A 44,779-nucleotide genomic window follows, 5' to 3' on the forward strand; every position below is an offset into this window, starting at 1 on the left:
GAATATTTTGATTCTGATAACGATAAATAATAGATCAATTTGAAATACTAAGAATCAGGAAGAATAGGACCGGACAAATGTCCTAAATGTAAATATTGAACTTGAATTCGGCAAGTAAAAAGTTAAAGTAGTTCTTTTTAGATTTTTGCCGTTAAAAAATCATTTCAATCTATTAAAATCAAATATTTAGTCTTAATTTAAATAACCAGTTAAATAAATTGTCCAGCTTCCAGATTTTAGACGCACTTAACTAAACTATGGTTTTCATAGTTTAAAAATTAGTCTAAACTGTACTGGTGGTTTTAATTTAGCACCACCTTCTTTCTAAAATCTGTTAATGCTTTTCTAAGATGTATAATTGTTTTTTCCAGCAGTTTATTTGGGGCAAAGCGGATGTGTTTGTACCAGCCGCTGCCGCAGATATTACCTGCTATTTTGTAAAAGATCCTTCTTAGAGTTGTTATCTCATGATGATGCATATTTTCAGGTAAGAAAGTTCTTTTAAACCAATTATTAAGGTTAAAAGCAATCATTTTAATCAGCAAATACAGCTCATTACATTTGCGATTAATCTGAGTGTTCTGGTCAAAAGCAAAGCCTTCTTTCAGCTCGTCAATCTTGTTTTCAATATTGCAGCGTTGGTTGTAGTCATTGAATATTTCTTCAGCTGTTAGATAGTCTACATTAGTGACGATAGCCTGATACTCATAGGTAAATTCTTCAAAGAGCATCTGTCCATTTTTGTTATATTTGGGAAGAGACTTTTTGATTAAGACAAATCTGCGTTCTCTATCCCAGCTTTTTAGTGGTACTCTAATTTCAGTAACACTAAAAGTGTTATCGATTTTGACCCAGGGATACTGATCTGGATTTTCATTGACATAATCAATAATCTTTTTGATACCATTTTGCATTTTAGCTTTAATGACATATTCGATACCGTTATCTTCACAATATCTGAAGTTTTTCTGATCAAAGAAACCTCTATCTGCTCTGATTCTTTTTAGATACCAGCTTTCAGGTAGAGTCTCAATACAGGATAAGGAATTCATGGTTGCTGTGATGAGTACCTTCTTCCAGTGTCAGGTTAAGTAGTTTATCAGTTTTAGATATGATACCCACTTTTTCTTTAAAGGATGGTCTGCCTTTATATCTTGGATTATATCCATTTGCAGAACCTTCCTGATTACCAAAAACGGTACAGACTGTATCGTCAAAGTCGAGTATCACTTCTTTAGCAGGCTGTGTTTTAGCAATTGTTTCGAGAAGATTTTTATTAAGTTCTCTCAGTTCATTTACACTTTCTTCAGGCATAGCTTTCAGAAGATCACGACATACTTTTTCACTGGGAACATTAAAATCTTTAATCTTTAGATATCCTGCATCTTCTCTAAGATTTTCATAATGAGAAAAGCGGGAATACCCCAGAATAGATGCATCAACCATAAAATCCAAGATATCATTGGGTTGATAAGTTGCATTAGGTGCTTTTTGATAGCTAATATTATCCGAAATTAAAGATTTAAAATCTATACTGGATTTAGCAGCTTCCAGGTAAGAAAAAGCTGGACAACTAGACACTGTCTCACTATCAAATTTAGCTGGAATATTTAATTTGTTAAAACTATTTATTTTAGTGTTGTTTTGTGGTAAACTCATATCAGAATCTCCTTTTTGGTTTTGGTATGGTTTTTGTGTTAAAAACATTTTACCACAAACCTTAAGGAGATTCTATTTTTTTATTCAAAAAAATTTGAACTAGATTTACTGTTTAAAGACTATCATAACTGGATTCGGTATTTTTACTTGCCGAATTCAAGTTGAATTAAAGGGACTTTTTAACTCGAAAATTTTTACTCTTTATTACTGTTCTTTTACTCATTTACTGGTAAAAATCATGTCCTGGTTACTGAAATATTTCTTGGCTCATAACAGCAATAACTCTTTTTTCGTACCATATTTTGTTCTGGTACTATCTTTCTGCCTAAATTCCCCCGGATCCCAGAAATTATAAGCAGTATATACTTCATTAACCTTGAAAAAACAACAAAATACTAATAAAAGTAATATAGTAGAATCAATGCCAATATATTTTCTAAACACTTTTTATCCCTATTTTCAATTACAAACTACACAAATTATTTAAAATAAAATGTAAGGCTGGATCTACTGGCAACTACAGCTGCTGTAAAAACAAATACAAGAAAATTTTAATTATAGATGAAAACCCTATTCCAATAAAATAATTAGAAATAGGGTTTTTGATTTGAACATTTTTAAATTTTACCACCAGGCTTCAAATTGAACACCATAAACGGTTCCACTATCCTCATCAAATTCATCTGCAAAAACAGAATCAGTTTTTGCATCATCTTTGTACTCATCACCAAAAGCATGAGTTACAAAAATTCTTATCTCAGGACGGCTCCAGAAATTACTTTCTAATTTAATTGTAGGAGCAATAGTTAACTTAGTTACCTTATAATCTCCTTGGTCATCAATATCAGTATAATCATAACCAATATCATATTGCATTGCAAAATTATCAGTTAAGTAATTTACAAAACGGGCACCAGCAGTAATATTAGTTTTATCATTTTTACCGTCATAATCTTGATCTAATTGATAGACAAATTGCGGCATAACATCCCAATTTTTATTAATCGAAGTTAAACCATAAGTTAATAATCTGACAGAGCTTTGTTCTTCATTTTTATCTAAACCATATGAAGAACCTACATTAGATCCTAAATCATCTCCATACTGCAGAGCTGCTGTCATGTTTCCATTTGTAAAACCATAAAAGTCAGAACGGTTATAAACAGCTGCGGCTTGAATACCAGTTCTATCCTTTGTATTCACTTCGTTTTCATCTCCATTTGACCAAGAAGGAGTTAATTCAAATTCCCAATAACCACCTAAACCTTCAATATCTTTTAGTCTTATATCGATATTTTGTTGTGACTTTTCCCCAACGTTTTCAAATACAGTACCTTCAGACTCTCCAATAAAAGCTAAATCCATAGAAAAATCACTAAATTTAATTCCCTTAACTCCAGCACCATATCCACTCATATCTCGCCAGTAAAAATCTGTAATATGAATGTCGTTTCTACCGTAGAAACGACCACCAGCCCAAAAATTAGCTTCAGGTGCAAAATCAAAACCTCCACCTTCTATAAAAGCTTCTCTAACTGCGATTCCATCTTCCCATATACCATAAGTTCCATTTAAATCATTAGAATGGGCAAAAGTAAATTGACCTTTCATCCAAGCCCCAGAATTAGTAGTCATCTTATTAGAAACTGTTTGTTCAAAATAAGTATCCATTTCATTTCCCAGTCTAAAATCGCTAGGAAGTCTCTGATCTGTCGAACCTCCATTGGCATTCATCACATAACCAGAACGGGCATATCCGTGCCACTCAAAACCTTCCCAACGACTTTGCTTTTCCTCAACAGTATCTAATCTTGTATTCTGCTTTGCATCACTTTCTTTTAAAACAGAAATATCAGAACCAATTACTTCGAGTTCACTTTCAAATTCAGCTGTCAGAGACTTAATAATATTTTTTACTTCTTCAGCCTCAGCATCACTTATGTTATTATCATCAGAATTTCTCTTATTTAATATTTCCTTAACTATAACTGTAACATCTTCCGCTTCACCTTCACTTAAATTTTGATTATTCTTATCTATTTCATCAGTAATCTCTTTTAAAACTCTATTCACTATTACAGCCATTTCATAACGATTCATAGAATTTCCGCCCTTAAATTGACCATCAGAATATCCCTCAATAATTCCACTGGCAATCAAATTGTTAATAGCATCATATGCCCAGTGATCAGAAGGCACATCAGAAAGAGTTGAAGCACTTATTGATAAAGAAAATGTCAAAAACATTAGAACAGCTAAAATTGTTATAGTTTTTTTCATAAAATATTTAACCCCTTTCAAATTTTTGAATTTTTTATAACCAATTTGTCTATATTACATCACCCTTTAATAGTTATCACCTCCTTTTTTATTTTTGTTTGCACAATCGTTTGCACAAATTTTAAAAAAATAATTATTATTTAATATGATCTCAACACAAAAAGCATATAATATTTTCCAATTCATATAAATATAAATAATAAGTAAAGTCTTTTAGAACAATAATAAAAGCTATTAAAAGTCCTATAATCGCTGATATAACAGGATTATATGTATAATTAGTATAACAAATAATACTAATTGGGGTGCTTTTGTGTTTTCTAAAAATGAATTTCAACAACTGTCTTTTAATGATTCTGTCTTAGATATGCCAGAATATCTTAAGAAAATATTTGAAGATAGCTAGACTTATCCTTTTCAGCAGGTGATATTCCCTTCAATTGACGAGGATAGATTTGAAGTACTGTATTCTGATAAACTATCCAGACCTAATTCTCCAGTTAATGTAATCATTGGAGCTTTAATTCTAAAAGAAATCTTTGGTTTTTCTGATGCAGAGCTTTTAGCTTCTATCTACTTTTATGATAGATTTCAGTATGCTCTTTGTCTGACCAGTGAAGAAAAACCTCCAGTTTCAATTAATATTTTTCCGAATTTCAGAAAAAGAGTTTATGCTTATGAAAAAGAAACTGCTTGAGATTTAATTAAAGAAGAAGTAAAATCACTTTCTGAACTTATCGCTCAAACTTTAAAGATTGATAACGAAAAAGTTAGAGTTGATTCCTTTATGGTTGCTTCTTCCTGCAAAAATCTGTCAAAAATAGAACTGGTATATACTGTTAATACTAATTTAATCAAAAAGCTCAATCAACTAGATAAAGCTGCAATACCTGAAAGCAGTCTTAGCTATTTAGATAAAGATCATAAAAATGAGATCATCTACAAAACCAGAGATAAAGAAAGTGAATCAAAACTTGATTTTCTCTTAAAACAATCACAGATGCTCTACAGAACAGCTTTAGAAAGTGCTTCTAAAATATCAGAAACTGAAGAATTTAAATTTCTAAAAAGAATGCTCGGAGAGACTGATCATGATAATTTTGATGACCTTGATCCAGATAATATTGAAGCTAAAGATGCAAGAAAATTGGATTCAGATATTCTTCAAAACCCCAGTGATCCTGATGCAACATATCGTTTTAAGTATAATAGTAATGTTGTATACTGCTAATGTTGTTGAAGTATTTGATGCTGAAAAAGATGTCTGGACTGCTTGTAAATTATATTTATTGCTGACATCAATGCTTAAACTACCGAGAGAAGATACAGATTCAAGCTGACCATAGAGTAAAATTTGAAATAACTTTTTAGTTGTAAGTTTTTTGGTATATTTATCCAGTTCAAGTTCAGTAACAATTTTTGAAAATAAATTAAAATTTATAAAACAAGTAGTTGATTAAATGTGATTTCTGTGATATTTTGTCCATAGTATTTGCTCCTTATTTATTGGGATTTGGACAAAGGCTATCCTAATCCCAATTATAGGAGTTTTTCTATTTTAAGCAAGTATTTTCGCTAAAAATAAAACTTGACTTTTCTTAAATATTTTTATGCAATGCTAGTGCTGTATAATAATTAAAAATCATCCTTTTACTCCACCCAGGGTTAAACCTCCCACTAAGAAACGAGAAAGTAAGAGAAAAATTGCCATAACTGGCAGCATAATTAATACTGAAGCTGCGGCAAATTGTGCCCAGGCAGTATTAAACTGACCTGCTAAATTAGTTAAACCAACTGGTAAAGTATATAAACTATTGTCTGTCATTACAACCCTGGCCACCATATATTCATTCCAGGCTGTCATAAAAGAAAATAGAGCTGTAATTACCAGTGCTGGTTTGGCAAGGGGAAGTATTATCATATAAAAAGCCTGAAATTGATTTAAACCATCAACTAATGCTGCTTCTTCCAGACTTTCGGGAATGGTATCATAATAACCTTTCATCTGCCAGACACAGAGGGGTAGGGCGGTAGAAGAATACATAATTATCAAACCAATATGAGCCTTAGCCATTCCTAAAAAGGGAACCACTATCGTCTGCTGTGTTAAGCCAAATTGAGATAATAATATATACATCGGTAGCAAAAGCATTGTAGCAGGGAACATCTGAGTTAATAAAAAGAATGTTAAACCAGATTTACGACCTGGAAATCTTTTGCGAGAAAAGACATAACCAGCTGTTGAGGCCAGTGAAACACCAATAATTACAGTAAAAAAAGTAACTAAAAGTGAATTTCTTAACCAGATTAAAAATCCCTTATCAAAAATTAAGGTTCTATATGCCTCAAAAGTTGCATTATCAGGAATAATGGCAAGACTCGTTGAATGTAATGAGTCACCAGGTCTTAAGGATGTACCAAAAACTCTTAATGCCGGGTAAACAGCAATAACTACAGAAATTAATAAAATTATATGAAAAATAATCTTCTTCCATTTACTATCTTTTTTTACTGACATTTAAGAACCTCCTTTTAGTCTGCATTAATATAATCAATAAAGCTAATTGCCCAAACAAGTAAAATCACAAAAATAATTAAAGAAAATGCTGCCGCATAACCATAACGATAAAATTCAAAAGCGGAACGGTAAACATGAGTAACTAAAATATCTATTTTATTTGTAAGAGTGTTTTGAGTTAATAAGTAAATTACTCTTAAATTATTAAATGTCCAGACAACTCCCAGTATAACTGCAGGTAACATAACAGGTTTTAATAATGGTAAGGTTATATGTTTAATCTGCTGCCAGTTGCTTGCACCATCGATTTCGGCGGCCTCATAAAAATTAGGATCAATACTCTGCAGACCCCCGAGAGCAATCATCATCATAAAGGGAATTCCAAGCCAGATATTAACAATTAAGGCAGCGCTAAATCCTGTATTTGCCTGACTCAACCAGGCAATTCCTGGTATACCTATTTTTCTCAGCAGTAAATTAACCGCTCCATAACGGTAATTAAACATTCCTTTCCAGACTAAAACCACAATATACTGAGGTATTGCCCAGGGGATAACCAGTAAAGTTCTATAGATTGATTTAAACATTAAATCTCGATCAAGTATAATAGCATAAAATATTCCAAAACTTACATGGGCTACAACATTAATAACTGTCCAGGCAACTGTTCTCAATAGAATAATCCAGAACGAACTTTCAGTTATTATTTGAATAAAATTATCAATCCCAATATAAGTGAGTTGATCACTTTGTATAAACTGCCTCATATTGTACATATTCAGATTTGAAAATGCTAATCTAAAATTATAAAAAAATGGATAAATAACAACAAATAATACAACTATAAAGGCCGGCAGCAGCATCAAATAAGAAAATTTATGTTCTCTCCAGAAGTCTTTAAGTGAAAAACTTGCTAATGATGATGTAAACCTCAAGTTTTGATCAGGTTGACTCATTTAATTACCTCCTAAAAATTTAAAAAAGAAAAAGAGGGGGCGTCCCCTCTTTTAATTTTATTAGAATTACTGCATACTTTTAATATTTTCTTCAGCTTCCTGCTGCATTTGTTCAGCAGCAGCTTCAGGTGCTAAATCATCACTCATTACACTCTGTAAAGCTGGTCTAACAGCATCCCAGATACCTCTCATTTCTGGAACTACAGGCATGGCTTTACCATTTCTCAGCTGTTCAGCAGACCCTTTCATTATTGGGTCATTTTGAATTTGAGGTAAACCATAAGCCTGGTCATTGCTTGGAAGGAAATTATTTTCAACATATAATTCCTGGGCAGCAGTACTTGTCATGAAATCAATAAAGTTAATTGCTGCAATTTGCTTTTGCTCAGCTAAACCTGACATAACAATAAATCCCTTTCCACTTGTCATTGGCTGACCATATTTACCAGTTTTTTCGAATCTAGGAATTGGAGCAACTCCTAAATCAACATTTTTCGCACTTTTATAACCTTCAATTGACCAGTCTCCATTAATAATAAAGGCAACATTTCCTTCTTTAAATAAGCTGTCCATCAGGTCATAATCAGATTCTTTAGGTACAATTTCATGCTCAAATTTAAGTGAATGAACAAACTCTAAAGAATCAACTGTTGCTTCAGTATTTAAAGTTGGATTATATTCTTCATCAAATACCCAACCACCAAAACCACCGTGGAATGCAGCCCACCAGAATGGTTCATTCAAATTATAAGCTAAACCATACTTATCAACCAGGCCATCACCATCTTCATCAATAGTATTTGCTTTAGCTACTTCAATTAATTCAGACCATGTTTCTGGAGCTTGATCTACAATGTTTTTATTGTACATTAACATTAAGTGATTACCCATAGTTACAGGCACACCATAAGTTTCTCCACGTAAGCTCATACCAGGAAGAGCTGCATCAATATACTTATCTTTCATATCCTGACTCATTAAGTCATCTAATGGTTGAGCAAGTCCCATAATGGAGAATGGTCCCATATGGTCAAAAGGACTTAATACTACATCTGGACCCTGACCACCCATGTATGCAGTTTGAGTATTCTGTCTTAAATCCTCAACACTGCCGGCGTGTGTTCTTTTTACGGTAACATTAGGAAATTTGTTTTCGAATTTTTTGATTAGTGGATCTAAAATTTCAGTATCGATTCTTTCCTCGTCAGCTTCCCATAACTTAAGTGTTACTTTTTCTGTAAGCTCTTTTTTATCGAGATCCTGTTGAGCAGCAGCACCTACAGAAAAGATTAGAGATAAGGCTAAAACTAAAATTGAAACAGTAAAAATTGACTTTCTCATTAATAATTCCTCCTTTTAATTTGTAAAACTTAACTTAATTCAATGGTAATTTTATTTATAACAACTGGAACTTTAAATTCCAGTCTGTTATCAGAGTAATTAAACTCACTTAATTGATTACCATCAACATAGATATTTAGAGGATCCTTATTTAAATTATTGAAAATCATCTTATAATCTTTAAATTCCTGCTGATAGTTTTTTTCCTTCCTATCTATATTAAATATTATCTGATTATCAGTATATTGATATTTAAATTCAGTAATGTTATAAACTCCATTTTCATAATTATAGGAAAGACCATCATCATCATAAAGTTCATAACTACCTAGATTATTTTCCTCATTTAAGAAAACATTTAACTCCAGACATTCAATCTCCTTTTCTCCAATATAGTTTAACTTATCATTTAAGGGAATAATACTGCCTGCCTTAATAAAAATTGGCATTTTCTCCAGAGGAGCATCCACTATTAAATGTTCTTCTCCCTGATATACTTCTTTTGTCCAGAAATCAATCCACTTTCCTTCAGGTAAGTAAAGCATTCTCTTATCTTTATCAGGCTGATAAACTGGAGCCACCAGAACACTATCTCCAACCATGAATTGGTCTGAGAGATTCTGACATTGCCTGTCAGCAGGAAATTCCATAATTAAAGGCCTCATAAGCGGAATTCCTGTTTTGGAAGCCTGATAAAAGAGATTATATATATGTGTTATAAATTTATATCTTAATTCAATATATTTTTTAATAATCTTTTCAAATTTTTCTCCAAAGGACCAGGGTTCCTGAGAAACAGCTCTAACTTCACAGTGATTTCTAAAGAAAGGGACAAAAGCTCCCATCTGAGTCCAGCGGGTTAAAAGTTCACCATTACTGTTACCGGTAAAACCTCCAACATCGGTACCACAGAATGTAATACCTGACAGTCCCATATTCATCAGCATCGGCATAGCAAGTTTAATATGATCCCAGAAACTCCGGTTATCTCCGGTCCAGACAGCAGAATAGCGCTGAATACCTGCAAAGCCAGCTCTGGTTAAAACAAAAGGCCGCTCATTATCCAGACTTTCCTTTAAACCTTCAAAAGTTGCCTTATTTTCTAAAAATCCATATAAATTATGAAAACGGCGGTGGGTACCAGAATCACCATCATTCTGATGCATCACCTCAACATCCATGGTATCAGATTTATTAAAAGCAGCCGGTTCATTCATATCATTCCAGATTCCTTTTACTCCAAGGTCTGTGTAATCTTTCTGCAGGCCGGCCCACCAGTCTCTTACCTTTGACTGAGTAAAATCTGGAAAAGCACAATTTCCTGGCCAAACTTTATCTATAAACACTTTGCCATCAAGATATTTGCAGAAATAATCATTTTCCATACCCTGCTGATAAAGTTTATATTCGGGATCTTTTTTTACACCGGGATCAATAATTGTAACGGCTTTAACTCCATTTTCTTCCATCTTGGAAAACATTGCTTCAGGATCTGGAAAGCGATCTTCATCCCAGGTATAAATTTTATATTGATCCATATAATGAATATCAAAATGAAAAGCATCACATGGAATTTCTTTATCCCTAAAAGTTTTTAACAGCTGCTCAACTTCAGCCTGGGGATAATAACTGTAGCGTGACTGATGATAACCCAGTGACCATTTGGGTGGTAGAGGCATAGTACCAGTTATTTGAGAATATTTGCTGACTACTTCTTTTAATGAAGGACCATTAATAAAATAATAATCCAGCTCTCCCCCTTCTGCCCAGAAGGAAAAATAGTCCTGACCTTCACTTCCCAGATCAAAAAAACTCTTATATGAATTATCAAAATAAATACCATAACTATTTTTGGGATTAAAAGCTATTAAAAATGGTATTGATTGGTATAAGGGATCAGTATCACTGACATGAGGAAGAAAAGTATCATGATTCCACATCTCATATATTCTACCCTTTTTATCAAGCCAGCCTGTTTTCTCTCCTAGACCATAAAATCTTTGACTCTGTTCAAATGATTTCCAGGCTCTAACTTTTTGTTTTTTCCAGCCCAGAGCATATTCATTGTGATCTTTATGAATTAATTTCCCCTGTTTATTAAATACTTCAAGCAGAAAATTTTCTTTCTTAAGCTTAAGAACTAAATTATCTGTTTTAATAATTAATTCACTATCTTTTTCATTAAAAATAAAGTCATCATAAGTTAAATTATGTTCAATAACTGCCTCAGTACTTTTATAATTAATTTTCTGATCTGAATGTGCCATAATAACTCTAAAAATATCAGCAGTTAAAAATCTGATTGCCAGACTGGCATGTTTAAAATTTAACCTAATCTCATTATTCTTTATTTCATAATTCAAAATACCACTTAATTTATGGTAATCACTACTGTTATCTCTGCTTTTACCCTGCAGTAAGGCTTCACTATTATCCATTTTACTATCTCCTCTCAACCGAAAATCTTTGTTATATAAAATCATTGCGCAATCGTTTGCACAAATTGGCAAAAAAATATTATTTCTGTTTCTTTCTTATTTATAGCTTAATACATTATTCTGACATTTGCAAGTCTTTTAAGAATTTTTTTCTGTTTTTTTGTAAAATTTATCTCAAATCTGATATAATTGTGTTTAATTAGAGTAGTTAAGGAGGAATCAAATTTGAAGAAGAATGATTTTAAAATTGCTTTACAGGAAAGTGAAAAAATAATACTATTTAAAAATATTAAAGAAGCTGAAATTATTTTAAAGTTAAAGAACTGCTTAACAGCAGAAAATGATTCCAGATCAAATCTAAGTGATCTAATTTATAACTTAATAGAACTGAGTATTAATCAGGGGCTTAGTGGTGATCTCTGGCATAATTACCTTAAATTAAAAATTTGTGCTGCTGAAAATGTATTTACTTTAAGAGCAGAAAAAAAGTTAATTAACCGCGAAGACAGTCTTTATCAGATTGCGTTAAATGATGTTGAAATAATTAACAACTTATTTTCTTTCTCTTTTCAGGATATTCTAAAACATTTAAATCAAAGCAGACTTACAAATTTAAATAGCTTTAAAATTACAGACTCAGAATTAATGCCCTATAATCTAAAAGACTTGCAACAACTATTTAGGTCTAATTCCCCAGGGGAAAATTTAGATAACTTAATTAAATTTTATCAGAATTATGGTGTTGGACTTTTAAATCAAAGTAGAGCCTTTTTCTGGCAGCAGAATACTTTAAAGGCAGTAAATAATCCCGACCCTATTACCTTTGATCAATTAATTGCCTATCAAAAGGAGAAACAGAAGTTAATAGAAAACACCGAAAGCTTTTTAGAAGGTTACCAGGCTCATAATGTATTATTATATGGTGACAGTGGTACTGGAAAATCTTCCTCTGTTAAGGCGGTTTTAAACAAATATTATCAGCAGGGACTGAGACTAATAGAAATCAACAGTTCTCAAATTAAAGAGCTGCCAGAGATTCTTGAATATTTAAATCAGCGAGGTCTTAATTTTATTATTTTTATGGATGATCTTTCTTTTGAAGAATTTGAAACTGACTACAAATATTTAAAGGCAGTAATGGAAGGTGGTATAGAATCAAAACCCGAAAATGTGCTCTTTTATGCAACAAGTAACCGCAGACATCTGGTCAGAGAAAAATGGCAGGATCGAGAATCTGAAGTCCACGAAAATGATATTTTAAATGAAAAATTATCACTTAGCGAAAGATTTGGACTGACCTTAATGTATAACAATCCTACTCAAGCTGAATATTTAACCATAGTAAATGAACTGGCTGCTCAGTCAGGTTTAAACCTGACAAAAAAAACTTTAAGAAGCAAAGCTCTTCAGTGGAGCAAATGGAATAATGGTCGTTCAGGACGTTCGGCAAAACAGTTTATTAATCAACTTCTAAAAGAAAAAAAATAATTTAAAAAAACTGCTCCCAGTTAATTTGGGGGCAGTTTTTGTTAATTATACTATTCAATTTATTTTGGGATTGGATATAATTTTCCCCCGTGGCTATCTAAAAAGCTCTTTAGTTCTTTTAATTCTGATTCTGAAATCTGCATCTTTTCTTCATTTTCCTGATAAATTTCTAATGCCAGATCAAGCATCCTGCTGTCTCCAGGAGTTACTGCAGTATCCATATTCTGGGATAAAGTAAATTTCAGTGCCAGTTCGGCCAGCCCCCGATTGTCGTAGATTGGTTTATACCAGGTATTATAATTATCCTGGCGCCCGGATTCCCACTGTTTTTGGGCCAGTGCCTTAATTGCAATGATTCCCATTTCTTTTTCTCTGGCTTTTTTTATTACTTCTGGTCCCTGATCATAGTTAAACCAGTAATTCCAGTTTATAGGAAACATCACTGTATCAAAATCAAAGCTTTCAATTAATTTTAAAGCCGCCCATTCTTTATGGGCAGAAAAACCAATATTTTTAACTAAGCCTTCTTCTCTGGCTTCAATAATTGCTTCCAGTGCACCTCCAGTAGCAAATGCCTTATTAAGAGCTTCTTCATCTGTAACCTCATGCAGCTGATAAAGATCAAAATAGTCGGTTTCCAGAAGTTCCAGTGACTTTTCCATATCTCTGCGGACCTGATCTTTAGTCTGACCGGGCTCAGTCTTATTTGCTAAATAAACTTTGTCCCGATATGGCTTTAAAGCAGGTCCCAGTATATTCTGTGCATTTCCATAAGTTGGACCTACATCGAAAAAATTTATACCATTTTTAACAGCATTTTTAACAATCAGTTCAGCTTCAGCCTCTGGAGTATCCATCAACATAATACCGCCAAAGCTAATTTCTGAAACATTTAAATTAGATTTTCCCAGTTTTCTATATTTCATAAACCTCACCCCATTTATTTAATAACATAAATTATTAAAAAAGTTCAACTTCTCTATATGATATAATAATACATCTTTATAAAAATAGCAAGAAAGCCAGACGATTAAAAGTCTGACTTTCTTTAAATGATCTATTCTAATCTTATTTTAGCTTCAACTTCCTGATCAGCATCCACTTTTAAACCAGGATAGGCAAAATAAGGATCTCCATTTTGATCCCAGAATAATTCCTGTATCCTTCCATGACGATTCGGATCATAAAGTGGGTTTCCCTCTATTTCTTTATAAGGACGAGCATGATAAACTAAGAGATCAGTTACACCATCCTCAGAAACAGTAAAAGAATTATGACCCGGGCCATAAAGTGAAGTTTCCTCGGAAGTTTCAAGTACAGGTTTTGAACTTTTAGTCCAGGACCTGCGATCCAGTAAGTCACTATTCTGATCTGCACTTAAAAGTCCCATACAGTAATTATGACCAGTTTCGCTGGCTGAAAAAGCTACAAATATCTTACCGCTGCGCTTAATTACTGCCGGCCCCTCATTTACATCAAAACCAATAACTTCCCAGTCATATTTTGGTTCAGATAATAAATGCTGTTCTTTAATTGTCCAGGGGTTTTCCATTTCAGCAATATATAAATTAGAAATGGTATTATCTGCAACTTTTTGAGCCCAGATTAAATATCTTTTACCCTGATGTTCAAATGTTGTTGCATCAAGACTAAAACTTTCAAATTCAATATTGACTTCACCTTTTTCAGTCCAGTCACCATCCAGTGGATTTTCAGCAGTACATTCTAGAACATAAGGTCTAATGGCCCAGATATCATCTTCGCGTCCGGCAGCAAAATGAATATACCATTTATCATCAATAAAATGTAGTTCAGGAGCCCAGATATGTTTGCTCATTTCTCCCTTTTGATATTTTTCCCAGATAACAACTTCTTCTGCTTGCTGAAGATCTGATAAATTTTTAGCCCTTCTTAAAACAATACGATCATATTCCGGATAAGACCCGGTAAAATAGTAATAACCATCTTTATGTTTATAGACATAGGGATCTGCTCTTTTTTCGACAAGTGGTTCCGGATAATTTATTTCTTTTATCTTACCCTTAACCTTTACTTCTTTATTTTGCTTCAGACCAGACAGATCAATTTCTTCCCATTCTACTCCACGATAACTATATTTATCGTCAAGAAAAATTTTAATTTTTTCAGGTAGTTCAATCTGTTCTAAATTATCTGCAGTTATTTCTATATTTTCAACATCGGTAATCTTTTCAGTATATTTATTTTTCATAATTACTATTGTCTCCTCCTTAACTTAAAGTAACTAAAGTTACTGGTTAGTTAAACTTTTCCTTCTATTATTTAGATAATCGTATAACATTCCAGGAAAGCTTAGGAAGTTCTGCAGTTAATTTCTTTTTTCTAACTGCTGCCCCACCTTTATCATGAGGTTTAACATTATCTGGATTGTCTTCACTATTAACAGCCTTTAAATCCTCATGTTCTAAAATAAGATGTTCCTGTACCTTATATCCTTCAAAGCCATTTAATTCACTTTCTAATTTCAGTGCTGATTCGGTATCTCTATTAACTGCAAATATTGTTAATTCTGATTTATCTTCATTAAATACTGATACCTGTTCTAAGAGATTCACATCCTTAAAATCCCTGCTGTTATAAGTTGGAGAAGTTACTTTGCTGTCTAAAACAGTACCTCTACCAAATTTAGATGCATGATAATAGGGATAGAAAATTGTCTGTCTCCAGGTACCACCATCTTCACTGGTCATTATTGGAGCAATTACATTAACCAGTTGAGCTTGATTGGCAATCTTAACTCGATCAGCATGTTTAAGTAAAGTTATTAAAGTCAATCCAACAACTAGAGCGTCCTCAAAGTTATAAATATCTTCCAGCTGAGGAGGTGCAGACTGCCAGGGCTCTCTTTTTTTATCTGTCTCATCAGAATGATACCAGACATTCCACTCATCAAATGACAAATTAATTTTTTTATCGCTGTTTTTCTTAGCCTTAACATAATCACAAATTGCTACAACAGAATGAATAAAATCATCAAGGCTTTCGGTTTGAGCCAGAAAGTTTTTAATATCATCTTCATCATTTCGGAAGTACTGATGTAGAGATATATAATCAATATGTTCATAAGTATGTTCCAGGACAGTTGCTTCCCACTCACCAAAAGTAGGCATCTGTCTATTAGAACTTCCAGAAACAACCAGTTCAATTTCCGGATCAAGTCCCTTCATAACCTTGGCAGTTTCTAATGCTAAACGGCCGTATTCATCTGCTGTTTTGTGTCCAATCTGCCAGGGACCATCCATTTCATTTCCCAGACACCAGGTTTTTATATTATATGGTTCTTCTCTGCCGTGTTCTTTGCGTAAATCACTGTAGTAGCTGCCACCGGGATGATTGCAGTATTCTAAATAATTACGAGCAGCATCAATACCTCGTGTACCCAGGTTGACTGCCATCATTACATCTGTCCCTGCTTTTTCTGCCCACTGCATAAATTCATTTGTTCCAACTTCATTCGTCTCAACAGTTCTCCAGGCTAACTCCAGACGATTTGGTCTATCATCAACAGGTCCAACACCATCCTCCCAGTTATAGCCAGAAACAAAGTTTCCACCTGGATAACGAATTATTGGTGGGTCTATTTCTTTAATTAATTCTAAAACATCTTCTCGAAACCCATTTTCATCAGCTGTTGGGTGTTCAGGCTGATAAATTCCTGTATAAACAGCTCTACCCAGATGTTCTATAAATGAGCCAAATATTCTTTCGTCTACCTTACTTACTGTAAAATTACGATCTAGATATACTTTTGCATTTTTTTTAGTCATTTTTAATCTTCCTCTCTTAAATATTATTTATTTCTTTTAAATAGTGTCTCAGTAACTAAATTACACAAATTAGATAAAAAAAGAATCAGTTTCTAGTTCAATTATTTCTATTAATTATTGTACAATATAATTCCAAATTTAGTTTTTACTAAAATTATAAATAGTATTGTATAATAAGTTATTTTAATATTAATTCAAAAACAAAAAAATTCATATATGTTTTGTACTCAAAATATTATAAAAAGCATTTAAAAGTCTATATTATAAATTTTAATAGTTGATTGAAAAGTTTAGTTCTTTAATTTTCACTAAAAGTATAGCATAAATTTTAGATTAATGTCAAATAAATTGACTTGAATTATCTAATGATTTTAATAATTCAGGGTTGAGCCTGGAATAGAGAGCATTATTCTATTAATTTTTAAATATATAGTTTATTAATATATTACATTAATTAAGTTTAAATTAAATAATTGTCTTTAAAGCAGCTTTAAATTTGATTTTTTTAGGTTTTTGTTTTATAATTGACTAAAATAAATAAAGTTTGGGGGGAGAAGTTTGATTTTAATTGATAATTTAAGAGATGGATTAAAAACTTTTAAAGCCTTAAGTTCAGAATCTAGAATTAAAATTCTGGAACTTTTATCAGAATATAATCAGCTTAATATGAATGAACTGGCTGAAAAGCTTGGCTTAACAAATGGTGCTATTACTTCCCATGTTAAAAAATTAGAAGAATGTGGTTTGATTAAAGTATCAACTGAGTCAGCGGCCAGAGGTAATCAGAAATTATGTTATTTACATGAAGATAAACTAATTTTTGACTTAAAAAAACAAACTGAAGAAAAATTTTATGAATCAGAGATAGCAGTTGGACATTTTTCTGATTATGAGGTCTATCCTACCTGTGGGTTGGCAAATAAAGATCATATTATAGGAGAAGTAGATGATCCCAGTTTTTTTGCAGATCCAGAAAGAATAAACAGTCAAATCTTATGGTTTACTAAAGGATTTATAGAATATAGGCTGCCCAATTATCTAAAACCGGGACAGGAATTAAGTGAGATTCAAATTTCTATGGAAATAAGTTCGGAAGCTCCTGGTGTCTGTAATGACTGGCCTTCTGATATTTTCTTTTATCTTAATGATGTGGAACTGGGGAGTTGGACAAGCCCAGGAGATTTTGGAGAAACAAAAGGTCTTTTCACACCTTCCTGGTGGTATCCTAACTGGAATCAATATGGGCTTTTAAAATTACTCTCAGTTAGCAAATATGGTACTTTTATTGATGGATCAAAGATTTCGGAAATAACAATTGATCAGCTAGAACTTGATCATAAAAGTAATTATAAATTTAGAATGGCTGTACCCGAAAAAGCTGAAAATAAAGGTGGATTAACAATTTTTGGTGACAATTTTGGTAATTATAATCAGAGTATCTATGTTCGTTTAATTTACAATTAAAATTAAAAGATAGATTATAATACTTGTAATTGAGGTGTAAAAGCAGGATGATGTATAATCAGGATCAGTTTATTATCAAATTAGGCAGGAAAGCAACAATTTATGGTATTATAGGATTTATTCTTGGTATTATTGCTGCGTTTTTACTTTCTTTTTCTAAAATTGCTATTATTATTACTGCAGTTATTTTTTCTTTCTTTTTTACTTCTTCTTTCTGGGGAATACACAATTTAAAAATGTGGTTTAATAAATATCGTTATCGAATGCCTGAATATCTCTGGTATTTTTTAAATATTTTTGTTTATTTAGCAGGGGTCTTCGTTGGTCTTGTTGGTTATGGATTTATAGAGCATTTTTTGCTTTTGCTGGCTATGGATCAGCATCAAAAGGGTACTGGTTTAATCGGAGCTCAAATAATTCTATTACCCTATCTTGGTAAGATATACGCAGAAAAAATTGATTATAATATTTAGTTTAAAAGATAAAGTCGATAAATTTATCTGTTAATTCTGGATCAAATTGAGTTCCACTACAGCTTTTCAGTTCTCTGATGGCTGCTTTTTTTGTCATCTTATTTTTGTAAATATTTTTATTTCTCATCACATCATAAGCATCAATTTTTAGATCAATATAATCACCAAATTCAGCTGCTGTTCTTTTCATCCTCTGCAGGTGTTCCCTGTTTTCACCACTTTTATTTTCCAGATTAATTAATATATTTTGCACCAGTTTTTTCTTAGCTTCTCTGCTTTTAGACATTTTTTATTATTAAATTTATCATAAGTTTCCATAATATATTCTTGATCCTGATCTTCTAGAATATTGCTGATTTTTTGTCTGGCTCTTATCTTAAATTTAGCTGGTACCAAATTTTCGAACATACTGTGGCCCTCAAGTTCATCTTTACTGTAACCTGTGTAATCACAGATAGAATTATTAACCTGGATTATCTTACCTTTTTTGTCAAGCAGAAGCATACCCGCAGGAGACTGGTCAAATAACTTTTGGTATTGTTCTTCTCTTATTTTTAATTTATACTGCAGGTCTTCGTAATAAACTGCGAACAAACTGATTCCAAATAGCAATCCCAGCAGTCCTTTTAAAAAAATACCATAGCGGTTAAACCAGTTTAATCTCATTAAATAAGGAGCTACTAAAAGATTTAAACCGAATAATGAGCTTACAACTGCTGTAAATGTTGAAACTTCGTTAAATGATAATTTAAAAAATAATGTTCCTGACTTAATAAAGGCAAAACTGAGATATACTAAGGTAGGAGCCAGTATAAATAGCTGGCTTCTAAAAAGGAAACCAAATACAGATAATAAAACCAGTGCCTTTAAAAAGCTATACCAGATATCAGCTGTTTTTTGATTAAAATACTTGTGTACAGCCTCTACTAAAAAAACAGCTTCTAAAAGATGCATTATAGAGTTCAGTAAAACAAAGAAGTTATTTTGAAAATGAAAATATAAGATTTCTGCAGTAGTAGCAGCAATAGCAAAAGTCCAGAAATAGGAGAAATAGAGTAAATATTCTTTCTTTTCTTTGTTATATAAAAATGTAATACCCAGCCAGAACATTATAAGCCCGGCTAAGTATATATATGTAAAACCTGTTTCCAGATGATTATCGAAAGTCAAGACTACCACCTCAGACAAATAGTATTATTGAAATTAATTCTATATATATTATATTCTAGAAAAATTAACTATTGCCTTCTTTATTTAGTATTATTATATAACTTAATTGTAATATTTTCTATTATTTCATATTTAGCAAGTTTTGTTTTCCATTTTTCAGGAATAGCATCATAACCATAATAGGCTCCTGCCAGCTGACCGGTTACTGCAGCTGTAGTATCTGTATCTTCACCCAGATTAACAGCTAGCAATACTGCCTCAGCAAAAGAATCACTGTTTATAAAAGACCAGAGGCTGGCCTCCAGAGTATTAATTACAAATGCATCAGATTTTATCTCATCTCTTTTTTTGTTAAAGGCTCCATTAACAGCTTTAATAATTTTTTGATTCAGTTCTAAATCTGCAGCTGTATCCTTAATCACTTTAATTTTAAAAGCATTCATTTCAATTCGGGAATTAAGAAACTGCTGCAGTAATCCTCCAAAATAGCGACAGCTGTCGACTGCTAACTGATTATTATGTGTTGTAAGAGAACTCCCTCCTGAATATTTAACAGCTTTTTTAAAATCATCGCGATAATAAATTGCCGCAGGAGCTAGACGCATTAAAGAACCATTACCTGCTGCTCTTTCGCTTGCTGGTGGAAATTTATTATTTTTATCATAATATTTGAGTGATCTGGCTGTATTAGAACCAATGCCAAAACACTCACCGGTAGAACTTAAATAACCTTCTTTATACCACTTTAAATATTTCTGCATCTGGTGATGTGGATTATAGCCATTTTCGGTTAAACTTTCTGCCAGACAGAGTGCCATAGAACTATCATCAGTCCAGTAACCAGCCTTTAGATTATACGGTCCACCAGCTCTCATATCCTTAATTTCTTTAAAACTACCTCGTTCTCTGGACTCAACTACTGCTCCAAGAGCATCACCTACAATTAAACCCAAAAATGCTCCAAACACTTTATTTTTAATTTCTTTTTCAATCTTCTGCATTAACTTTTGATTATCAGATGGAGTTGATTTCATAATTAACACCTACTTTATTCTTAATATAAGTTAAGATAAAATTTAGAACCTTAAAAAAAGAGAATAATCAGCTGATTATTCTCTTTACAAATTTATTTTCCTACAATCTTTTTAATTTTATTGGTTGCATCTAAAAGTGGACTGACAGAGTCATCATAATTCACAGTATCAATCAGCAGGGAAATCATTTTAGACATATCAACTTCCTCAAACCATTCTGCATCTTTAAATTTCTGTGGAATATAGGTCATATTAGTTGAGAATAATTTGGAGATATAACCTTTTTCATAGTACTCATTCATTTTTTCTATACCATTTGTAAAAAACGTAAAAGAAACCGCTACATATACATTTCGTGCTTTTTTCTTTTTCAATTCTCTAGCAATATCAAAAACTGACCCTCCAGAGGCTATCATGTCATCAACAATTAAAATATCTTTGCCCTCTACTTCTGCTCCCATATACTCGTGCTGGATAATTGGATTTCTACCATCTATTATTTTTTTATAGTCTCTACGTTTATAAAATAAACCTACATCCAGGCCTAAAACACTGGCATAATAAATTGCTCTATCCATAGCTCCTGTATCAGGAGAAATAACCATCATCTCATCCTTATCAAAGCAGATTTGATCATCAACTCTATTCATTGCTTTAATAATCTGATATGTGGAATGTAAGCTTTCAAATCCGGTCTGTGGAATAGCATTCTGAACCCTTGTTTCATGAGCATCAAAGGTAAAAATATTTTCTACCCCCAAATTCTCTAATTCCTGTAATGCCATAGCACAATCTAAAGATTCTCTGCTGTTTCTTTTATCCTGTCGACTTTCGTATAAGAGAGGCATAATAACATGGATTCGTCTGGCCTTACCCGCAATAGCAGAAATCAGGCGTTTTATATCCTGAAAATGATCGTCAGGACTCATTCTGTTTTCAACACCAAACATGTTATAAGTAACATTATAATTACCAATATCAGCTAAAATATAGATATCCTTACCCCGAATTGATTCTTTAAGATGCCCTTTGGCTTCTCCATTAGCAAAACGAATTATATCATTATCAATAATGTAGGAATCCTTAATTTCCTCTACATGATATTCGCTGCAGCTGCTGGCAAATTCTTCTCTCCTGCGCCTAACAATATAATCATCTATCTTTTTACCTAATTCCTTACAGCTCTCATGGACAATAATTCCCAACTGACCAAATGGTATCTTTGTTATTTTTTGATCTTCCACGTTTGTTTTAGCACCTCATTTATATATTATTTTCTTGTCCATAATAATATTTCAAGATTTAATTTAAATATCCTCTTTCTACCCTTTAATTAATGAAAGTTTATATATTAATTATATTCACACATTGATATATTATTCCAATTTAATAAAGTTTTAACTTATATTAAATAGACTATAAATCCTCTGGCTAAACCTAAAAACACAAAAAATCCAAATACATCTGTTACAGTTGTTAAAAATATTGCTGAAGCCAGGGCCGGATCTATGCCAAGTGACTGCAGGAATAATGGAATTAAGAAGCCAAACATTCCGGCGACCAATAAATTTAAGATCATTGCTAAAAAGATAATTAATCCCAGATAATAATTCCCATACATCAGATATAAAATTAGACCTGTTACTAAGCCTGTTGCTGCACCATTAATCACCCCAACCATTGCTTCTTTAAATAAAAGAGTCCAGTTGTCTTTAAAATCGATCTCTCCCAGGGCAATCCCTCTAATAACTATAGAAAGAGTCTGAGTCCCGGCATTTCCTCCCATTCCAGCTACTATAGGCATTGCAGCAGCTAGAGCAGCAACCTGAGCAATAACATCCTCAAACATAGCCACAGTAAAAGTAGCCAGAAAAGCTGTCGCCAGATTAATAAACATCCAGGGCATTCTGCTTTTAATCGACTGTAGTAAAGTTGTATCCGAACTTTCTTCTTCATCTACCCCGTGCATTTTATATAAATCCTCGGTGTTTTCTGCCTCAATAACATCAATTATATCATCAACTGTAATAATTCCGATTAAAATTCCACTCTTATTAATTACGGGAATTACTGTCAGGTCATATTTAGCAACCTGTTGAGCAACAATTTCCTGATCCACATCTGCAGATACTTTAATAATATTATCGTCCATTAATTCTTCCAGTTTTTTCTCATCATCTGAACTCAAAATATCTCTTAAGTCAACACTCCCTACCAATTTTTTATTACTATCTGCCACAAAAATAGTGTCAATTATTTCTGTATCGGGAGCAATTTTTTTTATTTTATTTAAAGCTTCAGTTGTTGTTAAATTTTTACTTAAAAGTAAATACTCAGTGGTCATTATCCCACCAGCGGATTCTCTATCATATCCCAGAAGATTTTTAACTACAAGTGCATCATCCTGTTTCATGTGCCTCAGTAATTCTTTTCTTTTTTGGATCGGTAACAGACCTAAAATATCAGTTATATCATCAGCAGCCATATGAGAAAAAATTTCAATTATCTCTTCTGAACTTTTACATTTCAGAATATCAATCTGTAGATCTTTTTCTGATTCCTCAAAGATATCTGCCAGATCTTCTGTCTCCAACAACTTTGTAAAATCATTTATTTCTGAAGCATCCAATTCAGAAAGCGCTTCTGCAATATCTATAGGATGATTCTCTTCTATCCATTCTTCTTTTACATTTTCTTCCTTATTCAAATAATAATTAATTTCATTTTTAATATTATCTATTTTTTCCACTCTTAAATCACCTCTATCAAAAAGTAATTTCAAAAAATGTATGTACTTAATATTCCAGCCAAGCCCCCAATCACAATTGCTATAATAATACCTTTTTTAGCTGATAAATCAAAATAATTGACAACAAAACCTATTATTAGCCCCAGTAGTAAATAATAAAAAAGATTTGACAAAGTATCACCTCCGCCCAGAGTGACTCTAGATTTAATTATAACAGCAATTGTAGACATATAAAAGTAATTGAAAACAAAAAATATTTTTTGCTGTTATTATTTATAAAATTATAACAAAATTTTAAAAGCTAATTGTGAAAATTATGGAATTTGTGTTATAATATAAAGTGCTTTAACTATTAAATTTATACTCATCAAGAAAGGGCTGGGTTGTTGTGTCAGAAAAAAATAATTTTAAAAATTTATTAGCAAAATATAGTAATTTAAAAGAATTTAAAACTGGTTCAGAACTTTATAGTTATCAAGAAAAAGCTGATAAGATATATTTTATTTTAAGTGGGCTAATTAGGATCTATATTAAAGATAATGAACAAGAATTAGAAATTCAGCGTCAAAAAAACGGAAGTTTTGTTGGAGTGACTGCTTTTACAGCTCTTAATTATAGTTCCCGGGCAGCAGTATATCTAGATACAAAAGTACTGGAGTTTAAAGTATCAGATCTCAGAAAAATTATGCAAAAAAATAATAGCTTTGCCAGTAAAATTATTAATAGTCTTTCTCAATATATAGAAAAATTAGAAAACAGAAACAAAGTGCAGTTAGCTCCAATATCTGAAATCAACAAAAAAATTGAAACCGAAAAAGAAATCAAAAAAACATTAGCTGCTGAAAAAGCTGCCGCAAAGAAAAAGGAAAAGTTCATTGACCAGGCAGCTGCTGAGATAAGAAAACCAGCAGATTTTTATTTGAATGATCATAGTGTTTATGATCAAAAAACCGCTAAAGAAGATCAATATTATCTTTATGATAAAGAAATAGAATGTCCTGCCTGCTCACATAAAATGGAAGTTAAAAAAATTAGAAACTCCAGATTAAGAATCGAAGAAATCAGAGCAGATTTAAGGCCGCTTTATAAAAACTTTAATCTCTATAATTACAGTATTCTCTCCTGTCCCAGCTGTCTTTTTACGGCCAGGAGAAATGATTTTTATGATTTTTCGAAAAGTAGAAAAAAGAAAATAAAAAATAACTTTAAAAAAATAATTAGCGAGGATCTGGGCAGTGATTTTAAAATTGAATATAATGATCTGAGGACAATCAATCAAGTTTTAGATGCCCATTACCTGGCTTTAAAGCTCTATGATTTTACAGATTATCATGCCGATAAAAAAGCCTTTCTCTGGCGTGAGTTAAGCTGGATCTACGAAGATCTCGAAGAAGACGAACTGTCAGAAAAAGCTTCTTTAAAAGCTCTGAAAAATTTAGAAGAATTTTATTTTAAGGAAGATACAAAAAGTACAAAAAAAGAAAGTGATAATATAACTCTACTGCTGGCAGTTTTATATCACAAACACAATCAGAGAGATAAAGCTTTACCACTGCTGGATGAGCTGATCAGAGACAACCGCGTTAGCCTCAGACAGAGAAATAAAGCCAAAGATTTATTTTTAGAAATTAGAGAAGCAAATAGAAATAGGTAAAATTTAAATAAAAAGCTAATTATAGTGCGGATTTTTCCGCACTTTTTTAGCTTAAGATTAATTAATAACTGAGATGATCGAGTAATTTTTCCTGATCACTGAGTTCAAATTTACCCTCTTCCAGCTTCCAGTACTGAGCAGAATCAGTTATTCTGCTGATAAATGAAACTAAATGTGGGTGACAGCTTAAAATAAATATTTGGTGCTGGCTGGCTAAATTAGAGATAATTTCTGCTGTGTTATAAAGATGACTGCGGTCAAAATTAACTAAAGAATCATCTAAAACAAGTGGTAATGCCGGCTTGATTTCTCTAATTCTGCTGATTCTAACAGCCAGAAATAACTGTTCTAAACTGCCCCGACTTAACTGCTGAACACTATTAAATACTTTCCCATTTTCTGTAATGACTTTAAAATCGGACTGATCCAGGTCAGCAGGTGTCTTAAGATCTGTATAGTACTGACTGCTAATCCTGCTCAGAATTTCTGAAGCAGGTTCTAATAATTCCTTTTCTGCTTTCTCAATCATTCTGGAACGCAATTTTTTTAAAATGAAATTTACACTTTTGTTAACAGCATAGTTTCTGGCTTTTTTTTCTAAATTATTTTGTGCCTGATCAATTTTTTGCTGAGCTTTTTCTATTTTGCTGGAAGAAGATAAATCATCAATTCTATTTTTTAAAGTTGTTATTTTTTCCTCTAAACTACTTTTCTCCTCTTTAAAAAAGTTTAACTGCTCAGATAACTCTCTTTTTCTTTCTTCAACAGCAGTCATCGAAGAAAATTCTCCATATAAGCTAATAAAACTCTGATAATAATCCTCTTCTCCGTTTTTTTCATTTAGAGCATTTTTGATTTTGTCAGAAGATTTTAAAATATATTCAAGCTGAGACTTTTTAGATAGATATTCTTCGGACAGGGTCCAAATATCAACTAATATATTGAAATCTTTAAATATGGTCTGAGATTTATTTATCAAATTCATCTCTGCAGTAGTATTAAAGTCATGACTGCAGTATACAGCTGCATTAAATATTAAATCATTTAACTGTTTAAGGTTTTCTTCTAATTCCTTTCTTTTTTCTTTGTTATCCCGTTCCTCTACTTTGAGCTCCCGATATCTCCTTTTTTTTTCTTTAATCTCTCCAAAATATGAATCTATAAATTCTAAATAATCAGCTTCTGTAATTCCTAAAATATGAGCATAATTTTCCAAATCAGCCTCAGTTTCAGTTAACTGGTCAATTTTAATCTTAAGCTGCTGTTTTAACACCTTTCTTTTTTTCTTTTCTGACTTAATTTCATTTTTTATTTTATCTGTTCTTTCCTTATTCAATTTGGAACTCTTATAATTAGAACTATAGTAGATAAAAGCAGTCAGAGCAAAAATTATTGCCAAATAAGTTATTTGACTATAATCTACAAAAAAAGAAGTGCTTAAAGTTATAACAGCCAGAGCAATTATCATATAACTTCTTTTTAAAATAGTTTCCGGCATTTTAAATTTAATATCTTTCAGTTGTAAATTTTTTTCTTCAATTTCAAACACTAAGTCATTTATATCTGATTCTATTTTTTCAATTTCAGCAGTTAACTGTTTATATTCTCTTAACTTTTTATTTAATCGCTGTTCCTGTATTAAATCAGTTTCAATTTTTTCTAGCTCCTGCAGTGGTTTTTCCCAGCTTGAATTTAAGCTCTCCACTTCGGAAATCAAAACTTGTAAGTTATTATTTATTTTTACTTTTTGAAGCTGATAGTTTTTTATTTTTTCTTTTAAAACTTCCTCATTTTGCTGCTGCTTTTTTACTTTTTTACTCTGAGACTTAAAAAAAGAAAGTAAATTAGCCAGTCCTCTTTGAGTATTACTTTCTTGATTTGATTTATCAGAATCAAAATTTATAGGTCCAGCAGCTTCTTTTTCCAGTTCTGCTTTCAATTCTTCTATCTCTTCCAACTCTAAATAATTATTTTTTAAAAGATCCAGCAGAAAATATCTTTGTTTTAAATTTTCAATCTTATCCTTTTTCTGCTTCAATTTTTCCTGACTCTGCTGCAGTTCTTCTCTTTTCTGGTTAAATTCTTTTATCTCTAAAAGTGCCTGATCTCTCATTTCCTCAGCCGTTTTGATTTCATTGTAATATGGTTTAAAAGAGGCTACAGCTGGGTCACCAAGAATTCCACCTATTTTTTTAGCATTAGTATGATATTTATCTGCCAATTCTGGTACTTTTACTAATTCTGAAAAACCTGCTCCCAGAAGAATAGAAAAAAGTCTTTTTTCTTTCTTTTTTCCCTTTGCAATTTTAGATAAATGCTGCAGTTCATCCAAACTAATGCTAAAAAGATGCTGATAACTCAACTGATCTAGATGATTAAAAAGCTGAGCTGCAGTATGCTGTTCCTGATTTTGATCTAAAACTTCTGGACTGGAATAACCATTTAAAATTAAATTATAATTTTTATTTTCTTTTTCCAGTTCTGCTTCTATGTAATACTGATTTCTGGCTGGAGGTATGGAATCATTTTGCGGTAATCCATAAGGCAAATAACGCAGAAGTTTTAAAAAACTGCTTTTACCGGCTCGATTTTTGCCGCCGATAACCACCAGGTTTTTAGAAATATTATTTAGATTTTGGTTGTTAAAAATTCCAAAATCACGGATATACAAATTTTTATAATACATTTAATCTTCATCCCCAATTAACTCAGTTATTATTATTTTTTCTGCATCAGTTAAAATTTCTTGCTGTAACTTTTGATCAGCATAAAACCTGTGATTATCTCTATCTTCTGGATTTTGATCTCCCTGCCAGATCTGTCCCCACTCTGCCAACAGTTCTTGATTTAATTCCTCATCAGTTAAAATTTCGTCTATTAAATCCTGTATATTTTGATAGAGAGGATTATTATCTTTCAATTCATCTAGATTTGAGAGAGAATTTGCCGTTCTAAATAAAATAGAATGAAGCCAGATAAAAGGACTTTCATTTAGCTGCCTGGCTCTAAATTCTTCCAACAGAGTTTCCTCCAGTTCTTCTCTGTCGGACTCTATATAATAATGCAGTTCAGTCCGTCCTTTAATAACCAGGCGTGTAATTACAGCTTCAATTTTATATTTTTGATTCCTGTTTTGAAGTCTAATCTTTTCTGCCAGATTATTAATTTTTTTGGCTATGAGCTGCTGTAATTCTGTAATATTATTTAATTTTTTTGCTTCTAAATCCAGCTTAATTTCTTTAAAAATAACAGGTGCCAGAGACATAAATTTTTCCTTAGTATTTAAATTGCTGTCTACCTCTACTAAAATTGCTCCTTTACGTCCCTGCTCACTAATATTGTGAGCCTGCAGAGTCCCGGGGAAATAAACAGCAGGTTTATCATTTACCCGCTGATATTGATGTAGGTGACCTAAAGCCCAATAATTGATTTCAGTTTTAGATAACAATTCATTTTTATTAACAGGAACATAGCGATTATTATCTTTACTTAAAGCAGTATGCAGTAAGGCAATATTGAAAACTGACTGATCAGGAGCGGTATAAAAATTATACATTGTTCTTGATTCAAACTTCTGCCGGTAAGATTGCCCCAGTATCCGTGCTGCCAGTTTTCCGCCTTTATGATACTCATAAATCTCCACTTCCTGACTGGAAAAATAGTGAACATTTGCCGGGAGCTCAAAAACTTCTTTTTCCACCCCTGCCGGATCATGATTGCCTGAGATCACAAAAATCTCTATTCCCTGATTTTCAAGTTGCTGAGCCTGTTTTAAGAAAAAGCGACTGGACTTAATTGATCTTGCCTCTCGATCATAGAGATCACCAGCAATTATGATAAAATCAACCGCTTCTGATACCGCCAGTTTAACTAAATTTTCAAATGCATTTTTTCCCGCCCTGGAAAAAATATTTTCTAACTTGTGATTGGACAAACTATTAGAGCTTAATTCTTTAGCCAAATGTATATCTGCTGTATGGATAAATTTAATTGACTGCACCATTTTTGCCTCCAGTGTTAACTGTAATCTCTTTCCGTTCTATTTTCCCATTTAACAAAAAACCAGCTAAAAACAAAAATCTGTGCTGTTACCTCCGGGATTCCGATTAAATGTTCAGCCAGAGACATTTCTGTGTAAATAATTCCTTCAATTGAACCTGGAATGGGAGCAACTGACCCAATAAGTGAAAAACCCCAGATTAAAAAAAATAATTTCACCCAGGCATAATCACTTTTAATAATCTTGTTATAAAATGGGTATAATATAAAAGCAAAAAAAGCTCCCCTGAAAATCTGAAAAAGAGGAGCCAGTCTAACAATTGTAGAATCTAAAGAACGAAAATCAGAGAAGCCCTCTATAGTAATAAAAGCACTGGCATAATTTTGGAGATTCATAAAAACTACACCAATAAAAATATAAGTAATAACATGAACTAGAATAAAACGGATTGTAAAGTAAACAAATCGTTTAGACGGTTTTCTCATTATAATCTCCTTTTTCTTTAGTATATATATTTGAATTTATTCTTCTTCAAAACTCTCACCAAAAGTTAATTCTTCTGCAAGATTTCCGACATAAGGAAGTTTAAATAATTTTCCATTATAAGCTTTATACATCAATAAAAACCAGAGAACTGTTCCCACAAAAGTAATTAAAGAAGAAATTATAACCCCCAGGACTGGGATTACCAGAACCAAAGATGAAGCAATAAATAGAGAAAAAAAGGTGATTAAAGACTGCATTGCATGAAAACGAACATGGTTATTCTTTTTTTCTATAAATAAAAAAATCAACCCTGTTACCCAGACACCGGCATAAGCCAGAATAGCCTCAACGTTTTCATCTAAACCAAGACTAGTTTTTTTATGATCCATAATTTTGAGATTGTTATCCAGTGGATAACATCTCCTTCCCCCTTTTTCTATAATATTTTCTTCAGAAAATTAAATAATTTCTTGTATCTTTATTTTAACATAAAATTTCAATTTAAAAAAGTAATTTAAAAGATAAGAAAAAACCGCCTGTGAGCAATCCAGCTCCAGACGGTTATCAATTTATTAAATTTAAACTTATTCTAGTTCTAAGATTAACTCTCCGGATTCGAGCTGCTGTCCGGCTGCAGCATGAATTGCAGCAACAGTCCCATCAGCTGGAGCAGTAATATTGGTTTCCATTTTCATAGCTTCCATAATTACTAAGCTCTGATTTTCTTTTACTTCTGCACCTTCTTCAACTAATATCTCAACTATATTACCCGGAAGACTGGCACCAATTTCCATTTCATTTTTAGGATCAGCCATCTGTTTGGCCGTTGAATCAGCTGCAGCTGTACTTGCTTCATCATAAATCTTAATCTCTCTTCTAAAACCATTGACCTCAAAAGCAAGTCTGCGATAACCCTGATCATCTACTTTTCCAATTTCCAGCAGTTTAACCACAAGGGTTTTTCCTTCTTCAACTTTAATTTCGCTGGTTTCTCCTTCACGTAAAGCGTGGAAATATACATCACTTCCCATATGACTTAAATCTCCGTATTCTTCAAGGTAGTCTAAATAATCCTTATAGACTTTAGGATAGAGAGCATAAGCTAATAAATCTTTTTGAGTAAGCTCAAAATCATATTCTTCTTTTAATTCTGCCTCTGCTTTTTCAAAATCAAAGTCCTCAAGCAGGGTTCCGGGTCTAACAGTTATTGGCTCCTCACCTTTAAGAACCAGATGCTGCAGCTCTTCCGGAAAACCCCCAGGAGGCTGACCGAGCATTCCCTTAAAGTAAGCTTCTACTGAATCCGGAAAGGCCATATTTTTAGCTTTCTCACAAATATTATCAGGTGTCAGATCATTTTTAACCATAAAGATTGCCAGATCTCCTACAACTTTAGAAGATGGGGTAACCTTTGGTATATCTCCCAGCATAAAATTAACCTTTCGGTACATTTCTTTAAACTCCTTAAAACGATGGCCCAGACCAACACTTTCTACCTGTGGTTTTAAGTTAGAATACTGCCCTCCTGGAATCTCATATTTATAGATTTCTGCAGTTCCAGATTTCAATTCAGATTCAAACTGAGAATAGACAGGTCTAACTGCACCCCAGTAATTTGAGAGCTTCTGAATATCTTCAATATTCATTTCTGGTTCACGATAGGTATTAGTCAGGGCAGCCACAATCGAGTTAAGAGGTGGCTGACTTGTTAAACCGGCCATAGTATTAAAAGCTGTATCCACAATATCTACTCCGGCCTCTGCAGCCATTAAGAGTGTAGCTCCACCATTACCACTTGTATCGTGAGTATGCAGATGAATCGGAATTGAAATTTCTGCTTTTAGAGCTTTGATCAGTTCATAGGCAGCATATGGTTTTAAAAGCCCCGCCATATCCTTGATTCCCAGAATATGTGCTCCCATCTTTTCAATTCCTTTTGCTAATTCTACATAATATTCTAAATCATATTTATCCCGTTGATCATCTAAGATATCACCTGTATAACACATTGATACCTCAGCAATTTTACCCTGTTTAACTACTTCATCCACAGAAATTTCCATTCCCGGCAGCCAGTTTAAAGAATCAAAAATTCTAAAAACATCAATACCTGCATCTGCAGCTTCGGCTACCAGACTGCGGATTACATTATCTGGATAGTTTTTGTATCCCACACCATTGGACCCTCTTAATAGCATCTGGAATAAAACATTTGGTATTCTATCGCGCAGACGCTCAATTCTTTCCCACGGTGATTCTTTTAAGAATCGATAGGAAACATCAAAGGTTGCTCCACCCCACATTTCAAGTGAGAATAAATTTTTAGCCAGATGTGATGTTGCCTCTGCTATTTTTTCCATATCAACAGTTCTCATTCTGGTTGCCATCAGGGACTGATGGGCATCTCTGTAAGTTGTATCAGTTAAAAGAATTTCTTCTTTATTTTTAATCCACTCCACAACCGCTTCCGGTCCACCCTGATCTAAAATCTGTTTTGTACCTTCCAGACTATCAATCTTTTCAAATTCAGGGACTTTTGGCACATCAAAATCAGGCTTTTTACCCCGGGTTTCATTAACAATCTTTTCTCCCAGATAACTTAAAATTTTCTGTTCCTGATCAGACCCGGGTACAATATCCAGTAATTCTGGATTATTAGAAATAAAGCCGGTATCACAGGTACCCTTTTTAAATTCCTCGTGATTTAACACATTAATCAAAAATGAAGCATTTGTTTTAACTCCCCGGACTTTCATCTCCTCAACTGAGCGCATAGCTTTACGGATTGCATCAGGAAAGCTTCTGGACCAGGAAATTGTTTTAACGAGCAGACTGTCATAATACGGGTTAATAATTGCTCCTGTGTATCCATTACCACCATCAAGGCGAATTCCATAACCTGAACCAGTACGATAATGATCCAGACGACCAGTATCTGGAATAAAGTTGTTAGAAGGATCTTCGGTTGTTACTCGACACTGAATAGAATAACCATTCATTTTAATAGATTCCTGAGATGGAATATTTACTTCTTCCGAATCAAGTCTGTATCCTTCAGCAACCAGAACCTGACTCTGCACAATGTCAATTCCAGTCACCATTTCACTAACTGTATGTTCAACCTGGATTCTGGGATTAACCTCAATAAAGTAATGATTATCATATTTATCTACTAAAAATTCGACTGTCCCTGCATTTTTATAGCCGGCACCCTCACATAATTTAAGGGCATCCTGCATAATCTCCTGTCTTTTCTTATCACTTAAGGCAATCGCAGGGGTAAATTCTACAATTTTTTGATGTCGTCTCTGAATTGAGCAATCACGCTCAAATAAGTGCACAAGATTACCATGCTCATCACCTAAAATTTGGACTTCAATATGCTTTGGATCTTCCAGATACCTTTCCACAAAAATATCGTCTACCCCAAATGCCTTACGAGCTTCTTCTTTGGCATCTCTAAATTGAGCAATTAATTCGTCATCAGAACGAACAATTCTCATCCCCCGGCCACCACCACCGGCAGCTGCTTTGAGCATCAGAGGATAACCATGATTTTCAGCAAATATTTTTATTTCATCTTCTTTTTTAATTGGTTTTTCTAAACCAGGAATTGTAGGAACCCCATACTCCTGAGCCAGAATCTTAGACTTGATTTTATCTCCTAGCTTCTCCATTACTTCTGCATCAGGTCCAATAAATTTAATTCCAGCTTCCTCACACTGACGGACAAATTCCGGGTTTTCTGATAAAAAACCATAACCTGGATGAATTGCATCTACATCCTTTTTAAGTGCTAAATCAATAATCTCATCAATCGCCAGATAAGCTTCAATTGGTCCTTTGTTATTTCCAATCTGATAGGCTTCATCTGCTTTAGTTCTAAAGAGGGCCGTTCTATCCTCCTCAGAATAAATTGCTACAGTTCTAATGCCCAACTCCTTACAGGCTCTAATTACTCGAATTGCTATTTCTCCACGATTGGCCACTAAAACTCTCTTAAACTTTTTCGGCATTCTCTAATCTCCCTTCTTTAATTCTTTAATAGTATAAAGTGTTTATATTTAATAAAATTCTACCCAGAATCAGGTAGAAGTTATTAATAAAGTATTTTCACCAGACAAAAATAATTTGTCTCACAGTTGATTAAACTTTGTTATTTATTTATATTCTTTTTTAGTATACCATAATTAGCGGATAAAATCTAATTAACAACTAGATTATCAATCTTCTGAATTATTTCTTATTTTGATAAAGAAAATAACTTCCAAGAATAATTAAAACCACTGGAGTTATATAATTTAAGTATTCCTGATTTTGAATAAAGTCATTATTATCAATAAAAATTACAAAAAGACCAAAAATAATTAAAGCTCCTGCGGGATAAATAGGCCAGTCCCATTTTTTAAAAGCATTAGTGTGAATCAAAACACCAGCAAAAGCCAGGCCGAGTAGAATAAAAAACACTCCACCTCCGAGATTATCAATAAATTCAATTTTCTCCAGATCTGAAAATAAAGCTATCGCCAGTAAAACTGTTCCGGGAATTAAAAATCCTATATTACCATAATGTTTTCTTGCTCCCAGCATAAAATAAGCAAAGAGAAAACCTCCACTTAATAGATATAGAAAGATATCATCACTGATCAAATTTAAAGTGTTCAGTAAAATAAAAATTCCAATTGCTATTAATAAAATTCCCAGTTTCTTTTTATCCATTCTCAAAACCTCCAGTTTCTATTTGATAACTTAATTATAACAGAAAAATTTTAGTCAGCAAAGACTTTCAATAATATTTATTTTTAATTCAGTGAAGGAGATTTTTTATATTTAAAGAATATAATATTAAGAGATGAAATAAATTTTTCATAAGAGGTGGCGAAAAATGGAAAATAGAGATAATATATTAAGCAATATTAAAGCGCTGATCTCTTTTGACTTAATTTTGTTATTTATAAAGAGGGTTTATCAAAAATCTAAGGAAAATGATATTTTTATTCATGCTATGGGAATGGTCTATATCACAACACTTTCGATTGTTCCTTTTTTAATCTTTTCTTTTTATATCATGACTCTCTTTAATTTCTTTGGTAAAATTGATACTATTGTCGGGGAAATTAGAACTTTGATCTTAAATAATCTTGCTGCCGGCACAGGAGAAAGCCTAATTGATTATCTAGAACTTTATATTTTAAATGTTGATATTGAACAGCTGGGAATAATAAGTTTTCTCTCTCTAATTTTTATCATTGTCTTTATGCTGGCCCGGGTAGAAATGACTTTTAATAGAATTTGGAATGTAAAAGAACATCGTGATTTATTTAAACGCTTTGTCTCTTTCTGGACCTTTATTACTCTGGGAACTTTTTCAATAACTCTTCTTTTAACTTTAAGCCTTTTATTTGCCGAAAGGTATCTTGGATTATGGTTAAGTGGGGAGCAGATAAGTCAGAGTAGTATTTTTAGCTATATTTTATTTTCTTTTAATTTTTTATTTTTTATTATTGCCTATTACTTTGTTCCAAATACGGATGTTAAACCAAAAGCTGCACTTTTTGCCGGATTATTTAGCGGTTTTTTATTTGTTCTATCTAAAAACATATATAGTATTTATACAGCTAATATTATTACCTACAATCAGATTTATGGACCTCTATCTATTATTCCAATTTTTCTGCTCTGGCTCTATTTAATCTGGTTAATTGTACTTTTAGGAGCTGTAATCTCTTATGTCTTTCAGCACCGTTCTGGACTTAAATATCTGCTGAACAGAAAAAAAATCAATCAGGGATTAAGAGATTTGATTGCAACAGCAATTCTATTATCATTATATAAAAATTATCAGGTTGAAGGCAAGCCGCCTCTTTCCTTTGAAGAACTACTGGAAAAAATTAATCTTCCCGCTGAAGATATTGCTTCTGAAATTGACAATTTAAAACAAAAAAATATAATTGCTGAAACTGAAACTGGTCGATATCTACCTCTAAATAAGGCCGCTAAATTTACTGTCTGGGATAGTTATCAAACTAACTTTTTAAATGAAAAATTTGAAATCAAAAATATTTTTAAGGAACAGGAAATGCAAAATCTCTATAAAAAAATTAAAGAAGAGGAAAAAAATAGTTTTAAAAAGATGAAATTTATCGATTTTTTAAATTAATTACTGTGAGGGCTTTAAATTTTATCTTATTTATGCTACAATTAGTGATTGTGTCAGGCATTATGCATTGAGGAGGAATTATAATGGTTAAAAAAGCTGATAAGAAAAATAATGATAACCAGAATGACAGTACAGAAGAAGAAAATGATTTAGATCTTTCCATACCTGATGGAGCCGGTATTGATGATTCCGTACGAGTATATTTAAAGGAAATGGGTAAGGTTGATTTGCTTGACAAGGAAGAAGAAGTTGAACTTGCAAAAAGAATTGAACAGGGTGATCAGGAGGCACGACAAAAACTGACAGAAGCTAATTTAAGACTTGTTGTCAGTATTGCCAAAAAATATATAGGACAGGGAATGTCTTTTCTTGATTTAATTCAGGAAGGTAACAAAGGATTAATGAAAGCAGTAGAAAAGTTTGATTACACTAAAGGATATAAGTTTAGTACCTATGCCACCTGGTGGATTAGACAGTCGATAACCAGAGCTTTAGCTGATCAGGCAAGAACTATTAGAATACCAGTACACATGGTTGAAACAATGAATAAATTAAGAAGGATTGAAAAAAGACTTAAAAAAGATTTAGAAAGAGAACCTACTCTGGAAGAAATTGGGGAAGAAATGAATATGGAGCCGGAGAAAGTTCTCGAAATTCAAAAGCTGGCAATGAATCAGCAGCCTACCTCTCTGGATACTCCCATTGGTGAAGAAAAAGACAGTCATTTAAAAGATTTTATTGAAGATCAGGATGCACCAGCACCAGAGATGCTTGCTTCTTCTGAGCTTTTAAAAGATCAATTAGAAACTGTTCTTGATACTTTAACAGATAGAGAAAAAAGAATTATCAAATTAAGGTTTGGACTCGAAGATGGACGACAGAGAACTCTAAAAGAAGTTGGAAGTCAGTTTGGAGTTACCAGAGAAAGAATTAGACAGATTCAGGCAAAAGCCTTAAGAAAACTGAGACATCCAACCAGAAGTAAAGAATTAAGAGGGTATTTAAATAATTAGAATATTTATTTGGGCAATTTATTTAAAGTAATTTATATTTATTTAAATAAATTAAAAAATTAAGGCTGAATCACTGTTGTTTTATAAACAGTGATTCAGCCTATTTTTATTCTTATATTGAATTTTCTATTTTAGTGCATTTTATAAATCAAAAGTAAAATTTGATCTATTTTAAGCATTAAATTTCTTAACTACATAAGAACTAATTATGTCATATAAAAACTGAAGATTATCATCTTCTTTTTCAAAATTTTGCTGCAGGAGCGGAATATCTGTCTGAATCATGGTAAAGAGACGATATAAATCTGTATTATTTTTTTCTAACTCGATTTTAAATTCTTTTTTTAAAACTGAGACAAACAATTCATAAATTTGATTGATCAAAACTTCTGGAAATCGGATCCTATTAAATTTTTCTTTTTGCTCTTCTTCTCCTATTTCAAGATCATTCATAATATAGCGAAAAAGTTCTCTGACAATAGATTTTTTCTTTTTCATCTCTTCAGTCAGGACTTTCAAGTAATTCATCAGATGATTTTCGTCTAACTGCTGGCAGTTATTTTTGAGAATCTGATAGGTTTCCCTCCAGCTTTCTTCAAAAACATTAATATAAAGCTCCCATTTATTAGGATAATAATTGTAGAGTGTGCCTACAGCTATCCCAACCTCAGAAGCAATTTCACGCATACTAACATTTTGATAGGGATTATCATTAAATAATTCAAGAGCCGTTTTGGCTATTTCTTCCTCCAAGTTTTTAATGATTTTTGGCATAATTATCTCCTTTATCTGACATTTTTGTGTTCATATTTTAAATGTAATTTCTGCTTAAGCTTACCTTTTTCTTCAGCTTCCAACTCTTTAATTTCACGATAAACATAAATAAACAACAGAGCTGTTAAGAGTGCCGTCAGTCCATCAGCAACCGGCTGTGCCATAAATAATCCCTGCATCTTAAAGTTATTAGAAAGTAAAAAAATTGCAGGAATAAAGAATAATCCCTGTCTGGAAAAAGATAAGATAGTTGCTGGAATACCGTGACCTAAAGCCTGGAATAATGTGTTAATTGTTATGGAAAAACCCAGCAGCGGTAAAACCAGAGCATAGAGTCTTAAGCCAGTAGAAGCAATTTTTATAACTTCTGGATCTCTGCTAAAAAAGCTGATTACCTGTTTATTAAAGAAAAAGAAAACTACGAATAAGATCATGCCAAAAATAGTTGTTCGTTTGATAGTAATTTTAATTGAATCTTTCAACCTCTGTATTTTTAGGGCCCCAAAATTAAAACCTGCAATTGGCTGAAATCCCTGAGTAAAACCTGCAATTATAAAAAAGCCAAAAGAAAATACTCTATTGATGATTCCTACAGAAGCCACTACTGCAGCCCCATATACCGCAGCCATATTGTTTAAGAGTGTCATTGCAACACTGCTCAGCAGCTGTCTGATTAAAGTTGGAATTCCAATTTTCATAATCTCTGTATAAATAGACAGTGACGGCTTAAATTCTTTAATTTTAAAGTCAAGAACACTTTTCTCTGATTTATAAAAAAGAATCAGCATTACTGTAGAAACAGCCTGAGCAAAGACTGTAGCTGCAGAAGCACCTGCAATTCCCATCCCAAAGTAAAAAATTAAAATGGGATCTAAAATAATATTTAAAACAGCTCCTGTGCTCAAAGCCACCATACTCATTTTTGCACTGCCCTCTGCTCTAACCATATTGTTCATATTCATGTTGCTCATTGTAAAAATGGAACCAAAAATTATTATAGCCGTATAATTAACTGCATAGGGCATTATTATATCTGTGGCTCCAAAAAGTCTCAGCAGGGGCCTTAAAAAATACAAACCTCCAACGGCCAGCACAATACCTAAAATAAAAGTAGTAATTATTGAAGTTGTCGAAACTCGGTTGGCCATCTCCTTGTTATTTTCACCTAGCAGGCGGGAAATTAAAGAAGCTGAACCAACACCAAAAGTTAAACCAATTGCAGAAATTGCCATAAAAAGTGGAAAAGCTATCGTTACAGCACCAATAGCCTCTGTTCCTATTCGTCCCACAAAAATAGTATCAACTATATTGTAAACTGCACTTACAAGCATCCCGATTATTGCCGGGATAGACATTTCTGTTAATAATTTTGGAATCGGTGTTTCTGCTAATTTTCTAGTTTTTTCGTCTTTATACATTTCTAGACCTCCTGATATTTTTATGAATAATGTTCATTAAAATACAAAAAAAAGACTTTATGAATTATGTTCACTATAATAAATTATAATGGATTTTATTCATAAAGTCAAATATTCTTATATTGTTTTATTTATAATTAATAAATAATTGGCATTAAAACATTTTTTTCTTAAGATAATATGTGTTTTTTAACCAATTCACAATTCACTGATTTCAGAATCGATATTTTGCTGAATAAATTTTTGTCCTACAGTTGAATTAAAAAATATTAAATTAAAACCCAAGAAAATAACTGATCCAATAATAAAAGTATAACTAACTGGTACAAGCTTAATAACTGCTGATGATATTAAAAGTGCTATCGGTACAACAATTTTAATAATGCTCATTTTAACACTCAAAACTCTTCCCAGTATACTCTGTGGTACTATTTTTTGAATTATTACATTTGCAGGTACATCTATCCAGGCTACTGAAATCCCACTCATGAACATCAGAAAGCTGTAATAAACTAAAATAAAGTTGGAAGTGGGAACATTTTGGAAAACAATAATTGGTAGAGCAAATGCTGTAACTCCTACTGCAGAAATAAAGGCAAGATTTTTTATCAAAATATTGTAGCTGATTTTGCCCATTATTTTTTCGGTTAGTAAGGCTCCAAATATCATTCCAACTGGAAATGCCGCCTGAATAATTCCATATTTATTAGGATCAATTTTCCAGATTGTATTTAATAAATAAGGTAGTGGAACAATTAAAGTAAAGTTGAAAAAGAAATTAAGGGCAATAAAGATATAAACTAAAGATTTTAAATTACTGGATCGAAAAATATAATAAAATCCTTCTTTTAATTTGAAAATAAAAGTATCTAGGTTTTTTTCATTTCCAGTCTCCTCTTCTAGCTGCTGATTATACTGATAATCAATAAAATATTCTATTAGAGCAGAAATCAAAAATGAGATGGCATTGATTAAAATAAATCCTTTCAGATTAATAAAACCATAAATTATTCCTCCCATCAGTGGTCCTAAAATATGGGACAAAGATTCTATTACTCTGGCCTGAGAATTAATTTTTACCAGACCAGATTCTCTGACCAGACTGGGTTTGGCAGATTCGAGAGCAATATCAAAAAATACTGTTAAAGTTGTCATTATAAAGGTGCTGAAGTATAAAATATAAATATTAAAAGAATAATTAGTTATAATAAAGTAAATTAGAGAAAGAAAAATCCCATTTATTAAATCAGATCCAACTACCAGAATCTTTTTATTAAATTTATCTGCTATTACACCTGCAATTGGATTAAATAGAACAACCGGTAAAGTGTATAAAACAAGATTAAGAGCAAATGAGAGTGCAGAAGAAGTTGTCCTTAACAAATATAATCCAATAACAAAAGCATATATTGCAGAACCAAATAAAGAAATAGTTTTACCTGATAAAAAAAGCATTAAGTTTAAATTTTCTCTCTTATCACTTTTGACTTCCTGACTATTTTCAATTCTATTGTCTTGATAATTTAACATTTTAATTACCTCCTTTGATTTTCTAATTTAATTATAAAGTGTGGAGGTAACACAAGTGCAAGAGGCTATAAAATTATTTTTAGAATTATTTCCCCAAAAAGTAGAGTTAACTCTACTTTTGCTTTCTTTTTTTAGCGTTTACCTGATAGGAAAATATTTGATCTCCTATCTGGGCAAATTCTTCGTATTTGCCCATTGATCTTTCTATTTTTTTTATTTCAGACTTATATTCATTTAAAAACTCCAAACCCATTTCTTTTAATTTAAGTCGAATATTTGAATACATAAAGTAATCTCTATATTTTCTTTTAACTATATTATTCTCTCCAAATTTATGATAAATTATAAAAACAGCTGTCATCATAAAATTTTCTTTAAAATACTTAAGTAATAACTCCGGCAAAAACTCCTGATTATGAAAAGAAAAATTAGAAATCCCAGAAAAATCAATTAGATAGTCAAGAGACTTCTTTTTAAGCGGTAAGTTTGGTAATTCTGCTGTTAAAAAAATAACTTCAGGACCAGCAGGTGATAGTTCTAATAATGATTTAAGATACCTATTCAGTTCAGAACTATGCTCAATACAGATATAGGTAGTATCTGAAGGCAGCTGATCATAGATGTTTCTTAATAAAAATCCATAACCAGAACCGGGTTCTAAAATCACTTTATTTTTTAAACCAGCATAATTAATTCTATTTTTTAACCAGTCCAGGCTCTGATATGATTGATCCATAAATTCAGCATTAGTTTCATTAATATATTCTGTTACATGGAAAAATGGATCTGTTTTAAAAATTTTTTCCTGATTTTGCTGTTCATAAATCTCTTTTGTATATAAAATCCCCTCTTTTATCAATATTTTTTCTCCACAATTGCAGTTGAGGCTTCCCTGATGAATTCGATTAGTTTCAATTTTTTGGGCAGATAAAGTTAAATCAGAACCACAGCTTGGACAGGCAAAGAGATTAAGGTGATTTAAATTTAAGCTGAGATCATTTTGTTTATTTTTATTTTCTGCTTTTAGTTTAGTTAAATGAGAATTCAAAGCATTTTTTGCTTCTTTTAATTCAATAATTCTGTTTTCTATATTTTTAAGTTTTTCCTGATATATATTTTGATAATAGCTGTTTTTCTGATAATTACTCAACCTACCAATTCTTTTAAAACTTAAAATTTCCTTAATTTCATCTAAAGAAAATTCCATCTTTTTCAAACTCAGTATCTCTTTTATATCGTTTTGATCTTCCGAATCAAATTCATAATGCCCGCCAACTTTCTGGGGATTAATCAGATTTAATTTCATATAATAACGAATAGTATCATAGCTTAAATTAAATTTATTTGAAAATTCTTTGATTTTCATTTAAACTCATTCCTTTTAATAAATAATCTTTGCTATATTAAAATACTCCAAATTGAGGCCTAACATATTTTTCAAATAACAAATTAATTAAGCTGCTGTTTTAAAACAGCAGCTTAAATTGTTATAAATGATATTAAAAATTTATCTTGCAGCCAGAGATCCCATTGGATCCCATGGTTTTAAGACAACTGGTTCCTTCTGATATGATTCAAAATCACTTTGACTTAAATATTTCTTATTAATAACTACTTCGTAATTGAATTCTTTAAACCAGTCATTACTCATGATGAAAAAACCATCTTCTCCAACTTTTTCTCCCCAGCTATTCTGAACCTTCCAGCTGAGAGGTTCTTCATCTTTGATGTTTACACCGGTAAAAGCCATAGCATGGGTTAAAATACTTTCCCCATACTGCAGGCGCTGACCTTTGTCTAAAGTGAATTTGGTATCTAAGACCTCTTCATAATTAAATAGTTTTGTATCCATAATTCCTAAATCTCGATCAGACCACTGACCAACATCACAGCCAAACCAGACAGGCTCACCGTTTTTTAACTGGTCTTTTGTATAATCAATCAGCTTTTCAATTGGCAGATTTAAATAATGAATCTGCTGACCTTCTTTAACATTACCCAAAAATTCAACTGTATAGGTTTGATCAAATGGTTTATCCTGAGTTGGAGCATTGATAATACTTACATAATCAGTCATCTTAACTTTAGAATACTTATTGTAGAATTCTTTTGGGGTTAGACTTATATCACGATAAAAATCACCATCCTGATTCTTATATTCAAAATCAAACTCCTGTGGAGGTTCCCCTAAAAAATAAGCCAGAATTGAATAAATTTCTGACAGCATTTCTTCTTTTTCTTCCCTCAAACTTTCTTTATCAGCTCCCAATTTGAAGTCCTCCCGCAATGTTTTAGCAAGATTTCTCAATTTTAAACTCAAGATTTTATTCAGGTAGCGGGAATTGCTGCTGTGATATGTTTCGGGCATTACGTATTTAGGTACAATACCATACTTTTCAATTAAAGCAGTAAACATATCCCACTGACCTCCGTCATTTGTAGGCTCATTTAAAAGCCACATTACTCTGCGGCTGTCAATTTCATGTTCAACTGTCGAAATAATGTTTTCTAAAAAGTAATTGGCCTTCTCCAGTTTGTCCCAAAACATTGTATAAGACTGAGATAGCTCAAAATCATGATCTTCAATCTTTAAATCTTTAGAGATACTGTAGCGGATATTATTTAAAGCCGCAAACATCCAGCAGCGGCCACTTTTTTCCTGATTGGTAACCTTACCTACATCAATCTCTTCCGAAAAATCATAGTGCATTTTTTTAACCGATTCATTGTTTAGGGCAGTATCATTAATTCCATTTTTTATTACAGCATTAGCGATAATTTGACTGTTCTTTCTTTTTTTAAAATAATTAGAAAAAGATTTAAGATTATTTTGATCAATACTATTTCTATTCATTTATAATTCCTCCTATTATTGTAACTATATCTTATTTATGTTATCTTTAAACAATAAAATTTATAATAAAATCTTAGTACCTGTAAACAACTTTCTACAAAAGTTCTTTTATTCCTTTTTTTCTGAGAAAAGTAAAGTTTTAATAATAATCAATATCAATATAATAATATTTATGGTATAATATAATAATATTTCTTTATCTGGAATTTTTGTTGATTTGAGGTGGCAGTATGAATGTTCAAAAATTAAAATCTAACCTTCTTGTTTTGTTTTTAATCCTGAACTATTTCTTTTTTGCTCCAGCAGTTAGCTCTGCTGAAATAATAAATCCTGTTTTTGATCATCTAAACAGAGATGATGGTTTATCAAATCTATCTATTTCATCTATTGTCGAAGATAAATATGGATTTTTATGGTTTGGTACTCAAAGTGGACTTAATTATTATAATGGGCGTGAATTTATTACTTATAGTCATAATCCGCACAGTAATTCTGCTTTAATTCATAACTTAATTCAAACGCTTTACTATGACAGTACAGAGCATCAGCTATGGATTGGAACCTATCAGGGAATTTCAAGACTTGACATTGCTGCTAATACTTTTGAAAATTATTCTGTTGCTGATGGCTTAAGTAATCCTATTATTATCGCTATAACTAAAGATATTAATGGAGATCTACTTTTTGGTACAATGAACGGTCTCAATCGTTTAAACCCCGAAAGTGGAGAATTTGAATATTATGAGATTCCTGGTGAAGTAGTCCGTGATATATTTGTAGACTCCAAAGACAGAGTCTGGATTGCCAGCTATCAGGGACTCTTAAAATATGACAGAGTTAATAATCTAATAGAAAAATTGAGGTCGAACTCCCTGGAGAATTTGTAATGGCAGTTAAAGAATATCAAGCAGAAATTTTAACCCTCGCCCTCTGGGATCAGGGCGTTGTTAAAATTGATGTTTCAGATCTAAAAAATATACAAAATATAAAGGAATATTCTTTTAGTGATAACAGAATCTACTCGCTGCTGAAAACTAATTCTCTCAAAGGTGAATCATCCTATAATAATCTGGAATGGGTGGGCAGCTGGGGTGGGGGCCTTTATATCATTGATCAGGAAGGTAATATTCAGGAAATTAAATCATCAGAAACTAAAGGGTCACTTATCCATCCAATTATTTATTCTCTTTTTCAGGATCAAACTGGCATTATCTGGCTGGGAACAAATGGTGGAGGATTAAATAAAATTAATCCCAGAAAAGAAAATTTTGTTCTGGTTGATCATAATGAAAATAATAATTCGCTTTCTCAGGGGAAAATTAATTCAATTTATATTGATCATAATGATCATCTCTGGATTGCTGTTTATGGAAGTGGAATCGAAAGATACTTAAACAAAGAAAATAAAGTTATTAAATATCACTAGCATTGCATAAAAATATTTAAGCATTGTCAAATTTGAGTTATTGGTAAAGTATACTATCTACAGAATATTCAGTCACTACCCTATCCTT

36 protein-coding genes and 1 pseudogene are annotated in these 44,779 nt (G+C 32.1%); 10 read left to right on the forward strand and 27 right to left on the reverse strand.

All coding sequences use genetic code 11. The features are described from left to right. Positions 1–302: 302 nt before the first annotated feature. Together C7958_RS13260 and C7958_RS13265 are read right to left on the reverse strand one after the other, a co-directional pair. Positions 303–1,659 (reverse strand): annotated as a pseudogene (locus C7958_RS13260) (IS1380 family transposase). Positions 1,660–2,283: 624 nt separating this feature from the next. Further along, on the reverse strand, positions 2,284–3,939 hold the full coding sequence (locus C7958_RS13265; RefSeq protein WP_111573162.1) for a carbohydrate porin: 1,656 nt from the start codon (positions 3,937–3,939) through the stop codon (positions 2,284–2,286). Positions 3,940–4,363: 424 nt separating this feature from the next. Here C7958_RS13265 and C7958_RS13270 point away from each other — a divergent pair, with 424 nt between their 5' ends. Both C7958_RS13270 and C7958_RS13275 read left to right on the forward strand, forming a co-directional pair. Beyond that, a complete protein-coding gene (locus tag C7958_RS13270) occupies positions 4,364–4,636 on the forward strand; it encodes a transposase (RefSeq protein ID WP_111573163.1) in 273 nt (90 codons plus the stop codon). A gap of 90 nt (positions 4,637–4,726) precedes the next feature. After that, on the forward strand, positions 4,727–5,170 hold the full coding sequence (locus tag C7958_RS13275; protein WP_111573164.1) for a hypothetical protein: 444 nt from the start codon (positions 4,727–4,729) through the stop codon (positions 5,168–5,170). Here the strand turns inward: C7958_RS13275 and C7958_RS16150 are convergent. The 5 genes from C7958_RS16150 to C7958_RS13300 form a co-directional block, all read right to left on the reverse strand. Beyond that, the gene (locus C7958_RS16150; protein ID WP_111573195.1) at positions 5,093–5,380 is read right to left on the reverse strand and encodes a DUF4372 domain-containing protein; all 288 of its coding nucleotides are present in this window, start codon (positions 5,378–5,380) and stop codon (positions 5,093–5,095) included. The genes C7958_RS13275 and C7958_RS16150 overlap by 78 nt on opposite strands. Before the next feature lie 201 nt (positions 5,381–5,581). Beyond that, positions 5,582–6,457, reverse strand: coding sequence for a sugar ABC transporter permease (locus C7958_RS13285; protein ID WP_111573165.1), 876 nt, complete (start codon positions 6,455–6,457; stop codon positions 5,582–5,584). A gap of 14 nt (positions 6,458–6,471) precedes the next feature. Beyond that, a complete protein-coding gene (locus C7958_RS13290) occupies positions 6,472–7,413 on the reverse strand; it encodes a carbohydrate ABC transporter permease (protein ID WP_111573166.1) in 942 nt (313 codons plus the stop codon). 66 nt (positions 7,414–7,479) lie between these two features. Continuing rightward, positions 7,480–8,754 (reverse strand): extracellular solute-binding protein, encoded by a 1,275-nt coding sequence (locus C7958_RS13295; RefSeq protein WP_111573167.1) that lies wholly within the window; start codon positions 8,752–8,754, stop codon positions 7,480–7,482. 29 nt (positions 8,755–8,783) lie between these two features. After that, positions 8,784–11,192 (reverse strand): glycoside hydrolase family 31 protein, encoded by a 2,409-nt coding sequence (locus C7958_RS13300; protein WP_111573168.1) that lies wholly within the window; start codon positions 11,190–11,192, stop codon positions 8,784–8,786. 225 nt (positions 11,193–11,417) lie between these two features. Here C7958_RS13300 and C7958_RS13305 point away from each other — a divergent pair, with 225 nt between their 5' ends. Next, entirely contained in the window at positions 11,418–12,680 is a 1,263-nt protein-coding gene (locus C7958_RS13305; protein WP_111573169.1) for an ATP-binding protein, read from the forward strand. Positions 12,681–12,739: 59 nt separating this feature from the next. Here the strand turns inward: C7958_RS13305 and C7958_RS13310 are convergent, their stop codons facing one another. The 3 genes from C7958_RS13310 to arfA form a co-directional block, all read right to left on the reverse strand. Continuing rightward, positions 12,740–13,606, reverse strand: a complete 867-nt coding sequence (locus C7958_RS13310) for an aldo/keto reductase (protein WP_111573170.1) — start codon at positions 13,604–13,606, stop codon at positions 12,740–12,742. Positions 13,607–13,737: 131 nt separating this feature from the next. Then, entirely contained in the window at positions 13,738–14,910 is a 1,173-nt protein-coding gene (locus C7958_RS13315) for a glycoside hydrolase family 43 protein (protein WP_111573171.1), read from the reverse strand. A 67-nt stretch (positions 14,911–14,977) separates the two neighbouring features. After that, positions 14,978–16,486 (reverse strand): arabinosylfuranosidase ArfA, encoded by a 1,509-nt coding sequence (arfA, locus tag C7958_RS13320; RefSeq protein ID WP_111573172.1) that lies wholly within the window; start codon positions 16,484–16,486, stop codon positions 14,978–14,980. A gap of 558 nt (positions 16,487–17,044) precedes the next feature. Here arfA and C7958_RS13325 point away from each other — a divergent pair. Further along, positions 17,045–17,950, forward strand: a complete 906-nt coding sequence (locus C7958_RS13325; RefSeq protein WP_111573173.1) for an ArsR/SmtB family transcription factor — start codon at positions 17,045–17,047, stop codon at positions 17,948–17,950. Between the two features lie 47 nt (positions 17,951–17,997). Beyond that, entirely contained in the window at positions 17,998–18,423 is a 426-nt protein-coding gene (locus C7958_RS13330; RefSeq protein ID WP_111573174.1) for a hypothetical protein, read from the forward strand. A gap of 1 nt (position 18,424) precedes the next feature. Here C7958_RS13330 and C7958_RS13335 read toward each other — a convergent pair whose 3' ends face one another. The 6 genes from C7958_RS13335 to C7958_RS15780 all read right to left on the reverse strand — a co-directional run bounded on the left by C7958_RS13335 (position 18,425) and on the right by C7958_RS15780 (position 23,549). Continuing rightward, positions 18,425–18,676, reverse strand: coding sequence for a hypothetical protein (locus tag C7958_RS13335; protein ID WP_133960340.1), 252 nt, complete (start codon positions 18,674–18,676; stop codon positions 18,425–18,427). Further along, on the reverse strand, positions 18,661–19,593 hold the full coding sequence (locus C7958_RS13340; protein WP_111573176.1) for a PAS domain S-box protein: 933 nt from the start codon (positions 19,591–19,593) through the stop codon (positions 18,661–18,663). The genes C7958_RS13335 and C7958_RS13340 overlap by 16 nt, the downstream gene beginning before the upstream one ends. Before the next feature lie 80 nt (positions 19,594–19,673). Then, the gene (locus tag C7958_RS13345; protein WP_111573177.1) at positions 19,674–20,627 is read right to left on the reverse strand and encodes an ADP-ribosylglycohydrolase family protein; all 954 of its coding nucleotides are present in this window, start codon (positions 20,625–20,627) and stop codon (positions 19,674–19,676) included. 92 nt (positions 20,628–20,719) lie between these two features. Then, on the reverse strand, positions 20,720–21,871 hold the full coding sequence (locus C7958_RS13350; RefSeq protein ID WP_111573178.1) for a ribose-phosphate pyrophosphokinase: 1,152 nt from the start codon (positions 21,869–21,871) through the stop codon (positions 20,720–20,722). Positions 21,872–22,029: 158 nt separating this feature from the next. After that, on the reverse strand, positions 22,030–23,376 hold the full coding sequence (gene mgtE, locus C7958_RS13355) for a magnesium transporter (protein ID WP_111573196.1): 1,347 nt from the start codon (positions 23,374–23,376) through the stop codon (positions 22,030–22,032). A gap of 29 nt (positions 23,377–23,405) precedes the next feature. After that, positions 23,406–23,549: a hypothetical protein gene (locus C7958_RS15780; protein ID WP_166668722.1), complete on the reverse strand. Its 144-nt coding sequence runs from the start codon at positions 23,547–23,549 to the stop codon at positions 23,406–23,408. Positions 23,550–23,764: 215 nt separating this feature from the next. Between C7958_RS15780 and C7958_RS13360 the strand changes: the two genes are divergently transcribed. Next, complete coding sequence (locus tag C7958_RS13360; RefSeq protein ID WP_111573179.1) at positions 23,765–25,030, forward strand: DUF2225 domain-containing protein; 1,266 nt, start codon at positions 23,765–23,767, stop codon at positions 25,028–25,030. A 61-nt stretch (positions 25,031–25,091) separates the two neighbouring features. Here C7958_RS13360 and C7958_RS13365 read toward each other — a convergent pair whose 3' ends face one another. The 6 genes from C7958_RS13365 to C7958_RS13390 all read right to left on the reverse strand — a co-directional run bounded on the left by C7958_RS13365 (position 25,092) and on the right by C7958_RS13390 (position 34,235). After that, the gene (locus tag C7958_RS13365) at positions 25,092–27,716 is read right to left on the reverse strand and encodes an AAA family ATPase (RefSeq protein ID WP_111573180.1); all 2,625 of its coding nucleotides are present in this window, start codon (positions 27,714–27,716) and stop codon (positions 25,092–25,094) included. Continuing rightward, on the reverse strand, positions 27,717–29,033 hold the full coding sequence (locus C7958_RS13370) for a metallophosphoesterase family protein (protein WP_111573181.1): 1,317 nt from the start codon (positions 29,031–29,033) through the stop codon (positions 27,717–27,719). 14 nt (positions 29,034–29,047) lie between these two features. Then, the gene (locus C7958_RS13375; RefSeq protein WP_111573182.1) at positions 29,048–29,515 is read right to left on the reverse strand and encodes a hypothetical protein; all 468 of its coding nucleotides are present in this window, start codon (positions 29,513–29,515) and stop codon (positions 29,048–29,050) included. 36 nt (positions 29,516–29,551) lie between these two features. Continuing rightward, positions 29,552–29,905: a DUF4870 domain-containing protein gene (locus tag C7958_RS13380; RefSeq protein ID WP_111573183.1), complete on the reverse strand. Its 354-nt coding sequence runs from the start codon at positions 29,903–29,905 to the stop codon at positions 29,552–29,554. Between the two features lie 195 nt (positions 29,906–30,100). Further along, positions 30,101–33,532 carry a pyruvate carboxylase gene (locus C7958_RS13385; protein ID WP_111573184.1) on the reverse strand — a complete coding sequence of 1,144 codons (3,432 nt, stop codon included), beginning with the start codon at positions 33,530–33,532 and terminating at the stop codon, positions 30,101–30,103. Positions 33,533–33,752: 220 nt separating this feature from the next. Beyond that, a complete protein-coding gene (locus tag C7958_RS13390) occupies positions 33,753–34,235 on the reverse strand; it encodes a hypothetical protein (RefSeq protein WP_111573185.1) in 483 nt (160 codons plus the stop codon). A 166-nt stretch (positions 34,236–34,401) separates the two neighbouring features. Between C7958_RS13390 and C7958_RS13395 the strand changes: the two genes are divergently transcribed. Together C7958_RS13395 and rpoD are read left to right on the forward strand one after the other, a co-directional pair. After that, the gene (locus C7958_RS13395) at positions 34,402–35,676 is read left to right on the forward strand and encodes a YihY/virulence factor BrkB family protein (protein WP_111573186.1); all 1,275 of its coding nucleotides are present in this window, start codon (positions 34,402–34,404) and stop codon (positions 35,674–35,676) included. A gap of 83 nt (positions 35,677–35,759) precedes the next feature. Next, positions 35,760–36,689, forward strand: a complete 930-nt coding sequence (gene rpoD, locus C7958_RS13400; RefSeq protein WP_111573187.1) for an RNA polymerase sigma factor RpoD — start codon at positions 35,760–35,762, stop codon at positions 36,687–36,689. A 171-nt stretch (positions 36,690–36,860) separates the two neighbouring features. Here rpoD and C7958_RS13405 read toward each other — a convergent pair whose 3' ends face one another. The 5 genes from C7958_RS13405 to C7958_RS13425 all read right to left on the reverse strand — a co-directional run bounded on the left by C7958_RS13405 (position 36,861) and on the right by C7958_RS13425 (position 43,265). After that, positions 36,861–37,463 (reverse strand): TetR/AcrR family transcriptional regulator, encoded by a 603-nt coding sequence (locus tag C7958_RS13405; RefSeq protein WP_111573188.1) that lies wholly within the window; start codon positions 37,461–37,463, stop codon positions 36,861–36,863. A gap of 11 nt (positions 37,464–37,474) precedes the next feature. Further along, the gene (locus C7958_RS13410; protein ID WP_111573189.1) at positions 37,475–38,881 is read right to left on the reverse strand and encodes an MATE family efflux transporter; all 1,407 of its coding nucleotides are present in this window, start codon (positions 38,879–38,881) and stop codon (positions 37,475–37,477) included. A 198-nt stretch (positions 38,882–39,079) separates the two neighbouring features. Then, a complete protein-coding gene (locus C7958_RS13415; RefSeq protein WP_111573190.1) occupies positions 39,080–40,411 on the reverse strand; it encodes an MFS transporter in 1,332 nt (443 codons plus the stop codon). 112 nt (positions 40,412–40,523) lie between these two features. After that, a complete protein-coding gene (locus C7958_RS13420) occupies positions 40,524–41,777 on the reverse strand; it encodes a MerR family transcriptional regulator (protein ID WP_111573191.1) in 1,254 nt (417 codons plus the stop codon). Positions 41,778–41,918: 141 nt separating this feature from the next. Beyond that, positions 41,919–43,265: an aminopeptidase C gene (locus tag C7958_RS13425; RefSeq protein ID WP_111573192.1), complete on the reverse strand. Its 1,347-nt coding sequence runs from the start codon at positions 43,263–43,265 to the stop codon at positions 41,919–41,921. A 230-nt stretch (positions 43,266–43,495) separates the two neighbouring features. On the opposite strand from C7958_RS13425, the gene C7958_RS13430 reads away from it, so the two are divergent. Beyond that, the gene (locus C7958_RS13430) at positions 43,496–44,152 is read left to right on the forward strand and encodes a ligand-binding sensor domain-containing protein (RefSeq protein ID WP_111573193.1); all 657 of its coding nucleotides are present in this window, start codon (positions 43,496–43,498) and stop codon (positions 44,150–44,152) included. Next, positions 44,152–44,691: a two-component regulator propeller domain-containing protein gene (locus tag C7958_RS13435; protein ID WP_111573194.1), complete on the forward strand. Its 540-nt coding sequence runs from the start codon at positions 44,152–44,154 to the stop codon at positions 44,689–44,691. The genes C7958_RS13430 and C7958_RS13435 overlap by 1 nt, the downstream gene beginning before the upstream one ends. Positions 44,692–44,779 lie beyond the last annotated feature (88 nt).

It is taken from the genome of Halanaerobium saccharolyticum, assembly GCF_003259895.1.
Lineage (GTDB): Bacteria > Bacillota > Halanaerobiia > Halanaerobiales > Halanaerobiaceae > Halanaerobium > Halanaerobium saccharolyticum_A.

Bases quoted from the DNA above. Each gene is read 5' to 3' on its own strand.
- C7958_RS13315 (WP_111573171.1), bottom strand. From the start codon at position 14,910: ATGAAAAATAAATATACTGAAAAGATTACCGATGTTGAAAATATAGAA.
- C7958_RS13425 (WP_111573192.1), bottom strand. From the start codon at position 43,265: ATGAATAGAAATAGTATTGATCAAAATAATCTTAAATCTTTTTCTAAT.
- C7958_RS13300 (WP_111573168.1), bottom strand. From the start codon at position 11,192: ATGGATAATAGTGAAGCCTTACTGCAGGGTAAAAGCAGAGATAACAGT.
- C7958_RS13410 (WP_111573189.1), bottom strand. From the start codon at position 38,881: ATGTATAAAGACGAAAAAACTAGAAAATTAGCAGAAACACCGATTCCA.
- C7958_RS13295 (WP_111573167.1), bottom strand. From the start codon at position 8,754: ATGAGAAAGTCAATTTTTACTGTTTCAATTTTAGTTTTAGCCTTATCT.
- C7958_RS13365 (WP_111573180.1), bottom strand. From the start codon at position 27,716: ATGTATTATAAAAATTTGTATATCCGTGATTTTGGAATTTTTAACAAC.
- C7958_RS13330 (WP_111573174.1), top strand. From the start codon at position 17,998: ATGATGTATAATCAGGATCAGTTTATTATCAAATTAGGCAGGAAAGCA.
- C7958_RS13345 (WP_111573177.1), bottom strand. From the start codon at position 20,627: ATGAAATCAACTCCATCTGATAATCAAAAGTTAATGCAGAAGATTGAA.
- C7958_RS13420 (WP_111573191.1), bottom strand. From the start codon at position 41,777: ATGAAAATCAAAGAATTTTCAAATAAATTTAATTTAAGCTATGATACT.
- C7958_RS13275 (WP_111573164.1), top strand. From the start codon at position 4,727: ATGGTTGCTTCTTCCTGCAAAAATCTGTCAAAAATAGAACTGGTATAT.
- C7958_RS13375 (WP_111573182.1), bottom strand. From the start codon at position 29,515: ATGAGAAAACCGTCTAAACGATTTGTTTACTTTACAATCCGTTTTATT.
- C7958_RS13370 (WP_111573181.1), bottom strand. From the start codon at position 29,033: ATGGTGCAGTCAATTAAATTTATCCATACAGCAGATATACATTTGGCT.
- C7958_RS13310 (WP_111573170.1), bottom strand. From the start codon at position 13,606: ATGAAATATAGAAAACTGGGAAAATCTAATTTAAATGTTTCAGAAATT.
- C7958_RS13290 (WP_111573166.1), bottom strand. From the start codon at position 7,413: ATGAGTCAACCTGATCAAAACTTGAGGTTTACATCATCATTAGCAAGT.
- C7958_RS13415 (WP_111573190.1), bottom strand. From the start codon at position 40,411: ATGTTAAATTATCAAGACAATAGAATTGAAAATAGTCAGGAAGTCAAA.
- C7958_RS13285 (WP_111573165.1), bottom strand. From the start codon at position 6,457: ATGTCAGTAAAAAAAGATAGTAAATGGAAGAAGATTATTTTTCATATA.
- arfA (WP_111573172.1), bottom strand. From the start codon at position 16,486: ATGACTAAAAAAAATGCAAAAGTATATCTAGATCGTAATTTTACAGTA.
- C7958_RS13430 (WP_111573193.1), top strand. From the start codon at position 43,496: ATGAATGTTCAAAAATTAAAATCTAACCTTCTTGTTTTGTTTTTAATC.
- rpoD (WP_111573187.1), top strand. From the start codon at position 35,760: ATGGTTAAAAAAGCTGATAAGAAAAATAATGATAACCAGAATGACAGT.
- C7958_RS13265 (WP_111573162.1), bottom strand. From the start codon at position 3,939: ATGAAAAAAACTATAACAATTTTAGCTGTTCTAATGTTTTTGACATTT.
- C7958_RS13380 (WP_111573183.1), bottom strand. From the start codon at position 29,905: ATGGATCATAAAAAAACTAGTCTTGGTTTAGATGAAAACGTTGAGGCT.
- C7958_RS13405 (WP_111573188.1), bottom strand. From the start codon at position 37,463: ATGCCAAAAATCATTAAAAACTTGGAGGAAGAAATAGCCAAAACGGCT.
- C7958_RS13390 (WP_111573185.1), bottom strand. From the start codon at position 34,235: ATGGATAAAAAGAAACTGGGAATTTTATTAATAGCAATTGGAATTTTT.
- C7958_RS13385 (WP_111573184.1), bottom strand. From the start codon at position 33,532: ATGCCGAAAAAGTTTAAGAGAGTTTTAGTGGCCAATCGTGGAGAAATA.
- C7958_RS13395 (WP_111573186.1), top strand. From the start codon at position 34,402: ATGGAAAATAGAGATAATATATTAAGCAATATTAAAGCGCTGATCTCT.
- C7958_RS13435 (WP_111573194.1), top strand. From the start codon at position 44,152: ATGGCAGTTAAAGAATATCAAGCAGAAATTTTAACCCTCGCCCTCTGG.